Below are 57,671 nucleotides of genomic sequence, written 5' to 3' on the forward strand. Positions count from 1 at the left end.
CGTCGCCGCCCGCGAGGAGATCGCCCGCGCCCGCACCGCCGCCCTGACCAGCCCCGCCTGCGCCGCCGAGCGCGCCGCTTTGGCCGCGCCCCTGCCCTGAGGCTATGCTCACGACCCTGGCCCTGCTGAGCCTTCTGGCTTCGGAGCCGACCGTCGCCCGCGCGTGCTCGTCCGCCGAGGTCGCGGCCCTGACCGCGCCCGCGGCGCGCGACGCGCCACCTGTCCGCCTGACCTGTTTCGCTGCGTTGCCCGCCGGACGATCGGTGACGCGTCACCTAGTGTTCGAAGGCGCCGAGGCGTCTGGCGCCGGGATCGACTGTAACGACGGGTCCATCGGCACACCGGGGGAAGCCAGCACCACGGGCGACCCGACCGTCGCCGTCTGGTCCCGTCGGGACGGCCAACGCTGGAGCGTCCCCCGGGACGTTCGCCTCGCTCGCTGCACGATCCACGGCAACCTGCGGGCCTGGGGTCTTGGGCGAAACGATATCGACGGGCTTCGCGCCTCGTCCCGCATGGCCGATCACACACGCAGAACCCAAGCCGCGGCCCCGTCGGGCCTGACGCTGGAAAACGTGACCTTCATCGCCACAGGGTCGATCCCCCTCTACATCGGCCCCGGCGTCACCGGCTTCAGGATGACCGGCGGAGGCTTCCGGGGCCGATCGGTGTCGACCGCCATCTATCTGGACGCGGAGAGCGCCGGCGCCGTGATCCGAAACGTCTCGTTCAACATCCGCACCGACCGCGAACAGATCGCCATCGATGGCTCGGCTCGCAACCGCATCGAGGCCAATCGCTTCGAGCTCGGCGGACGGGGCGGCGTCTTCCTGTATCGCAACTGCGGCGAGGACGGCGTCATCCGGCACCAGACACCGTCCGGCAACACGATCAGCGGCAACCGCTTCGAGGGCGCGGCTCTGATCCGCCCACAGACGGTCGTGGTCGGCTCACGCGAAGGACGCCGCCGCTACTGTGGCGACGACGCCGGCTATCCCTTCGGCTCCAGCGAGGACGACGGCGATCACGCCACGGGCAATATCGTTCGCGATAACGCCACGCGCCGCAGAGGCCTGTTCGACTGAAGCGTCAGGCGGGACGCGGCGCGGTCAGCGCCCCATAGAGATCGGTCCTCCGATCACGGAAGAATCCCCAGGCGGCCCGGTACTGGGCGATGTGGTCAAGGTCGAAGGTGTGGATCAGAACGCCCTCTTCCTCGCCCTCAAACCGCTCGACGAGGTCGCCGCGGTGATCCGAAATGAAGGACTGGCCGTAGAAGGTCTGGCCGGCCTCCGTCACCTGTTCAAGACCGATCCGGTTGGCGCCCACGACGGGCACGGCGTTGGACACCGCATGGCCCTGCATCGCGCGCCGCCACGGCTCAGCCGTGTGCAACTCCGCGTCCTGCGGCTCCGACCCGATCGCGGTCGGATAGAACAGCACCTCTGCGCCCTGCAGCATCATTGCCCGCGCCGCCTCCGGATACCACTGGTCCCAACATATGCCGACGCCGACCCGGCCGAAGCGCGTGTCCCACACCTTGAAGCCCGTATCTCCCGGACGGAAATAGTATTTTTCCTGATAGCCGGGGCCGTCGGGGATGTGGCTCTTGCGATAGAGGCCCAGCGGCGATCCGTCGGCGTCCAGCATCACCATCGAGTTGAAATAGTGCGGCCCTTCACGCTCGAAGATCGAGACGGGAATGGCGACGCCCAGTTCCTTGGCGACATCGGCCATGGCGATCACGGCCGGATGCTCGCGCCACAGATAGGCCGTGGAGAACCAGTGCTCTTCCTGCGTGACGCAGAAATACGGCCCCTGGAACAGCTCGGACGGCAGGATCACCTGCGCCCCCTTCGACGCCGCCTCGCGCACCAGATCGGCTGTCTTCCTTATGTTCGCCTCCATGTCCTCGCCGTAGGAGGTCTGGAGAGCGGCGACCGAGATGTTTCGGGCCATCAGGCGGGCTCCTGCTGGGAGATGCAGTGGAAGGATCCGCCGCCGGTCAGGATGTTGACCGACGGCGACAGGATGATCTCGTGGTTCGGGAAGGCCTTGGCCAGCGCCCCACGGGCTGCCTCGCCGGCTTCTACGTTGCCATAGGTCGGCACGACGACCGCGCCGTTCGCGATCAGGAAATTCATGTGGCTGGCCGGCACGGGCTCGCCATCCTCGTTCTCGATACGCCCCGGCGACGGTATTCGCACCACTTCGAAGCCCGCCGCGGCCAGATCGGCCGCGCAGGCGTTGTAAACGTCCGTGTTCGGATCATCGACCCCGAAGCCGATCGGACAGGCCACGACACCCGGCGCGACGAACCGCGCCAGGTTGTCGACGTGGCCGTCGGTGTGGTCGTTCAGCAGCCCGTCGCCGAGCCAGACCACCCGCGTCGCGCCCAGAGCCTCGCCCAGCACGGCCGAGGCCTTCTCCTCGGTCCAATCGGCGTTGCGGTTCGGGTTCAACAGGCACTGGCGCGTGGTCAGGATCGTCCCCGCCCCGTCGTGGTCCAGCGAGCCGCCTTCCAGGATGGCGTCGATGCGGCTCAGAGCTACGCACGACTGTTCGCCGATCTGGGTCGCGACCGTGTCGTCGAACTCGTACTCGTACTTGCCGCCCCAGCCGTTGAAGCGGAAGGCCGTCGCCGTCTTCGAGCCTTCACCGAAGATCGGTCCGGTGTCCCTCAGCCAGATGTCGCCGAACAGGCCCGGCACGACGGTGACGCCGGCCACGCCCTCGAAGCGCGACTGGGCGCCGGCCAGGGCTTCCGTGCTGCCGACCATAAGCTTGACCTGTTCGCGACCCGGCCCGGCCAGGGCGCGCACCAGGGCCTCGACCTCTCCTTGAGTCTCCTCGAGATTGTCGACCCACAGGTCCCGATGGCTGGGCCAGCCGATCCACATTGCCCGGTGCGGCGCCCATTCGGCGGGGATCGGTGGGACGGCCATAAACTGAGCACTTCCTTCGAGAACGACGCGGGCTTCGAGAACGACGCGAGACCGCGCCAGATAGCGACCCCCTCCCCCCACTTCAATGCCACGGGGTTGCGGCGGGTCCAGGACAAAGAAAAAGGGCGGCCCCGCGAAGGGCCGCCCTGATCCGTTTCAGCCTGGAGCCGGTTCTTAGAACTTGGTGCCCAGGGTCAGCATCATCGTGCGCGGCGAGCCGAGCGAGAAGGTGCGGACCTGACCCGTGCGGATCACGACAGCGGCGGTCGGATCGACGTCGATATTCGTGGCGTTGTTACCCGACGAGATCGAGGCCGGGTATTCCTCGTCGAACAGGTTCGAGACGTTGAACTGAACGTAGGCGCCGCGGATGCCGAAGGTGTCGGTCAGGTCGTAGCGGCTGTCGAAGTCGACGACCGTGTAGGACGGGGCGACTTCGTCGTTGACGTCCGTAGTGAAACGTTCGTCCACCCACTTGCCCTGCAGACCCACCGACCACTTGTCAGTCACGTCCCAGTTGCCGCGCAGGTTGAAGGTCCACTCCGGCGTCTCGACGATCGTCTTGCCCTTGGTCGGCAGGAAGGTGGTCGAGGTCAGGGCCAGATCGTCCTGCACTTCCGACTTGTTGTACGAGGCGGCGGCGTAGAGGGCGAAGGTGTCCGTGACCAGCCACTCGAGCGAACCGTCGAAGCCCTGCTGCTCGACCGGACCCAGGTTACGGTCGGTCGAGAAGTTGAAGGTCGGCGAGTTCGGATCGTTGTCGAACGACGAGACGATGCGGTTGTCGTAGTTGATGTACCAGATCGCGGCCGAGGCGATGAAGCGCGACGAGGTGTAGCGGTAGCCCAGGTCGTAGGAGTCCGTCGTCTCCGGCTGAACGGCCGTGAAGATCAGGTTGCCGGCGGTGTCGCGGAACGGCTGGTACAGGTTATCCGTACGCGGCACCGAGATGCCCTGGGCGAACGCGGCGTAGACCGAGTGATTGTCCAGGAAGCGGTAGCTGGCGCCGATGTTCGGCAGAACCTTGTCGTACTTCAGTTCGACCGCGTACGGACGGATGTACTGGGTCGTGCCGGTCGAGGCGAAGGTCACGTTGCCGTTGGCCAGGGTCGAGGCGACGGCCTCGGTGGTGCAACGCACGTTCGACGACGCCGACTGCGAGAAGCAGAACTGGTTCAGTTCACGCGTGAAGAACGGGGCGCGGACACCCAGGGTGACCGACAGGGCGTCGTCGAAGAACTGGCCGCGATATTCGGCCGAGATCTGGTTCAGCAGGGCGATCGAGAAGCGGTCGCGGGTCCGCAGATAGGAACCGTCACGGCCGAAGACGCGGAGGTCTTCGTTGCCCCAGGTGTTTTCGCCGGCGAACACTTCGGGCACGGAGCCGTCGGCGTTGTAGCGTGTGGCTTCACCGGTCTGACGGTGACGGCCGTAGTCGTTGGTGTACGACACGCGGACACGGTGATCGTCGTTGATGTCCCAGATCAGCGAGGACAGGACGCCGTAGCGACGGGTGTTGGTGTTCGACGGGGTGTACAGGGCGACGTTGTCGCAGCTGTCGCCATCGCCGTTCAGGTCGACGCCGGTGGTGCGGATCGCCGCGGCGACGCACTGGGCGGCCGTGGTGACCGTGGCGTTGTTCGTCGTGTTCTGGTCCAGACGATCGTCACGCTCGCTGGTCAGGGTGAAGCCGCCGCCGTTGGCGATCGTGTACTGGAAGTACGGATCGACGGTCAGGCGCAGGCTGTCGGTCAGACCATAGCTGAACTGGCCGCGGATGTTGCCCGTGTTCGACGGGTTGATCCGGGTGCGGCTGTCGTTGGTGCAGCTGGTGTTGTTCAGAACCCCGCCGAAATAGGTGAAGGCGGTGGATTGGTTCGATTCGTTCTGCACCGTGCCGTCGACCGGGGTCGGGCGGAAGCACGCGATGTCGTTCTCGGGCTTCAGGCCCAGGGCGAACTGCGCCAGGTTGACGAAGTTGTTGTACGAGGCGTTGCGGTTCTCGTTCCAGTGGAAGGCGAGGCTGGCGAAATCGCCGTCACCCAGGTCCTGGAAGATGCGGCCGTTGTACTGCTTCTTCTCCAGCTCGCCCGGACCCTTCCACTTGTCATACTTGGTGTACGAACCGGTGATGAAGGCGGTCGTGCCCCACGGGCCGAACTCGCCCGTGTCGAAGCGGCCGAAGACGCGGCCGTAGGAGAAGCTGCCGATCGTCGCGTTGATCTGGGCGCCCATCTCGTCCAGCGGACGCGAGGTTTGGTAGGCGATCGTGCCGCCGTTGGCCGCAGCGGTCGGGCTGTCGACGTCGGTCGAGCCTTGGTTGACCGAGGCGCGCTCGATGATTTCCGAATCGACCTGCTGGTTGGTGTAGGCGGCGTAGTTGCCGGTGTCGTTCAGCGGGATGCCGTCGAACGTCAGCGAGACGCGGTTGCCATCGAAGCCGCGCAGGCGGATGTTGCCGCCCGAGTTGCCGTAGGGGTCGTTGTTGGTGAAGTTCAGGCCCGGGACGTTGTTCAGGATCTGGACGATCGACTGACCGGCCTGCTGGCGGCCGATGTACTCTTGCGTGATCGTCGAACGGGTCTTGTCGACGGTCTGGGCGACGGCTGCGCCCAGGATCGTGCGCGGGCCGCGCTGACCGGTCACGACGACCTCGTCGATGACGGTGCCTTCGGCGGTGTCCGTGCCGGACGACTGGGCCGAGGCGGCGCCGGCGACGAGGATGCCGCCGACGAGGGCGGTGGTCGCCCAGAGCGCACGAGTGCGAATATTCATTTTGTATCCCCAGAAGGTGCGGGCAGCGCCCGGCGCGCATCAGAATGCGGCCAGAGAGAGCCGCAACCGTCGAAATCTCGCTCCCTCTAGGCCTAGTCTCGGAACGCTGGACGACAGTGGTGTGACAGTCGCGTGACAGCGTTCGGGGGTGTCCCGGGGGCCACACTGGTCGAGCCGCGAAGACTCAGCGGCCCCATACGGCCCGCAGACGCGCCTCTCGCCCGCAAAAACGACTGTATCCCCCGTACCGCACCGCGTTCCGGCGGGCGAAATCCTGATGGTAGGCTTCCGCGGGCCAGAAACGGGCGACGTTCCGGACCGGCGTGACGAACCGTCGCTCGCCGATCACCGCTGCGGCGGCCGCGCGCGACGCCTCGGCGATCGGCCTTTGCGCCGCCGTCGCGAACACGGCTGTGGCATAGGAAGGTCCCTGGTCGCAGAACTGGCCGTCGGGGTCGGTCGGATCGATGGTGCGCCAGAAGCGGTCGACCAGCTGACGATAGGTGATGCGGGCGGGATCGTATGTGACCTGAACCGCTTCGACGTGGCCGGTGCCGCCCTGCACCACCTGCTCGTAGCTGGGGTTGGCCACGGTCCCGCCGGCGAAGCCCGAGACCGCCGAAGTCACGCCGGGCATGTGTTCGAAGTTGGATTCCGTCGACCAGAAGCAGCCGCCGGCGAACAGGGCGACCTCGCGCCTGCCGCTGTCAGGCGTGGTTTGTGGGGCGGGAGCGCTCGAGGCGGGCTCCCCGGGCGAACAGGCGGCTATGCTCAGGGCCGCGACGACGGCCAGCCGGTTGAGAAGCGACATGCGAATATCTCCCTCGGGCCGCCTGTCATCGGGCGGTCCGGACCACAGCTACGTCGCCCGGCGCCGTCCGGATACAGGGATCGCCCGGATTTCATCGGCCTTGGCCGCCTGTGATGGCCCGCGACGAGATTGGCCTAGTCCGACCGATGCTCTATTCCTCTGACATGACTGCCCTTTCCGAAACCCCGGCTGCGGCGAACGAGATATTCCGCAGCGACGATGTCGTCGTCCGGCGCATCGCGGCGGGCGATACGAGCCGGTGGGTGGTGACCTTCGACCACTACGCCATCGGCCACGGTTTCGACCGACCGGGCTTCGGCGAGGCCTATTTCCAGGCCCAGGGCGTCTCGGCCATCCATGTCATGGGGCGCGGCGACGACTGGTACCAATACGCGGACATGGAGGCCGCCCTGGCGACGGTCCGGGCGGCGACGGCGGGCGCGACCCGCGTCCTGACCTACGGATCCAGCATGGGCGGGTACGCGGCGCTGCGGTTCGCCGACGCCGTCGGGGCGACCGACGCCCTGGCTCTTTCACCCCAGTACTCGATCGACCCGAAGGTGGCCGTGCACGAGCGCCGCTGGTCGCAGGACTTCCACCGCATCCGGTGGCGCCCGGAACTGAGCGGCCCGATCTCGACCTCGGCCCGCGCGGTCGTGATCTACGATCCGACCAGCCCGGATCGCTGGCACGGCGAGCGGATCGCCCAGGACATCGCGATCGACGCCATCCGGCTGCCCTACACCGCTCATCCGGTGACGACCTATCTGTCCGACACCAATCTTCTGGGGCCCCTGATCGCCAGCCTGCTGGCCGGCGACTTCGACGCGCGGGCTCTGCGACGCGAAGCGCGGCGGCTCAGGGCCGCCAACGGCATCTATCTCGGCGAACTCGCCGCCGCCCAGCCCCGTCGCAGGGTTGCGACGGCCCTGTCACTGGCGCGACGCGCCCTGGCCGTCAGCCCCGGCGGCTATCATGCCCAGGTCAGCCTGGCGCGTCTGCTGAGCCAGGAAGGCCAGCACGACGAGGCCTTGGCGATCCTGGCCGCCGTGGTGCAGCAGAGTGATCGCACCCTGACCTACGTCATCGATCACGCGAACGCCTTCATGGCGGCGGGGCGGACGGCCGAGGCCCGGATCATCGCCGACGAAGCCTTGGCCCGCGCGCCGGACGTGGCGCATCTGCACGCATGGGCGGCTCATATCTGCTGGCTGAACGGGGACCTGTCGGACGCCCGGTCCTTGATCCGGGGCGCCCTGAGGCTCGATCCAAGCAATCAGACCTACCTCAGGGCGGCCATCGACTACCATTTCGGCGCGCCCCACATGGAGCGGTCCCGCGGCGTCCAGGTCACGCCTTGGCTGCGCCTGGTTCGCTGGATCATGAGGTCGCCGCTGCGGGTGGACTCGTCGGAGACCGAGCGGCGGCCCTCCCTGTTCCGGCGTCGCCACGGCGAGTCCGCATCGGACAGCGCCGGCTGAGGCTTCAGACCGCCGGACCGCGCTGGACGATGACGCCGATCGAGGTCGCCGCATACCCCATCAGGGCGGCCGTCAAATGAGGGTCGGCGCGGTAGGGTGGCAGGTCGATGTAGGCGTCGACAGGTCGGTCGCCGGGCTCGAAATCGAACACCGCCGCCTTGTGGCCCGACGCGTTCAGCCGCTCGGCCAGCGCCTCCAGGTCGCGCCGCCTAAACAGGACGGTGGACAGGTTGTCGATGGTTCCGTCGTTGGAACTCAGATTGAACTCCGTCGTGTGAACGGCCCAGCCGCCCGGCTTCAGGCAGGCCACCGAGTTGACGATGAAGTCGAGCCCCTTCTCGATCGAACCCAGATGTTCGAGCGCGCAGGCAGACCAGCAGAAGTCGAAATCCGTGAGGTCGGACGGGATCGCGTTCATGTCGCAGTTGCGAAGCGAGACGTTCCGGTCGAACAGCTCGTCGGGGCAGACCCAAGGACGGCGCAGGGCCTCCTTTTCGATCGCGTGCTGGGACGACTGCGCCCAGCCCGCTTCGGTGGCGCGCTCGGGGCTCAGGTCGGTGGCGACGACCTCACAACCCTCCGAGGCGAAGAAGGCCGGTAGAGGCTCCAGTCCGACGCCGAAGCCCAGCGCGCGGGCGCCCGGTTTGACCGCCCCACGCTCCCACAGGGCCTGACAGATGAAGACGAACTCCCACAGCTTACGGTGATAGCGCAGGCCCTCGCCGAGACGGCCGGTCCAGAAGGAGAAATACGGCTCCTTGAAACTCGACTGACGACAGACCGTGGCCTGGGGGAAGGCGTTCGCGGCGGGCTGGCCGGGCACCATCGGCGGCTGGTTCCGCCAGTGCGACGGGTCTGGCAGGGCGATGGACGACAGCATGGTCCGCATCTCGCGCTGGTGGTCCTGCAGGAAGAGCCACATCGCGTCCTGGTATCTGTGGATCAGCCGGATGCGATCTTCGGCGCGTCGAAGCCGCATGGGAAGGCGGGCCAGGGTCTTGAAGAAACGAAGCATGACGCGTTCCGAACGGAGAGGCCTGTCGGCGCGCTCGGCGGCGCGTGAGAAAACCAGAAAGGGGGCCGGTTTGACGAGGACGTTGGGCGCCGTCAACCGGTTGGGCGGTCGCAGGCGCTCGTGACGGTCGGCTCGACGAACACGGTCCAAAGCAAAGAGCCCGCCGATCTCATCGAGAAGGGCGGGCTCGAAGTTGTCTTGCCAACAGGCCGTCGGGCGATTGAGCCCGGCGTCTTCTTTTCGGCTTGGTCGGGCCCCGATCCTTTGGGGGTCGGGGCCCTTGTCCAGGCGTCTTAGAAGTTGATGCCGATGGTGGCGCGACGGTTCAGAGGCTCGCGAACGCCGTCGGCGGTCGGACGGGCCAGGTTGGTCTCACCCTTGCCGTCGAGGGCGATCACGCCGCCGGCGACGCCTTGGGCGACCAGGGCGTCAGCCACGGTGCGCGAGCGACGGTTCGACAGGCCCACGTTGTAGGCGGCCGAGCCGGAGGTGTCGGCGTAGCCGACGACCAGAACGCGCGTCGGACGACCCGACTTGGCGTAGTTGGCGGCCTGCGTCACCACCGAGCGGGCTTCGGCCGTCAGGTCCGAGCGATCCCAGTCGAAGTACACCACGAACTCGCGCGCGACCGGAGCCGGCGGAGGCGGCGGCGGGGGCGGAGGAGGCGGCGGCGGCGGGGGAGGCGGCGGGGGCGGCGGCGGGGGCGGAGGCGGCGGCGGCGGGGCCGAGTCGGCGCCGAAGGCGTAACGCAGGCCCAGGGTCACCGTGTGGCTCTCGTCGTAGTCGCCTTCGAACGTGCCGTAGTTGTTCACGGCCAGGGCCGAGCTCGTCGTGACGGCGGCTTCCATGTCGCCCGTCAGGTAGCGGTACGTCAGGTCGATGTTGGCGCGGTCGCCGATCGCGTAGCTCAGGCCGGCAATGGCCTGGGCGGCGAACTTGGTCGACGAATCGTCGGCCACGATCGAGACGGCGCGCTGGCCGCGGATGGTGCCCACGAACTCGGTGTTGACGCGATTCACGCCGACGCCGAGGCCGACGAACGGACGAACGCCCCAGTACTCGCCGCCGATGTCATAGATGACATTGGCCATCAGGGTGGCGGATTCGATGTCGCCGTCCGGCGAGTAGCAGGCGCCGGTGGCCGGGGTGAAGTTGCACACGCCCGACGGAACCGAGCCCGTCGAGTGACGGATGCGGCCGATGTCGCCCGAGCGGTAGCCGCCTTCGAGTTCGACGCGCCAGTTCGGGTTGAACCGGTAGCCCAGACGCGCGAACGCGGCCCAGCCGTCGTTCACTTCGGCGTTCCAGTTCACGCCGTTGCCGGTCGCTTCCAGGTTGATGTCGTCGATCTTGTGGTAGCCGGCGTCGATCGCGCCGTACCAGCCGTCCGGCTCAGCCGAAGCAGCGCCAGCGGACAGGGCGAGAGCCGCCGCCGCGCTGGAAGCCAGGAACAAGGTCTTGAAACGCATGGGTGTGAGCCCTCCGCAGCCATAATTGATCATTGCGGCGGTCTCACCGCCTGCCGGGGTCATAACAGCGTTGCCGCAAGAGGTCGATAGGCGGTCAAGCTGTTTGGCTGCTCAAACCTCGAGCGTGACGTTGAAGCTACAGAGGAAATCGGCCGCCATATGAGAATCGGGGACCCGGGCGCCCGTTGCCGCGACCATGCCACGCCTCGCCATCACAACGCTATCTCATGGCGCCGAAGCCCGTTATGCCCACGTGGCATGACGGGAGCTATTCAGGGATGAACCGGCGACGGACCAGGATCGGCGTCTTCACCGCCACCCGGGCGGAGTACGGGCTGCTGCGGCCGGTCCTCGCGGCGATGGAGCAGTCCGCGACAATTCAGCCGCTTCTCATCGTCGCGGGAGCCCATCTGTCGGCGCGGCACGGGGCGACCCTGGCTGAAATCGAGGCGGACGGACGCCGGCCCGCCGCGCGGATTCCCGCTCCGCTGGCTGGAAACGACCGGGTTTCGGCCGCGATCGACATGGCCGAGACCCTCGCCGGTTGCGCCCGGGCCTATGTTGAACTGCGGCTCGACGCCGTGCTGATCCTGGGCGACCGGACCGAGGCCCTGGCAGCGGCGGCCGCGGCCGTCCCGCTGAATCTGCCCATTTTGCATCTGGAAGGCGGTCACCGGACCGAGGGCGCCGTGGACGATGCGATCCGCCATGCGATCACCAAGCTGGCGGCCCTGCATTTCACCGCCGCCGAACCTTATCGCCGCCGCCTGTTGCAGATGGGCGAAGCGCCCGAACGGGTCTTCACCGTCGGGTCGACAGGCATCGATAATCTGAAGACTTTCGGGCGCTCGACCCCAGCGGATGCGTCGGCCGTGACGGGGCTGGATCTGCCGGAGGGATTTCTGCTGGTCACCTTCCATCCGGAGACGCTCGGCGTTCTGTCGCCGGCCGATCAGATCGGGGCCTTCCTGGGCGGACTGGCCTCGGTCGAGGACCGGGTCATCCTGATCACCCTGCCCAACGCGGATGCCGGCTCCGACGACATGCGCAAGGCCATCGCCGCCTTCGCCAGCGAGAGACCGGACCGGGTGCGGGTCGCCGAATCGCTGGGTGCGCGCGGCTATATCGCGGCTCTGACCGCCTGCGCCGCCGTGGTCGGCAATTCCTCCAGCGGCTTGATGGAAGCTCCGGCCGCCGGCGTTCCCGTCGTCAACGTAGGCGACCGCCAGGCCGGACGCCTGCGCACCCCCGGCGTACTCGACTGTGCTCTGAAGCCCGGCGCGGTGGCCGAGGCCATCGGGCGCGCCCTGTCGCCGGGGTTCCAGATCATGGCTCGAAGCCAGCCCGCCATGTTCGGCGACGGACAGGCCGGCCGGCGGATCGTGGAAATCCTGGACAAGACCAATTTCGAGGGCCTCGCGAGAAAGCCTTTCGTCGATCTTGACGTCGGCTAGCGCCGCACGCTGTCCAGCGGCCCGGCGGCCTCGCCCCGGACATGGGGCCACAGGGCCTCGCACACGGCGAAGTCGAAGGCCGTATCCACGTCCCAGCCCCGCTCGGGCGGCATGACATGGGCCAGGGTGTCCGACCCGACGAACGTTCGGCGCTCCAGCAGGATGCCCGGTCGTCCGACATAGACGGCGCCATTGACCACCACCGGCTCGCCCGGCTTCGCGACGTCCGGCCGGAACAGCCCGTCGTCGCCGACCCGGCCGTAGAAGGTCTGGGGCTTCAGCACCGGCGAGACGCCGATGACCGACGACGCCCCGCTGGCGTGACAGAGCGCGACCGCCGCATCGATGTCCGCGCCGAGCCTGAGCGGCGAGGTCGGCTGGAGGAGGACGACATAGTCCCAGATCCCGCCGAGCGTCTGCAGCGCGTGGGCCACCGCGTCGATGACCGACGCCTGCGGTCCAGACAGGTGGTCCGGGCGACGAAACGGCGGCGGAAAGCCCATCTCCGTCGCGACGGCGGCGACCGCCTCGTCGTCGGTGGAGACCACGACCTGATCCAGCACCCGGGCCTCGCGACAGGCCTCCAGCGTCCAGGCGACCATCGGCCGTCCCGCTAGCGGACGGACATTCTTGCCCGGCAACCCCTGCGACCCCGCCCGCGCCGGGACCAGACCCAGAACCCGCCCAGCGGAAGCGCCCTCGCCGATCATGTCCGTCTCCGTGACGCGCCTGTAGCGGTCCTTTAGACTCTGATTCGGACGGTCCGGACGCAATCACGCCGCCGGATCGAGGCGGGTCTGTCGTGGACATCGAAGCGGTCAGCAGAGCACTCAAGGGCCGGCGGGCGCTGGTCACCGGCGCCGGCGGCTTCATCGGCAGCCGGCTGTGCGAGCGGCTGGTCGAGATCGGCGCCGAAGTCCGCACTCTGGTCCGCTACACCTCCGACGGAGAGGCCGGCTGGCTGGATCGCTCGCCGATCCGTGGGCAGATCGACGTACGGCGCGGCGACCTGGCCGACCGTGACAGTGTCCACGATGCCGTGAAAGGCTGCGAGGTCGTCTTCCACCTCGGCGCCCTGATCGCCATTCCCTATTCGTACCTTGCGCCCGAAAGCTACGTCCGCACCAACATCCTGGGCACGCTCAATGTGCTTCAGGCGGCGCGCGAACTGGGCGTCGAGCGCTTGGTTCACACCTCCACCAGCGAGGTCTACGGGTCGGCCCAGTTCGTTCCGATGACCGAGGCGCATCCGCTGGTCGGGCAGTCTCCCTACTCCGCCTCCAAGATCGCGGCCGACAAGCTGGCGGAGAGCTACCACCGATCGTTCAAGACCCCTGTCGTGACCCTGCGGCCGTTCAACACCTTCGGGCCCCGCCAGAGCGCGCGTGCGGTGATCCCGGCGATCACGGTCCAGCTGCTGGCCGGTCGACCGATCAAGCTGGGCGACACGCGGCCGACGCGGGACTTCGTCTTCGTGGACGACACGGTCGAAGCCTTCCTGCGGGCCGCCACGGTTCCGGGCATCGAGGGCCTGACGGTGCATACTGGCGGCGGGCGAGAGGTCAGGATCGGCGACCTGCCGGCCATGATCGGGGCCGCCGCCGGCCTGCCGGTCGAGGTTGAGGCCGATCCGCAGCGGCTGCGACCCGCCGCCAGCGAGGTCGAACGCCTGCACGCCGACGCCTCCCTGGCGAAGGAACGCCTCGGCTGGGCGCCTTCGGTCACGGTCGAGGAAGGGCTGGCCCGCACCGTGGCCTTCATCCGCGATAACCCCGGCCTCTACCGGCCGGCGGAGTATGCGGTGTGACGCCGACGGACGGCATCGGTGAGAACCTGATGGGGCCGGAAGCGCCTCTGCTCGACGCCATCGCCCGGCTGGACGCGGTCCGGCGCAAGCTGGTCGTGGTCGTCGACGCCGAGCGCCGTCTTCTGGGCAGCGTCACCGACGGGGACATCCGACGCGGCCTCCTGCGCCGTCTGCCGATGGACGCGCCGATCCGCGAGGTGATGAACACCGCCCCGGTCTCGCTGCAGATCGACGGCTCGGACGCTGTCGCCCTGCAACGGTTGGAGGAGCGGGGCGTCACCCTGGCCCCTTTGCTCGACCGGTCGGGCCGGGTCGTGGGCCTCTACCCGGATACGGTCGGGACGCCCCGGGCCAGGGACAATCTGGTGGTCATCATGGCCGGAGGTCGCGGCGTTCGCCTTGCGCCTCTGACCCAGACCTGCCCCAAGCCGATGTTGAAGGTGGCTGGCCGCCCGTTGCTGGAGACCATCATCGAGCGCCTTAGGGCCCAAGGGTTCGGCCGCTTCCGCCTGGCCGTGAACTATCTGGCCGGGATGATCGAAGACCATTTCGGCGACGGCTCGTCGATGGGCGTCGAAATCGAGTATCTGCGCGAGGATCATCCGCGCGGAACCGCCGGCGCCCTGTCGCTGGTGCGCGACCCGATCACGGCGCCGATGTTGGTGATGAACGGCGACGTCCTGACCCGGATGGCCTTCGGCGGCCTGATCGACTTCCACGAGGAACACGAAGCCAGGGCCACCCTGTGCCTGCGCGAACATCAGTTCCAGGCGCCGCACGGCGTGGCCGAGGTGGAGGGCGTGCGGATGACGGCCCTGCGCGAAAAGCCGACCTTCCGCTGGCTGGCCAACGCCGGCGTCTATTGTCTTGACGGATCGGTGTTGTCGCGGATCCCGGACCACGGCCCGTATGACATGCCCGAGCTGCTGGCCGGCCTGGCGTCGGACGGCGAGATGGTCGGGGCCTATCCGATTCACGAATACTGGCTCGACATCGGCCGCCCGCCCGATTTCGAAAGCGCCCAGACCGATTTCGGCGAGGTGTTTTCCTGACCTCGGAGGCATGCCTCGACGCCGCTGTTCCCGCAGCAAAATCGCAGCGCCGCCCACAATCCTTGAGTCCGATCCGGAAAGCCGCCGCGCGAACGACGTTCACGAGATCGTCTGATGCGACACCGGGCTTGACCCGCGCGCGGGCGCGGCTCATTCAGCGCGGATCGCAACTGCGGTCAGGCTTGGGGCGTCCGAGACTAAATCTATGATCTCCGAGACATTTGGTCAGCAGAAGCGCATCATCAGCGCCCTGGTCGTGCGGGAGATGACGACCCGGTATGGGCGTCAGGGCTTGGGCTTCGCCTGGATCATCGGCGAGCCCCTGCTCTTCTGCTTCGGCGTGATGATCCTCTGGACCGCCACCAAGCCCGCCTATGAGCACGGCATCCGCCTCGCCCCGTTTGTGATGACGGGCTATATGTCGCTGATCCTGATGAGGCATTTCATCGCGCTTCTGTCTAGCGCGCTCCAGGCCAACCTGGGGCTGATGTACCATCGTCAGATCGCGCCCCTGCACCTGTTCTATTCCCGCGCCCTTTTGGAGCTCGGAGGGGCGACGGGCGCTTTTATGGTCGTCTACGCCGTGCTGTTGATGCTGGGTCAGGTCAGCCTCCCGCATAACTACCTGCTGCTCTACTCGGGCTGGCTGCTGCTCGCTTGGACCGCCCTCGGCTTCGCGCTGACGCTTTCCGGCCTGGTCATGCGCTACGAGCTTCTGGAACGGCTGGTGCCTCTGATCAGCTATGTGATGATCCCGGTCTCCGGCGCCTTCTACATGGTCGCCTGGATTCCCGCCTCCGCGAGACACATCGTCCACTGGATTCCGTTCATCCACGGCATCGAGATGGTGCGCGCCGGGGTCTTCGGCGAGTTCGTCCCCACCTACTATGACGCGCCCTATGCTCTTTTCATCGGCGCAATCATGAACATCCTCGGTCTTTTGATCATCTCGACCTCGCGCGATCGCGTCGAAGTCGAGTAGTAAGACCTGCCCGGAACCAGACCCCTGGGGTCCCAACGGATCGAATATGGCTGAAGCTCAAATCAACTACCTGGGTCCGATTCCGGAGGCGCTCACGTTCCGCGAGGCCCGCAAGCCTTGGTGGCAGCGCCTGCCGGTCGGCTTCCTGCTGGTCGTCGCCCTGCCCACGATGCTGGCCGCCCTCTACTACCTCGTCATCGCGACGCCCCGGTATGTGTCGGAAGCCCGCTTCATCGTCCGCGCCTCGACCCAGGGTTCCCAACCCTCCGTCCTCGGCGCTGCACTGCAGGGCGTGGGCCTGTCCACCGCCCAATCCGACGCTTTCGCCGTCCATGAGTACATCAAGTCGCGCGACGCCCTGCGCGAACTGGGTCGCCGCTTCGATATCCCCGCCATCCTGAACCCCCGCGGCGCCGACGCCTTCTCGCGCTATCCCCGTCCGTGGGACAGCACGGGCGAAGAGGGCCTCTACAAGGGGTTCAACCGCTTCGTCGTGGTCGGCTATGACTCCACCACCGGCATTTCGACCCTGCGCGTCGAGGCCTTCCGGGCCGAAGACGCCCGTCAGCTGAACCTGGCCCTGCTCGCCGGCGGCGAACAACTCGTCAACCGGCTGAACGAGCGCGCCATGGGCGACGCGGTGGCCGAAGCCAGCACGGCCCGCGACGAGGCCCGCGCCCGTCTGACCGGCATCCAGCAGGAACTGACCGCCTTCCGCAATCGCGAGGGCTTCATCGACCCCGAACTGGCGGCGCGCGAAAGCTCGTCCCTGATCGGCGGGCTGCTGGCCACCGTGGCTCAACTGCGCGCCGACCGGTCTCAACTGGCCGGCGAGGCTCCGCAAAGCCCGCAGCTTCCCATCCTCGACGGCCGCATCGCCGCCTATGAACGGCAGATCGCAGCCGAACGCGCCAAGGTCGCGGGGGCGTCGACGTCCCTGGCGCCTCGCGTGGGCGTCTACACCGACCTGGAACTGCGGCAGGCGCTCGCGGATCGAGAATTGGCCGAAGCGACCTCGGCCCTGCTGACCGCTCAGCAAGAAGCCCGCCGCCAGAAGCTCTATCTGGACCGGATCGTGACGCCGAATCTTCCCGACCGCCCGACCCAGCCGCGCCGCTGGACCGCGATCCTGACGGTCTTCGCCTCGTCCATCCTGATCTACGGGGTGGGCTGGCTGGTCTGGGCCGGAGTCCGCGAGCATCGTCAAGGCTGATGACGGCTCCCGCCAACGACATCGTCGAGTCGCCCGGCCTTCGGGTCGTGAATGTAGGCAAGACCTTCCACGGGGCCGTCAATCCTGTGTTTCGGGGCATCTCCTTCACCCTGGGGCGCAGCGACCGGCTGGCGATCCTCGGCCGAAACGGCCAGGGCAAGTCGACGCTGATCAAGATGCTGGGCGGAATCCTGCCGGCCACCGAGGGCGAGATCATCTGGAACATGACGTCGTCCTGGCCGATCGGCTTCGGCGGCGGCTTCCAGGGCAGTCTGACGGGGCTGGACAACATCCGGTTTCTGGCCCGCCTCTACAAACGCGACCAGAAGGAGACGCTGGAGCGGGTGGACGGGTTCGCCGAACTGGGCAGGTCGTTGCGCCTGCCGGTGAAGCACTACTCGTCGGGCATGCGCGCGCGCCTGGCCTTCGGTCTGTCGCTGGCGATCGAGTTCGATTGCTACATGATCGACGAACTGGTCGCGGTCGGCGACGCCCGCTTCCAGCAGAAATGCCAGGAAGAGCTGTTCGAACGGCGCAAGGACCGGGCCTTCATGATGGCGTCGCACGACACCCATCTGGTCGCCCACCACTGCGACCGGGCGATCATCATCGAAAGCGGCCAGTGCAAGATGTTCGATGACGTCGGCGAGGCCGTCGAGATCTATTCCTGGCTCCGGGCCGCCTGATGTCGTCAGAGGGTCTCGGCGTCCTGATCACGCCCTCGGCCGCAGGCACGGGCTGGCGCGAGGCCCTGACGGCCCGCGCCGTCAGCCTGGGCTGGGCGGTGCACGACGGCGCCTCGGAGCCCCCCGGCGTCGGCCTGGTCTTCGCCCACGACCACGCCGGCCTCCTGGCCTTTCCGCCGTCGGCGCGAGCGGTCGTCAGGGACACCACCGCCACGGCCAACCTGGATCCCGGCCAGCCGGCCGTGCTCGACGAAATCATCCTGCGGTCGACGATACTCGCGGAGGCCGAGTTGGCGGCGACGCAGGGCGCGGCCGTCTTCAACGCCGCCCGCTACGTTCTCGACTTCCCCATACTCGGGACGATCGAGCGCCGTGACGACGGTCCCTACCGGATCCACCCGAGCGTGTCGGAATCGCCGCTGGCGATCTTTGACGATCTCGAGCCCGGCAGTCAGGCGAACTGGCATCCGCGCTGGTTCGTCTACGTGGGCGGCTACGAGGGATCGATCGACGAGCCGCAGATCGACATGACCGGCCGCATGCGCGCGTTTCTCCATGGCCCCTACATCCGGCTTCCCGCCGGTCGCTGGCGCGTCGATGTCCATTTCACCGTCGATCCGCAGCGCGCCCACGCGCCCCTGTTGTTCGAATGGGGTTCGGGGATCGAGTTTTCCCGGATCATGACCGAGATCAACTATCCGGGCTCCTACGCCGTCAGCCTGGATCGGGTCTGGCAAGAGGCGGACGCCGCCCAACTTCGCATCTGGAACGCCCACCCCGTGTTCCAGGGTCGGTTCGGCTTCCAGGGGGCCAGGGTGACTCGCGTGGCGATGGACGACCCGACGCCGCCCACTCCGACAGACCGTATCGTCGAGGCTTCGGTCGGCTAGGGCTGCCCCGAGGTCCCGACCTGGGTCGCCTCGGCGCCCTGGAGGGCCGCCCTCGCGCGCTGGAAGGCCTCATCGAGCGCGGCGTTCCTGACGAACATCAGACCCTGAGGCCGCGGCGGCGCTGCAACGGTCGCGGAGCCCGGCGTGCCGCCGCCCCCGAGAGCCGCGCCGTAGAAGATATGGGCGCCGATCTGGCGCACCCGCGCCAGACGCCGGCCCCATGACGGAGACACGTAGTTGGCGTGGTAGTTGACGGATTCACGCGGCAGGAGGGCCTGTGAGCGGCCCTCGTAGACATCGCGAGCGATCCTCTCCGCCCGCGCCCACTTCACCATGTCCACGGGACTGCGGCCGATGGCGCCGTCGCAGGTGAAGGTGAACTGACACGTGCGGCTGTTGCGCTGATAGACCACCTGACAGATGTCGCGCGGATAGCCTCCGCTGCGCGAGCGGTTGATGACCACTTCGGCCACTGCGGCCTGGCCGTCTTCGCTCTCGTTTCGGGCCTCGTAGTATATGGCCTGCGTCAGGCATTCGACCGCGTTTGTCGGCACAACGGGCCGCGTTCTCAGATCGAGCTGAGGCGCCCGGTAACGCCCTCCCGAGCCGGCGCCGCCGGCCGTTGCGTCGACGCGGAGCGGCGGGGGCGCTATCACCGAAGTTGCCGAATATTGGTTCGCGACAGGAACCGAGGGGCGCGGCGCGCTTCGAGCCGCAGTCTGTGGCGTAACCCGCGATGAAGTTCGCGCTCTTGTCGCCGGCGCGGACCTGTGCGTTTGCGGATCGGAAAGGCGGCCCCCAGAGCCGTCGCGCATCATTGACCGAAGCCGCGCATTGAGCCGTTCTCGCCTTTCGGAGTCCGACACTGCGACAGGGGCGGGTTCGGGGTCGACGGTCGCCGCGCTTCCGGCGCCAGCCGGCCGTTCTGCTCCAGTGGCCGCAGACATCGACGCCGCGACACCCGTCGTAGCGCCGACCACGCAGACCACCACCAACGCTGAAACAACTTTGCGCAAGACGCCCCCGTGAGCCTGGGGCCTTCTAGCATCATGAGGAAAAGGATCAAAGCGGAGCCACAGGCGGAAACCGAGACAGAGTTTCTCTCTGGGAGCGATCCGAATGCTGTTCTAGAAGCAGACCATGGTCCCCAAGGGTTTCCACTCTGGATTTTCGTTGATCGAAGCCTTGGTCGTGCTCGCGATCGGCGGCATGGCGCTCGCCATCATCTTCAGCATCGGAGTGAAAGCCGGCGACACCGGTTTCGGGTTGGGACGTCGCGCCATGACCGTGGCCGACGCCGACATCGCCACCAGCGATTTGCGAAGCATCCTGCGAAGCGTCGTGTTGCGGCCGGCGAATACATTCGTGGTCGGGGTGGATCGCCCGGTTCTCGGCAGCCGGGACGAGTTAGACACGGAGGTGGTCATGGAGCGTTCCACCCAGTGCGCTCCTCAGGGCTGGGCCGGCCGAATGGTGCTCAGAATCGAGCCGCGGGACGGAAAGGTCCTGTTGACGTGCACGGCCGGGGGCAAGACAAGAACATTGATCGACTTCGCCGACAATCCCGCCGCATTCTCCTATTCAGTCGATGGGCAGACGTGGACCCCGACTTACACGAACGCTCCGATCGACGGTGTTCGTGATGAGGTGCTCAGATCACAGTCTCTGTGGATCCGTCTGGCCGGCCCGCCAATTGCTGATGTCGTCGAGCATGCCGCGTCGGGCCGGCCGCTGGTCTGGGTGCGGCCCGATGCGTAGATCAGGGCATCCAGGAGGGTTCGCCCTCCCCGCGGTGCTGGGTGTGACCGGAGTTGTCACCTTGGTCTTCCTCGTAGCCATTACCGCGCTCGCCAGTCTCACCGCCGAAGCCGCTTCCGCGCGGGCGCGCGTCCGCTTCCTGCAGAGCGCTCTGAGCCAGGAGGCGATGGTCGCCTATATGCTGGCGACAGAGCCGCTGAACGGCAGCGGGGTTGCGGCAGGTTCGCCGCGGGCCGCTCCGGGGTTCGAGAGAACCGAAACCGTCCTCTCGTCTCCCATGTCTGGCGACGAGGCAGCTCTCGTTTATCTGGACGGACGCCCCTATCGCGTCGACGGCGACGTCAACTCGGAGATCGAGCTCAGAGATCAGGCGGGGATGATCAATCTTGCAGGTCTGGATCTCGTCCAGATGGAGCGACTTGCCGCCATGCTGGGCATTCCGGCGACGAAGATTCGGGACCTTCCCGCCATCCAGGCGGATTACATCGATGTCGACGATCTGAGGCAACCATCCGGCGCCGAGCGGCAGGAATACGCAGGCGACATCGCAAACCGTCCGCTTCTTAGGCCCGCCGAATGGCTCTCACTTCTCGGCGTACGGCGCGAGGTCGACATGGCTCGGTGGAGACAGCTGCGAACCGACATCGCCGTGGATCACACTCTGCCGACCGTGAACGTCAACACCGCTTCTAGCCCCACCTTGCAGGTATTGTTCGGGCTCAGTCCGCAGCAAGCCGACAGTGCGATCCGCACCAGGCAGGCCGCTCCATTCGTATCGCTGATGGATTTTACCGCCGCCGCGGGCGTGCCGGCTCCGATGGACGACCGCATTTACACCTTCCCTTCGGGACGGGTCATTCTCTCTGTCCGTGACAACCGGTCGGCGTGGCTTTACCGCGCTCGGCTAACGCTCTCCCCCAACGACCTCGAAAAACCTGTATGGATCGACCAGTCGGAACTGACAGAAGCGCCGCGACGGGCGGCGGCGAACATCACCAATGCAACTAGACTTCCTTATACCGCCCATTAGCAGGCTTGCCGCTGACGGCTCGTTGACGGTCCTCCATCAGGGCGGCGCTCTGGGACGCTTCCGCACGCCCGTGGTCTTGCTGGCTCGCGATCTGTGCGCCTTCTCGTTTTTTGAAACGGCGGCCCTGCCTCGAGGCCGACGCGCCCAAGCGGCGAGGCTGTACGCCAAAACCGCATCGCCCTACGTCGTCAGTGTCTCGAACCTCGTCAAGGTCGGAGCCGACTACGGCGTCTGGTGGTGGGATATCGAACGCGTCGCGCCTCTCGTCGGAGCCGTCTTGCCTGGCGGCAAACCTCGACTGCGGCCAGAAACCCTCGCTCAGCCGAAGACCTCAGGCTGGCGAACCGTCAAGCTGGCGGACGGCTACGAGGCGCAGCTTTGGCGAGATCAGGGCCTGGTCGCCTCTGTCTGGTCGCGCGTCCGCTTTGACCCCGCCAGCTGGATCGCTTTCACCCGGCTACAAAGATTGGCACCAGCAGCCGACTCGACGCCGCCTCCGGCCCAAACGCTGCCGATCGCAGGCGACAGCGAAGCCCTGTCGCTGGCCCCTCCGGAGTTGACGAGAGAACAGGCAATCGCCTTGGCCGTGGCGGCGGTTCCCTTCGCGCTCGTGTCGCTCAGCCTCTATCTCGCGGGCCAGACGTTTGCGCTGTCTCGTGAGACGGACGCCTTGCGCCAGGAGACGATGGAAATCCAACAGGCGACCCCCAGGACCGCGGCGGCCGCTGCGCCGGAAGTGGATCGTCAGAAGTTGCAGACTTACGGCCGGATCGAAGCGCGCACGAACCCATTGAGCGCAGTCGGCGCAGCGATCGGAGTGGTCGCAATCCATGACCTGACGCCGACCGCCGTGGACGCCGGCGAAGACACCCTTTCGCTCACTCTGCCCTACGCATCGGTGTCTAAGGCTGCGGAACTGATCGCCGAGTTCGAAGAATCCGGCTATTTTTTCGACGTCCGGCCCAGAACGAACGCCGCCAATCAATCCATCATCATCGAGATGAAAGTGCGGGAGGGCGCGCCTCCGTTATCTGCTGGCGCCTGAACTGACAGTTGTCTTCGGTGGATCGCAACGTCATGACGATGCGATCGCCGTTGATCAGGTTGACCGTGGTCGGAGAGCAGATTCCGCCGTCGGCGATCACCCCCGTCCGCGCGCCCGTCAAGGATCGCGACATCGAGACGACGACGGCTTGGCTCGCCGACCTCGCCCAAGCGAGCCATCTGAAGCTGGATGCGAACTGGGGCGATCTGGTTCTCACGATCCTGACGTCGCACGACATCTTGGCGCTGATCGGCGCGCCCGCCGATATGGACGATGCTGTCGCACGCCTCTCGGCCCACCGCACCCAGGCAGAAGAAGCTGAGGCGGAGATCGCCAAGATTCTCACGTTCGACGCGGACTGGTTCGGCACGACCCCGGCCGGCGCCCGCTTCGGCCCGCGCGCGGACTTCGCCACCGTCCTGCCGCGCAAGGCCGATCTGCCGGCGGCCCTGGCTTGGTTCACCGAGAATCTGGACATCCTGCAACGCAGGGAACGGCCCGAGACCCTGGGCGCCCTGGTGCGCGCGACCCAGAAGGCCGGTCTGCGCGGCGAGCTCAGCCACTGGTTGTTCAAACCCGCCTTTTATCAGGAACAGGCCGCCCGGTCAGAGACGCTGCGGGACGCGATCGACGAGGATCTCGAGCTCGATCCCTACCTGGCCTTCCTGGCCCACGGTGACGCGGCCGATGTCTCGCCGCATCCCCTCTTCTCGCCCTTCGCCTATCGCAAGCTCAATCCGGGCGTCGAGATCGGGCCGCGCGGCTGTTTTCATCACTTCATCACCGAGGGCGCCGCAGCCGGCCTGCGCACCTCGGCCTTGTTCGATGACGCCTTCTATCTTTCGCGCCAGCCCCAGGTGCGTCAGGACTTGGCGGCGGGCCGTTATTCCTGCGCCCTGGAACATTTCATCCGCGTCGGCATGAACGCGGGCTACGCGTTCTCGCCCGACTTCGACCGACATTATTATCTTTCGACCAACCCGGACCTGGCCGAGGCCCTGGCCAACGGAGCGATCCCCTCTGCGGAATGGCACTATGTCGAGAGCGGGGCGCGCGAGGGTCGCTCTCCGAACCGGTTCTTCAACGCCGGCTATTACGCACAGCGCTATCCGCACATCCGCGACGACATGGATCGCTACGGGCTCAACAGCACGCTCGAGCATTTCCTGCTCCTGGGCCGCGAGCGGGGGTGGCGCGTCAACCGTCCGCCCGTCAGCCAGGACGTGGACATGGATCAGGCCAAGGCCCTGTTCGAGAAGCGGGGCCGGCGCGCCTATGCCGACGCGCTGTCGGGCGTCTTCGCTTTCGACGAAGCGCCGGTCGCCCCGGCCCTGTCCGTCATCGTGCCGATCTCGGGACAGGCCGATTTCACCGCCGGCTTCTTGAAGAGCGCTCGCTGGGCCGTGGACCATCTGCAGCTGAAGCGGGGCATGGAGACGGAGATCATCATCGTCGACAACGGCAGCCGCGATCACACCGCGCGCCTGCTCGACGCCCTGCCGGGGGTGCGTCGCGTCGAGTTTGATCGCCCGATCGGCTTCCCGGCCGCCGTCAACGCCGGGGTCGCGGCCTCGACGGGCCGGATCATCCTAGTAGCCAACAACGACATCGAGTTCGACGCCGACGCCTTCCTGCGCATGGTCGATGCTCTCGACCACAACCCCGACCTGGGCGTCGTCGGCGCCAAGGTGGTGCTGCCCAACGAGACCCTTCAGGAAGTCGGATCGGTCCTGGACCAGAACGGAGGCTCGCTCGGCTTCGGCCGCGGCCTGGACGCCACGGACTGCCGGGGAGTGCGAACGATCGAGGTCGACTATGCCTCGGGCTGTTTCGTGGGCTTCACTCGCGCCGACTACGACGCCCTGTCCGGCTTCGACGAAGCCTATTCTCCGGGCTATTACGAAGAGGTCGACTTCTCGCTGCGGATGAAGCGCGACCTCGGCAAGCCTACGGTGGTCGATACCGGCCTGGCTGTCACCCACTACGAGCACGCCTCGTTCGCCAAGGGTCGTCCGCAGACGGTCAACGAGCCGCTTATCCTGCGTAACCGCGACCGACTGCGCCAAGAGCACGCCCCCCTATTCGCTGCCCTCCGCAACCGCTCTCAGGCCGACGCCGTGCGACAGGCCCAGAAGGCTGTGTCCGGCCATGCGCGAGTTCTTGTGGTCGAGGACATGGTGCCGACCGGCCTGCTCGGCTCAGGCTTCGGGCGCGAGGAGGAAATCCTCGACATCTTCACCCGGCTGGGCATCGCCTACGACATCGTCGCCCTGAACCCGTCGCCGCGGATCGACGAATTCAAGGACCCATTGGCGCGTCTCTACCGAGGGTGGATGCCGGGCGAGAGCCTTGAGGACGTGCTTCAGGCCCATCCGGCCCGCTATTCCCATATCTGGCTGTGCCGAACCCACAATCTGGGCCGCGCCACGGCGCAGATTCAGCACGCCAGACAGCAGTTTGGCCTGCAGGTGATTTGCGACACCGAAGCCCTGTCCTCGCTGCGTCTGGTCGAACAAATGGCCGTCCAGGGCCGCGCCCAGGCCTCCGACGAGGTTCGGGCCCTGACGGCGATCGAGTTGATGGCTCCGATCGAGGTCGATCTCTGGATCGCGGTCAACCGGCGTGAGCGCGACCTGATCGAGGGCCTCGGCATCGGCGCCGTTCAGGAAATCGGCCATGCGGTCACCGTCGGGCCAGACGCCGACGCCGACGCCGGTTTCGCGGAGCGCAGCCGGATTCTGTTCATCGGCGCCGTGCACGAGCTGTCGAGCCCGAACTATGACGGCCTGGAGTGGTTCCTGAGCGTGATCTACCCCCGACTGGATCCGACGACGCGCCCGCCGCTGACCATCGCCGGCTTCTGGGCCAAGGGGCTGCCCGAAGTGCTCAAGGCGCGCTTCGCGGATTTGGCGATCGATTTCGTCGGATCAGTCTCGGACGCGGAACTGGCTCGGCTTTACGCCGAGAGCCGCATCGCCATCGCGCCGACCCGGTTCGCCGCCGGCATCCCGTGCAAGGTCATCGAAGCCGTCCTGTCGGGCGTGCCCATCGTCATGACCGACCTTCTCGCCACCCAACTTGAAGTCGCTGATGTCGACGGGCTGTCGAAAGCCGACCGGTTCGACAACGGCCGCTCGTTCGCCCGGTGGGTCGAGACCCTCTACACGGACGAAAAAGCCTGGGATCGCCAGCGCGAGCTCCAGACCGAGCACATCGGCAAGCGCTGGTCTCCGGAAAGACTGGAGGCGCAAGTCGTGGCCACCGTCGACTTCCTCGGCATGCGCGCGGGCGACTCCTCGGCCCACGGCGGTCCGACCGTATCCGTCACGCCGTCCACCGCGATTCTTCCTAAACGTGTCGCCAGCAAACGTCGCCGATAGACATCAGGCCGACAATCCGCATATGCCCTAGTGCATAGCCGGCGTATGCCCGGGGAGCGTGCGCAGGAGGAGTGTCCAGTATGAGTGAAGAGCTGTCCGCGCCGACCTGGAATGAGCAGTCAGTGTCCGACATCGCCGGCGGCCAGGCTTCGGCGGTGGCTGCGGCCCCGGACAGGCGGCCGGCTTTCATCCAGGTGGCAGAGGCCGCGCCCGCCCCCCCGCCTGCCCCGCTGGTTTATGTGTCGACGGACCAAAACGACCGCTGGTTCCAGCACATCAACGAGTTGCCAGCGACCGTCCATGCGCTCGGCTGCCATACCCTGCGTGACAGCGCCCTGCATCGTCATGGGATCCTGTTCCACGGCGACACCTTGATCACCGACGAGTCCCATCTGGGCAATGTCAGCCGCGACGAAGCCCGGCTGATGACGGCCGCCGACCGCGAATCAACCTCGGCGATCGCCTTGGAACAGCCGGCCTTGATCTTCCTGGCCGCCGGCTATCGGGTCTACGGGCACTGGCTGGTGGACTTCATTCCGCGCGTCCGTATTGCCAGACAGGCGCTGGGCGGCGACTTCCACGACCATGTAATTCCTGTTCCAGCAACGACGCCCGGCTGGGCCGTCACCCTGCTGTCCCAGCTGTGCGGCGTGTTCGAGGATCAGCTGTTCCGGTACGATCCCGCCACGCACCATATCACCTTCTCCGAGGCGTCGGTCCCGACTTACGGGCACGCGAACTATCATTTCCATCCGCATGTCGCTGCCTACTGGCCGACCATCCCGGCCGATCGCCGCCAGCGCCGCCTGTGCATTTCGCGCCTCAACTTCGAGGGAAAAACCGACGGCGTGCTCAAGAATTTCGCCGATCGCGAACTGTTCGAGCGCTTGGCCACGAACCGGGGGTACGAGCTCGTCTATCCGGAGACCCTGTCGATCCGAGAGCAGATAGACCTGTTCGGTCAGGCCAGCCACGTCATCGGCGAGTACGGCTCGGCCCTGCACAACACCCTGTTCTCTCCCCAGGACGCCGCCGTCGGCGCCATCCGCTGCCCGAATGATGTCCAGCTGAGGATCGCCGCGCTCAAGGGCCAGAAGAGCGTCATCTGCACCCCCGAACAGGACTGGGTCAGCGAAGAGGGCGTTCAATGCTACGCGACCAGCGAAGAAACCCTGGACCAGTTCTTCACCGTCATGGACCAGATCTGATCGCTTCCCTACTGCTCGAGCGTCGGTCGGCTCCACGGGAATAATGCGCTTGCCTGTGTCGGTCCGTTGCCGCTAATCCCAGCGTTCAGACAAGGGGATAACCATGCTGCGCGCTGACGTCATCGGGGGCTTCCTGGCTCTCCACGAGAACCCGACCTATTTGGAAATCGGCGTCGATACGGGCGTGACGTTCCACGCGCTCGAGTGCGCGCGAAAGATCGCGGTCGATCCTCACTTCAAGTTCGTGGCCGGCGAAAGCACCGAGGCCGTCGTCTATCACGAGGTCCCCAGCGACGAATATTTCGGCAGCCTGGTCCGCGACGGCGAGACGTTCCAGGTCATCTACGTCGATGGTCTGCACACGATGGAACAGACGCTGCGCGATCTGCTCAACGCGATTGACCACCTCGCCGACGACGGCGTGATCATCGTCGATGACGTGGTCCCGTCATCCTACAGCGCCAGCCTGCCTTCGCTCACCGACGTCGAGTTCATCCGCACCGTCCTCGGCACCGAAACGGACATGTCCTACATGGGCGACGTCTATCGCGTTGTCTTCTTCGTCCAGACCTTCATGCAGGGCTGGTCCTATGCGACCATCGCCGAGAACCATGGCCAGTTGGTCATGTGGCGCGGCAAGCGCGCGACGGTGCCGGATCGCACGGTGGAAGCCGTCGGCCGCATGGACCTCGTCACCATGTTCCGCGAATACGCCGGGTTCAACCGCAAGCCGCTGGCGGAAATCGTCGCTGAATACAGGGCCGCGAGCGGCCGCTGACCTGAAGGCCTCGACCGCACGGGACGACCCGGCGGCCGAGCCTGTTTTCTACCCGGCCTGATCCAGCAGCTTCTGCAGATACTTGCCGTAGCCGCTCTTGCTCAGCGACTGCGCCGCCTCCTGCAGCTGCCCGCGGCTGATCCACCCGGCATTGAAGGCGATCTCTTCGGGGCAAGCCACCTTCAGGCCCTGGCGCTTTTCCAGAACGTGGACGTACTGGGCCGCTTCCAGCAGCGCTTCGTGCGTCCCGGCGTCGAACCAGGCGAAGCCGCGTCCCAGTTGCTGGACGTTCAGCGTGCCGCGTTCGAGATAGGCCCGGTTCACGTCGGTGATCTCGAGCTCGCCGCGCGCCGACGGCTGGATGCCGGCGGCGATGTCGACCACGTCGGCGTCGTAGAAATAGATGCCGATCACGGCCCAGTTCGACTTGGGCTCCAGGGGCTTCTCTTCGATGCTGTCGGCCTTGCCGGTCTCGTCGAAGCTGACCACGCCGTACCGTTCGGGATCGTCCACGTGATAGGCGAAGACCGTCGCCCCGGTCTCCAGCTTCTCGCGCGCCTCACGCAGGGTCTGCGACAGACCCCCGCCGTAGATGATGTTGTCCCCCAGGATCAGGCACGAGGCGTGGCCGCGAACGAAGTCGGCGCCGATGATATAGGCCTCGGCCAGGCCGTTCGGGTGGGCCTGTTCGGCATAGCTGAGCGAGATGCCCCACTGGCTGCCGTCTCCCAGCGCCCGCTTGAACTGCGGCAGGTCGTGCGGGGTCGAGATGATCAGGATCTCGGTGATCCCGGCCAGCATCAACGTGGTCAGCGGATGATAGATCATCGGCTTGTCGTAGACCGGCAGCAGCTGTTTGGACGTGCACAGCGTCAACGGGTGCAGGCGCGTTCCGCTGCCCCCGGCCAGGATGATCCCTCTCACGTCGCGTCCCCTCTTCTTGTGTCGCGGTCGTATATCTGATCGAGGCAGCGATCGAGCGCCTCACGCCACTCCGGCATCCGCACGCCGTAGACCTGTTCGAGACGGGCCCCGTCCAGCCGCGAATCCGCGGGGCGTCGCACCGGCGTCGGATACTCGGCCGAGCCGATCGGCCGCACCCGGCACGACGGGCCGCCGCGGGCGGCGGAGCCTTCCATGATGGCCGTGGCGAACCCGTACCAGGTCGTCTCGCCCCGGCTGGACGCGTGGAAAACGCCGTAGCGCCCCGCATCCTCGTCGCCTAGCAGCGCCTCGATGATCCGCACCGTCGCCTCGGCCAGGTCGCTAGCGAATGTGGGCCTGCCGTGCTGGTCCGACACCACGCCGATCTCGTCCTTTTCAGCGGCGAGCCGCAGCATGGTCTTGAGGAAGTTCGCCCCGTCCGGGCTGCACACCCAGGACGTTCTCAGGATGACGTGGCGCGGGTTGGCCGCAGCGACCGCCGCCTCCCCCTCCAGCTTGGTGGCGCCATAGACGCCCAGCGGATTGACCGGATCGGTCTCGACATAAGGCGATCCCTTGGACCCGTCGAAGACATAGTCGGTCGAGAAATGGATGAAGGGCGCGCCAATCTCGGCCGCCGCGCGCGCCGCCGCTTCCGGGCCCGTCGCATTCAGCGCCCGGGCCGCCTCGGCCTCGGTCTCCGCCCGATCAACGGCCGTATAGGCCGCCGCATTGACAACGACATCCGCGCCGCTGCCTCGCACGAATTCATAGGCCGCGACCGGATCCGACAGGTCAAGGACCGAACGGCCCGCGACCGTCAGGCGATGCTCGCCCTCCAGACGGCGCCGCAGGGCGGTCGCCACCTGCCCCGTGGCGCCGAGCACGAGCACATGGGTCATCCGGATCAGCCCGTCGCCAGACCGAGGCGTTCGCCCGCATAGACGCCCGCCCTCAGCGGCCGCCACCAGGCTTCGTTTTCCAGATACCAGACGATGGTCTGTTCCAGCCCCTCTTCGAACGACACGGACGGAGTCCAGCCCAGGGCCCGCTCCGCCTTGGAGGCGTCGATCGCATAGCGGCGATCGTGACCGGGGCGGTCCTGAACGAATTTGATCTGTTCGCGGCGCGGCCGGCCGCCGGGGCGCAGGCGGTCCAGGGTGTCGCAGATGATGTGGACGACCTCGAGATTGGTCCGCTCGGCCAGCCCGCCGAAATTGTATTTCTCGCCCGGCGTGCCGGTCTCCAGCGCCGTGGTGATGCCGCGCGCGTGGTCGGCCACGAACAGCCAGTCGCGCACGTTCTGGCCGTCGCCATAGACCGGCAGGTCCCGACCTTCCAGCGCATTCAGGATGACCAGCGGGATCAGCTTCTCGGGGAAGTGATAGGGGCCGTAATTGTTCGAGCAGTTGGTGATCAGGGTCGGCAGGCCATAGGTCTCGTGCCAGGCGCTGACCAGATGGTCCGACGCCGCCTTGCTGGCCGAATAGGGCGAGCGAGGATCATAGGGTGTGCTCTCGGTGAACAGCCCCTCGGCGCCCAGCGAGCCGTACACCTCGTCGGTCGAGACATGCAGGAACCGGAAGTCGGCGCGCCGGTCGGCATCCATCCGGCCCCAGTGCTCGCGGGCGGCCTCCAGCATCACATGGGTGCCGACGATGTTGGTGCGCACGAAATCGGCCGAGCCGGTGATCGACCGGTCCACATGGCTTTCCGCCGCCAGGTGGATGACGCCCTCGGGATCGAAGGAGGCGAACGCCGTCCGCATCGCATCCAGGTCGGCGATATCGGCCTGGACGAAGCTGTAGCGGTCGTCGCCCGCGACGCTCTCAACGTTCGTCGCATTGGCCGCATAGGTCATCGCGTCGACGTTGAGGACGGTCCAGCCCAACTCGGCCACAGCCCTGCGAACGACCGCAGAGCCGATGAAGCCGCAGCCTCCGGTGATCAGAACTCGCATGGAAGACAGCCTCGGCTTCAGTCGAACAGGATGGCGTCATCAAGCCGAGGCAGGGCCTCGTCCTTGGCTGACAGGAAGGGACGCTGAAGCGACAGCGGCCAGTCGATGCCGATCGTCGCATCGTTCCAGACGATGCCGCGATCGTGGGCCGGGCTATAGCCCGCGCTGACCTTGTAGACGACCTCGGTATCCGGCTCCAGCGTCAGGAAGGCGTGGGCGAAGCCGATCGGCACCAGCAGCTGACGGCGGTTCTCGGCGCTCAGTTCGACCCCGACCCACTTCAGGAAGGTCGGGGATCCGCGCCGGATATCGACCGCCACATCCCAGATGCGGCCCCGGATGCAGCGAACCAGCTTGTCCTGGGCGAAGGGCGGCAGCTGATAGTGCAGGCCCCGCAGCGTGCCGGCGTCTTTCGACAGGGACTGGTTGTCCTGGATGAACGACATCCCCACGCCCAGCGGCTCCAGCTCGGACTGGGTGTAGGTTTCCATGAAATAGCCGCGCGCGTCCTCGAACGCCCGGGGCTGGATGATCCGCACATCCGGGATCGCGGTTTCGGTCACCTCGAATTTGGCCACGCAGTCTCCTTCAAACAACCGAGCCGGTTCAACGCGCAGATCGTCAGGGCATGTCAAGCGCGTTGTCGTCCGACCGCAGCGGTCGCGCGCGGGTCAACCTGGGGACGCAACGACGTGGAGCACCACAAACATATTGTCGTTTTGCAGGTCAGACGGGTAATGGAGCACCCTCTGACCACCGGGAATGCCGAAAATGACGAACAAATGCGCAGTGATAACCGGCGTCACCGGTCAGGACGGAGCCTATCTGTCGCAACTACTGCTGAACAAGGGCTATCGGGTCGTCGGCGTCGCCCGCCGGTCCAGCCACTACGGCGTCTCGACCCACCGTCTGGATTGGCTCGGCATCACCAAGGATGTCGAGATCGTCGACGGCGACCTGCTTGATCTCGGCGGCCTCAGCCGCATCGTCCGCAGCGCCCGGCCGGACGAAGTCTACAACCTCGCCGCCCAGTCCTTCGTGAAGACCTCCTGGGACCAGCCGGTCCTGACGTCGCAGGCGACCGGCGTCGGCGCCGTCAACGTGCTGGAAGCCGTGCGCCTGGAGGCGCCGGAGGCGCGCTTCTACCAGGCCTCGTCGTCGGAAATGTACGGCCTGATCCAGGAGCCGATCCAGAGCGAGACCACCCCCTTCTATCCGCGCTCGCCCTATGCCGCCGCCAAGCTGTTCGCCCACTGGATGACGGTGAACTACCGCGAGAGCTTCGGCCTGCACGCCTCGTCGGGCATCCTGTTCAACCACGAAAGCCCGCTGCGCGGTCTGGAGTTCGTGACCCGCAAGGTCACCGACGCCGTCGCCCGCATCAAGCTGGGCCTCGCCACCGAACTGCGCATGGGCAACATGGACGCGACCCGCGACTGGGGTCACGCCAAGGACTACGTCCGCGCCATGTGGCTGATGCTGCAACAGGACAAGGCCGACGACTATGTCGTCGCCACCAACCGCACGGTCAGCGTCCGCGCCTTCGTCGACGCGGCCTTCGCCCACGTCGGCCTGGACCCGGAACAGTATGTCTCCATCGATCCGGCCTTCCTGCGCCCGGCCGAGGTCGAGGTGCTGCACGGTAACGCCGACAAGGCCGCCCGCGCCCTCGGCTGGAAGCCCGAGATCACCCTCGAACAGATGATCGGCGAGATGGTCGAGGCCGATCTGGCGCGCTGGCGGGACCGGGCCTGATCCCAGGTCCGGGTCGCGGGACATGGCGACGATGAAACGGATCATGGTCACCGGCGCCTCCGGGTTCGTCGGCCGACGGCTGACGCCGTTGCTGGCGGCCCTGCCCGGCGTGGAGGCCATGGCCCCCCTGGGCGGCCCCGACCTGCCCGCCGGACAGACGGTCGACATTCTCGACGCCACGGCGGTCGAACAGACCCTGCGCGACTTCGCCCCGACCGACATCGTCCATCTGGCGGCCGCCTCTTCGGTGGCCGGGGCCGGTCAGACGCCCGAGACGGCCTGGGACGTCAATCTGATCGGGGTGCGCAATCTGGCCGCCGCCGCACGCCGGCTGGATGATCCCGTCCGCTTCCTGTTCGCCTCGACGGGCGAGGTCTATGGCCGCGCCTTCCTCGACGGCCCGGTTTCCGAAGACACCCCGCCCCAACCGGCCTCCACCTATGCCCGCACCAAGCTCGCCGCCGAACACCTGCTGGAGGACCTGTCGGGCGACCGACTGAAGGTCACCGTGCTGCGGCTGTTCAACCATACAGGGCCAGGCCAGGACACGCGGTTCGTGGTTCCCGCCTTCGCCGCCCAGATCGCCGCCATCGAGGCGGGTGCCGAGCCGACCGGGGTCGTCCGCGTCGGTAATCTGGAGGCTCGTCGGGACTTTTCCGATGTCGAAGACATCCTCGCTGCCTATGAGGCCGTCGTGCGCGACGACGCCGAGGGGCCGGCCTTCGCGCGCTACAACGTCGGCTCGGGCCAGGTGCGAACTATCCGCAGCATCCTCGACCTCTTGATCGATCAGGCCCGCCGTCCGGTGACGGTGGAGGAGGACCCCGCCCGCCTGCGTCCATCGGAGATCGCGGTGGCCGGAGGCGTCTTCGACCGTTTCGCGCGCCGCTACGGCTGGTCGGCCTCCACCCCGTTCGAGCGGACCGTAACCTCGGTGCTGGACGATCAGCGGGCCTCAATCGGTCCCGCGTCTCCCGCCGGGACGTGAGAGCCCCGGTTCCGAACACGGACGGCCCGGAAAAACACCGGAAAACATTGCCGTTAGTCCGGGTCTGGGGCAATCAGGACGCTGTCGGGGCTCGATGGGAACGGGACCCCACCGCACACAGCCGAGGCGTGGATGAACCGTGGTAAACTAGGCGGCCGGGCCCTGGTGAGGCGCATTGTCAGTCGCTCCGGCGTCGGACAGTTGATCTCCGCCGGCCAGTCGCCCGCGACGCTGCGTCAGCTGGCCGACCAGGCCCGTACACGCCGCGACTGGAACCAGGCCGTCTTCTACCGCCGCCTTCTGTGCGAGAAGGAAGACCATCGCGGCGGCAACTGGATCCAGTACGGCCACGCCCTGAAGGAAGCCGGCTTCCATGCCCGGGCCGAGCAAGCCTATCTGCACGCCCGCGAGCTCCTGCCCGACAACGCCGACCTGTGCCTTCAGCTCGGCCACCTGGCCAAGATCAGGGGCCGGTTCCAGGACGCGCGGATGTGGTTCGAAAGGGCGCTCGAGCTGAAGCACGACCGGGTCGACGAGATCGCTTTCGAGCTCAGCTTGGTCAAGAAGGTCGACACCGGCGTCGTCTATCGCGAGAGCGCCGTACGCTCCGACCCCGTGCCCTTCCGCGTCTTCCTGTCGGCGCCGGGCGGCGGCTTCACCGAGAGCAATCGCGCGGCCATGACCGCCGGCCTCGGCCACGGCGACTATTCCTACGCCTTCGCCATGCGCGGCTTCGTCGACGCGCTGGAGGCCCTCGGCGTCGATCACCTCGTGATCAAACACCCCGAATACATTTCCGACATCCGCGAACGGTCCAACGCGGCCGTGAACATCCATCTCAGCTTCTACCCGCCCGAGCGGATGCGGCTGCTGAAAGGCGCGTACAACGTCAACTGCTTCGCCTGGGAGTTCGACCGCCTGCGTCTGGTGGGCGAGGTCCTGTCCGCGCACGCCTTCGCCGATCAGGCCACCATGCTGGATCTGGCGGACGAGCTGTGGATGCCCTCGGCCCACGGCGTCGCCTCCGTCGCTCCGGCGCTCACCAAACCGATCAAGGTCGTGCCCGCCCCGGTCCTCAAGGACCTCGTGGACGCGCCCCGTCAGGGCCGCGTGAAGCCGCGCGATCTGGAGAAGGGGCTGCGCGCCCTGTCCGACGTCGCCTGGCAGCCCCTGGCGGTCCTGCCGCGCATCCAGCCCCAGGTGAACGAGGGCTCGCAGGCGCGTCAGATGCGGCTCCAGTCGGTCCTGGACACCTACGGTTCCGAGGATCGCACGCCGATCTTCGTCACCATCTTCAACGCCCACGACTACCGCAAACAGATCAAGCCCATGCTCGAGGGCTTCCTGAAGTTTTCGCGCAGCCATCCGGGCGCGATCCTCCTGTGCAAGATGACGACCGTCGACAAACACGCCACCGTCAACGAGATCCTGCTTCGCGAACAGCTGATAGAGGCCGACACCCTCCTGCCGCCGATGATCAGCGAGCGGGTATGGATCACGCGTCAGGTGCTGACCCGCCCGGAGATGAACGCTTTGTTCGACGTCGCCGACCACTATGTCTGCACCTCCCACGCCGAGGGGCAGAACCTGCCCCTGATCGAGGCCATGGGCCGCGGCGTTGTGCCGGTCTCGGTCGCCGGCACGGCCATGGACGAATACATCAGTGAAGACACGGCCGTGGTCGTCGAGACCGAGCGCCGTCCGTTCAGTCCGCGCCTGACCGCCCGCTACGGCCTCTATGGGCTGGAGACCTACTTCACCTCCGCCGACCGCGTGCAGCGCGCCCTGAACCGCGCCGTGGATCTCAGCGACGAGGACTACGCCGCCCGCTCGGCCGCCGCCTGGGCGATGGTCAAGAGCCACTACGGTCTGGAGCGCTTCAAGGCGGCGTTCGACGAGCTGACCGCCAAACTCCTCTCGCCTGCCAAGGAGGCCTGATCGTGCGCAAGGCCTATCTTGAAGTCGGGGCGATGTTCGAGGACTCGTGGACAGGCATCGCCACCGTCATCGCCTCCATCGCCGCCCGCGCGATGGAGGACAAGGAGATCGACTGGTCGTTCTGCTACGAGACCCTCGACCTGCCGCGCGAGCGGGTCCAGCAGATGCTCGACCAGCGTTCGGGCCTGGGGGGCCTCGGCCTCCTCGGCTCACGCATCTGGCAGGCCACCGAGATCGCGCCCGACGTCGCCGCCCAGGCGACCTGCGTCTACCCGAACGTCAAGCCGATGCGGCGCTTCTTCGGCCGCGAGGCCTCGGTGGTCTACGACCTCAGCACCCTGCTGACGCCCCAGTTCCACGCCGCCGCCAACATCGGCCATTTCGCCGACCACATTCGCGGCGACCTGGAGACCTCCGACCACATCTTCTGCATCTCCGAGGCGACGAAGTCGGACGTGAAGGCCTATTTCGGCGTGACTGAAGAGAAGCTGTCCCTGATCCAGATGGGAGTCGCCTTCGATCCCGTCGACGTCACCGCCGGCCTCCTGACCCTGACCGGGCAGACACCCGAGCCCTATGTCGCCATCGTCGGCACCCTGGAGCCGCGCAAGAACGGCAGTCTCGTCTTCGACTATCTGATCCAGAACCCGGCCTTCGCCTCCCGCTACCGCATCGTCTTCATCGGCCGTGACGGTTGGCTGGAAGAAAAGGAGCGGCTGCTCGAACGGCTCCAGGACAGCGGCGTCGGGCCCGACCGCGTCATGTTCACCGGCTATGTCAGCGACGCCGAGAAGCTGGCCCTGATGCTGAACAGCGCCTTCTGCATCTACCCGTCCCTGTTCGAGGGCTACGGCCTCCCGGTGCTCGAAGCCGCCGCCTTGGGCAAGGTCACGGTCTGCTCCAACAGCTCCAGCATGCCCGAGGTCGCACCCGAGGCCTGCGTCTTCTTCAATCCGCTGGACGTCTTCGAGTTCGGACAGGCGATCCGCATCGCCGATCTGCGCGCCTCCCTGACGCGGTCCGCAGGACAGTCTCTGGCGGACGTCATGGACCGCGCCGCGCCGCTGAGCTGGGACGCCTGCTACGCCCCCATCGCCGACTGGGTGAAACAAGGATGATCCGGTCCGACCTCGTGGAATACGGAGCCGTCACGACGCTCCATATCGAAAGCCGCACCGGCCTCATCACCGGCTACGCCACCCCGCGCATCGGTCCCAGGCCTGCGGCCCTGTCGCTGACGACGGGCGACACCACCATCGCCGTCGTCCGGGCCAGCCGCTATTCGCAGACCGCCGCCGAGGCCGGCATCCGCGCCGGCTGGTGCGGGTTCGAGCTGCCGGGTCTGGCCCAGGCCTTCGCCCTCGGCTCGGACGTCGCCATCAACTGCGTCGCCACCGGCAAGGTGCTGGAGCGCCTCGCCTTCAGTCCAGACGTCTTCGAGGCGGTCAGCCCGCCCAGCCAGCCGCTGAGCGCGGCCGAGGTCTTCTTCGCCGGGAGCCTGGGCGAGCGCTGCTCGGACCTCGAACAGGTCATGCCCTTCGCCATCGACCACCGCAACCGGCACGGCGCCCGCTCCTTCATGGAGGCGACCTACCAGATGCTGCTGGACCGCCTGCCCGACACGGTCGCCTACAAGCAGTACGAGGGGGTTGTCACGACCGACGCCGGCCTGATCGAGTTCCTCGACGATATCACCGCCAGCGACGAATACGCCCGCTACCCGCTGCGCGTCATGCCAGGCCCTTTCCACCCAGCCTTCCGTTACGACCGGGGCCTGCTGGGCTGAGGCGACGGTCTGACCGTCGCCCTCAACCCTCGCGCCCACGTCCCATCAGGAGTCACCCATGTCCCAAGGTTTGACGCGCGACGAAGTCGCTGAGGGCTATCGCCTCTTCCTGCGTCGCGAACCTGAGTCGGAAGACGCCATCAACGGCGCGATCGAGAAATATGCAGACGTCGGAGCCTACTGGCGCGGCCTGTTGAGCAGCGACGAGTTCCAGCGAGGCTGGAGCCGGTCCGGCGAGGCCAACCAGTACATCATGGAAACGATGTCCAAAGCCTTCTGGGCCCTGCCGGCCACCATCGAGCACGAGGTGTCGGCTGACCGCATGGACCAGCTCGTGGCGCGCATCAGCGAACAATGGACGGCTCTGGGCGAGGTCGAGCCCCATTACTCCGTCCTGACGCACGAGGACTTCCGCGCCGAAAAGATGGACGAGGAGAACATTCGACGGTTCCGCGAGACCGGCCGGACGGCCGCCTCCATCATCGAGACCTTTGAGAAGCGGTCGGGCCATGACCCGCACAGCGGCGTCTGCCTGGAACTGGGCTGCGGCGTGGGTCGGATCACCCGCTTCCTGGCCGAGCGTTTCGATCAGATCATCGCCGTCGATATCTCGGCCGGCAATCTTCGTCTGTGTACGGAGTATATGCAGGAAGAGGGCGTGACCAACGTCACGACCGTCCACATCTCAGGTCTGGCCGAACTCGAAGCCCTGCCTGAGATCGACTTTTTCTATTCGATTATCGTGCTTCAACATAACTCGCCCCCCATCCAGAAGGCGATCCTGCGAACTCTTCTGTCCAAGATTCGTCCGGGCGGCGGCGTGCTGTTCCAGATTCCGACCGACATCCCCGGCTATCACTTCTCGGCCGATGTCTATCTGAACTCCGCTGAGCCGGAGATGGAGATGCACGCCCTGCCGAAGCCCGTGGTCCTGCAACTCCTTAGCGAGGCCGGTCTGGTCCTCAGCGACATCGCGCCGGACGGCTTCATCGGCGAGTTCGGCTCCAACACCTTCTACGCGGTGAAGCCCTCGGCCTGAGCCAGCGACGCGACCGCCCGATCGGGGCGGTCGCGTCGACCTTCTAGTGCCAGAAGTGCAGGTCCGGGTTCGGCGAGTGCCCGGGCTGGCCCATGTCGTGAGCCCCGCGCAGGATGTCGTCGTCCAGCGGCGTGGCCCAGCGATGGCCCACCGTCACCGCCTCGGGCGCATCGGCGAACAGGATGTCGCCGAACTGGATGTCGGCCAGCGGCTGGTCGTCGTTGGACGGGATCACCACGAAGCCGTCGTCGATCAGCGGCAGGACCAGGGCGTCCCCGGCCTTGCCGGCGTCCACCAGATGATCGTCGAAGATCAGCGGCGAGACCGGCGCGTCCGTCGGCTTGCCGGCGTCCGCCACGTGATGGTCGGCGATCGTCGGCAGCACCAGCGCCCCGTCCCCCTTGCCGTCGTCCTCGGCCAGCGGCGACGCCGGAGCGCCGGCGAACCGGATCCCGCCCCACCACTGCGAAGCGGTCAGGTTGATGTGCTCGGCGCTCTCGGAGAAGGTCAGCAGCATCTGGGCGCGGCTGGTTCCCGAGTTCAGGGCCGCGGTCCAGGTGGCCAGGCCGCTCGGATCGGGCTCGCGGTTGAGACAGAACTGATACATCTGGCGGATGAACTGCTCGTTGCTCACCGTGCCGTAACGCTGCTGGAACTCCGCCGCCGAGGCGAAGGCCGCCGCGATGTCCAGAACCGACATCCCGCCCTTCAGATTGGCGGTCCAGGTCGCCAGTCCGCCGACGTCCGGCGCGCGGTCGAAGGTCGCGTCATACAGCCGCGCGATGGTCAGGGCGGCTTCGTCGGCGACCCACAGGCCCTGGTTCAGGGTGGGCTGCATCAGGTCGCGATGCTCCTGGCTCTCCGAGAAGATCATCAACATCTCGGCCCGCGTCGTCCCCGAGTTCAGGCGCGCGGTCCAGTCGGAAATCCCCTGGGGGTCGCCGTTGCGGTTCAGGCAGAAGCGGTACATCTGCTCGATAAAGGCCTGGTTGTTCAGCGCGCCGTAGCGGTCCTGGAACTCCTGGGAGCTCAGGAAGGCCTGCGACAGGGACAACAGGGTCTCGCCCCGCTCCAGCCGGTCCAGCAGCCCTTCCAGACCACCCGGATCGCCGCCCCGATCCAAGGCCGCATCGTACAGGCGCATCACCTGGGCCGCCTGGGAGTTGACGTCGAACGTCAGGGTGCCGTCGATGAAGGTGAGGTTCTCGACCGAGGTCAGGGTGTCCGTCCCCTCGCCGTTGCCCGACACGGTCGTCGAATTGGCCGTGTACTGACGACGCGCGCCGCTGTAGGTCGCCGCGTCGACGCCGTCCCCGCCGTTCAGCGTATCGTTGCCCGCGCCGCCCGTCAGGGTGTCGGCCGCGTCGCCGCCGATCAAAGTATCGTTGCCGGCGTCGCCGAACAGGTTCGAGCCGACCAGGGTCAGCGGCACGACCGCGTGATTGGTCACCGAGACGTGCAGCGTGTAGGTGCCGCCGGCCGCCGGGGACAGCGAGGGGAAGGCCACCCCGCCGGGCTGGTCGTATTGGCCCACCACCACATAATAGACCCCTGCCGTCGTGGCGGTGAAGGTGAGGGCCGAGTCGGTGTCCCTGCCGCCGTCCGTGTTGGAGTCGTCATTGGTCGCGGCCTCGACCCCGCCCGGGCCGATGAGGCGCAGCGTCGTGTCGAAGGAGCCGTTGTCGATATCCAGGGTGATCGTCTGACCGGCCGCCACGGTGAAGGCGTAGTACTCCAGCCCGCCGTGCGTCGTCGCATTGACCGTGGCGTGCGGAATGGTGGTCGAGTTGCCCACGTCCGGCCGGCCCAGAAGGTCGAAGGCGTTGTCCAGCGAGATGGCGGTGGTGGTCGAGGCGTTCGCGGTCCCCCGCGCCTTCACCACGTCGGGAGCGCCGCCCATCTGCTCGCCGGCGCCGGCCCGGATCGTGTCGTCTCCGGCGCCGCCGCGGATGGTGTCGGCGCCGCCGTTTCCGTCCAGTCGGTCGTTGCCCGCGCTGCCGGTGATGGTGTCGCCGAAGGTGCTGCCGATCACCCACTCGATGCCGGTCAGGGTATCGTCACCCGCACCGCCGCTGGCCACGCCGCTGGTCAGGTTGACGGTCACGCCGCCGATGGCGTCGGCATAGGAGGCCTGGTCGAATCCGGCGCCGCCATTGATCGTGTCGTTGCCCAGACCGCCGATGATGAAGTCGTCGCCGTCCCCGCCCGAGATGTTGTCGTTGCCGAGGCCGCCGTTCAGGGTGTCGTTGCCGCCCAGACCCGACAGCACGTCGTTGCCGCCCAGGCCGTTCAGGGTATCGCCCAGCGCGGTGCCGGTCATGGTGTTGTCGGTGACGTCGCCGCTGATGTTCAGGGCGCCGGTGAAGGCCGTCGCGATCGTCTGGTCGGCGAAGCGAAGGAACTCGACGTTCGAGATGGTGTCGGTCCCGTCCGGGCCGGTCACGGTCGCGGTCTGGCCATTGTAGGTGATCGTGTACTGCGAGCGGTTGCCGCTGAAGACGACGGTGTCGGACCCCAGGCCGCCGTCGATCCGGTCGTTGCCCAACCCGCCCGTCAGGACGTTGTCGACGGCGTTGCCGAAGATGGTGTCCGAGCCCGAGCCGCCGATCGCGTTCTCGATCACGGCGCCGATGGCGATCGAGACGTTGCCGATGAGGCTACCGACGTTCGAGAAGGCGCCTTGGCGCAGGTCGATGACCTGGGCGGTGTTGTAGCCGGAGAAGTCGAAGGTGTCGGTCCCGCCGGCGTCCCAGACGGCGAAGATCAGGGCCGTGGTGTTCGAGGTTGCGGTGAACCAGGTCTGGTTCGCATTGGAGTTGAAGCCGTAGGTGGTGTTGCCGGTCCGCGTCGTCATGTTGGCGCCGTACAGGCGCTGGGCGGCGGCGATGTCGTCAAGGAGCGGGGCGGAGGAATACCGACCGGCGCCGAAGGCGCCCCCGGTGTTGTTCTCGCTGAAGTAGCTCATCACCGAGTACTGGCGGCTGTCCTCGTAGTAGCTGGCGTGGACCGCATAGGTCAGGGTCTCATTCGCACTCGCATTGTAGGCGGACGGGTGCGACAGGCCGATGGCATGACCGATCTCGTGCAGCAGGACCTGCTGGCCATAGCCCAGCAGCACCGGGGTCTGGTTGTAGCTGAGGGAGCTGTTGATCCAGACGTCGCCGCTGTTATTCGTGATGGTGCGGTTGTTGGGCAGGTAAGCGAAGGCCGCCGCGCCGGCGGAGCCGGCCGAATAGTTGCCGAACAGCATGACGGCGTTGTCGGAGAAGCCGTCTGTGTCGGCGACACGGGTGAAGGTGATGTTGGCCACCTCGGACCAGGCCGACATGGCCAGGAGCGTCGCCGCGATCTGGGCCTCGGTGAAACGGGTGAAGCCGGTCGTATCGCTCGGCATCGTCGTCGGGGCGGTCGAGCGGAAGGCGAAGCTGACGGTTCCCGCCGTTCCCAGGACGCCCGTCCAGGCGACATTGCTTCGCGTCAGCTGGTTGCCCGCGCCGCCTACCGTCAGCGAGACCTTGCCGTTGGAACCCGTGCCGCCGCGATCGTCGCCGTTCAGGAAGCCGAGGGGCCCCACGCCGGTCTCGTAGATCGCATGGAAGCTGCCGCAGCAGCCGCAGGGGGTGTAGCCGCCAACATCGCCGAAATCGACGCGAGCGCCGCCCTCAAGGCCGAAGGAGCGGGTGTCGCCCGGGAAACGATCTAGGTCTCTCAGCGAAAGGGCAGCGGTCATGATGTTCGCACTCTGCTTGCGGAAGCCAGCACCCTAGCGGAAGCAGAGCGGGTCACAAGCGGAGCCGGACAGGAATGGAACAACTCGCGGTGATGAGCGTTGTGCGCCGCTTACCCCAGGCTGACTTCGGTCATCCCTCGCAAGCCTTCCGACCGTCCGGTTTCCACCAACTGACCGAAGGCTGCGACGATATGGTACAGGGAGCTCGCCGGGGCCGGCTCATCGATGAACCCGCCCTGCGGCAGATGTTTGTCGCGCCATAGACCGTCCGGCGTCAGATAGAGCCACAGCGCCCTCAGGGCCGTCGCTGCATCCTCCATCAACCGCTGTCGTTCGCCGTCCGTGGCCGTCTCGGCGAGGATCAGCGAGGCCTTGAGCCATTCGGTCTGCGGCCACAGGCGAGCACGCCGGCTGCGCACCGTGCCGTCAACGTTCAGGGCGTCCACGGCGATCATCGGCCGTTCGCTGACGCCCCTGCGTCCTTGGCCGTACAGGCGAAGGGCCGCCGCCGAAACATCCGCCCGGTCTCGCATCCGCCCGACGCGCGCCAGCAGCCAGGCCCATTCGAACTGGTGCCCCGGCTCGACCAGCCGGCCGTCCTCTCCGGTCGCCGGCGACCAGTCGGCGCCGAAGAACTCCCGCAGGAACCCGCCCTCGGCGTCGATGAATTTCGTCATGGCCAGATCGACGACCCGGTCGGCCAGGGCGGCCCAGCCCGCGTCGCCGCCGGCCGTCTCCCAGGCCAGACAGGCCTCCAGCAGATGCATGTGAGCGTTCGACTGATAGGGATGCTCCCCCGCCTCGGTCAGGCCGCCGGTCGCCGGCGCACCCCCCAGCAGGGCGTCGCGCAGGGTCACCGCGCGCCCCTCCAGCGTCGGATCCTCGATCCCGGCCGCCTTGGCCGTCGCCAGGGCCAGCAGCACGAAGGCCTGGTCGTAGAGATAGGCTGTTTCGTCCAGCGGCCCGCCCTCGGCCGTCAGCGTCGTTCGGCAGAGACCGTCCGGGCGCAGATAATCGGCATAGAGCCGCTCCAGCCCGCGCTCGACGATACCGCGCCAAGGTCCATGCCAGCCGTCGGCTCCGGCGGCGGCGTAGACGAAAATTTGGCGCGCCTGCACTCTCGCCCGGCGCGGCAGGGTCAGCGACCGCCCGTCCATCGACAGGGACTCGGCGAAAGCGCCGTCCGCGGCCTGACCCAGGCTCGACCAGACCGGCAGGGCCCGCATCCGCAGCCAGTCGGCGAAGCGCGCCGCGCCCTCGGCCAGGCCTTCCTTGTCGGCGGTTTCAAAATCCAGATGGCGGGGCGAGGTCGCCTTGATCCGCTCGACCACCTTCTTGACGCCTTGGGACTGGGTCAGGTCGCAGACCAGGACCGCGTCGTCCTCGACCACGATGGCCAGGTTCCGCACGCCCAGCGCCGCCACCAGCACCCCGTCAGGGGCCCGGACCAGACAGCCCTCCGCGTCCTCGAAGATATGCTGGCCTGTATCGCCCTCGCCGGAGGCCGCGATCGCGTCCCAGGCGCCCAGGTCAGACCAGGCAAAATCGACCTCAAGCACCGAGGCGCGCGCAGTCTTTTCCATCACCGCATAGTCGATGGAAATCTTTGGCGAAGCGGAAAAGGCGGACCCCAGGGCCTGAACCTGACCGCCGTCCAGCTCCGGCAGACCGGAGCGCGCGGCCTCCAGCACCGCCGGGGCGTGGGTCGACAGCTCGTCGATCAGGGTCGCGGCCGAGACGATGAAATTGCCGCTGTTCCACAGATAGCCGGCCTCGATATAGGCCTGGGCCTGGACCCGGTCCGGCTTCTCGACGAAGGCGTCCACCGCCGACAGACCGCGTCCCGAGGTCTTGATGTAGCCATAGGCCTCCGACGGTTCGGTCGGCGTCACCCCCAGGGTCACCACGCGCCCGGCCGCAGCGCTTTCGGCGGCCTCGACGACCGCCTTCCGGAACGCGTCGTGGTTGGGGATGTGATGGTCCGAGGCCACGAACGCGATCACGGCCTCCGGATCCTGCCGCGCGGCCCAGCAGGCGGCGGCCGCCATGGCGGCGGCCGAATCGCGCGCCTCGGGCTCCAGCAGCACCTGCGCCTCGATCTCCAGCTCGCCCAGCTGCTCCACGATCCAGTCGCGGTGCAGGAGGCCGCCGACGACGATCAATTTCCCCTCGTCCCCGGCCAGGGGCCGCACTCGCGCCGCCGTTTCCTGGAACAGCGATCGATTGCCCGCCAGGGGGATGAACTGCTTGGGACGCGAAGGTCTTGAGGCGGGCCACAAACGTGACCCGGCGCCGCCGCACATGATTGCCGGATAGAGGGCCATACCGGGTCCTTGCCCCATTCACCGGGTGTAGGGAAGTGCGGTGATTTGCAACTGGAACGGGCTCGCTTGCGCCGTTGCCGTTGAGTCACTACGCCAGCCATGCCTCGGGCGGGAAACGGCGATTTGCGGCGCCGCCCATGTCCGACGCGGGGAAGCGGCCGCTATATGGAGACCGACATGAAGACGGCCTACGTGGTTCTGGGCATGCACCGCAGCGGAACCTCGTCCGTCGCCGGAACACTCTCCCTGCTGGGCGCTTCGGCGCCCCGCAACCTGATGGGTCCCAAGCCCGACAATCCGTCGGGCTTCTGGGAGAGCGAGAAGATCGCCGAGTTCAACGACGAGATCTTTCACGCCGCAGGCTCGTCCTGGCTGGACTGGGGCCCCCTGGACCCCGCCGTTTTCGAGGGGCCGCACGGCGCCCACATCCACGGGGCTGCACGCTGGCTGCTCGGATCGGAGTTCCGAGGGGCCGAGACCATCGTCCTCAAGGACCCCAGGATCTGTCGCCTGTACCCTTTCTGGCGTTCGGCGCTGGAGGACCAGGGCTACCGCCCACTCGTCATTTCGCCGATCCGCTCGCCTGACGAGGTCGCCGCCTCCCTCTTCTTCCGGGACAGGATCCGTCGGCCGCTCGCCCTGAAGCTCTGGCTGCACCATGTGCTGGAAGCCGAACGGACCAGCCGCGGCCAGGCCCGGCATTTCATGATCTGGCCGGATTTCATCGCCGACTGGCGCGGCCAGGTCGCCCGCATGGCTGAAACTTTCGAGCGGCCGTCGCTGATAGCCTCGATCGACGGCGCCGCCGTTGACGCCTTCCTCAATCCCGACCTGCACCGCCAGAAGCTGAATGCCGAGACCGACGCCGCCTCCGAGTACACGCCGGACCTGATCCCCCGCGCCTATGCGGCCCTGTCCGACCTGGCGATCGAGGGCGAATCGGCCAAGTCGCACAAGGCCCTGGACCGGGTCCGCGATGACCTGCGCGAGGCCATGCGCTTCTTCTACGACGGACCCGGGCCGATCTAGGCTGCGAGACCTGTGCCAAGCCCCGCCGGGTTTGGCGTGACAGTATCCACGCGGCCCGGTATCAGCCCGCGCATGGACGAGAACGAACGCCAATCGGAAGAGCGCGGCTGGGCCACGGCCAAGACCCTGGCCGAGGCCCTGCCCTTTATCCAGATCTACGACCGCGAGACCGTGGTCATCAAATACGGCGGCCACGCCATGGGCGAGACGGCCGTCGCGAAACAGTTCGCCGCCGACGTCGTCCTCCTGCGTCTCATGGGCGTCCTGCCCGTCGTCGTCCACGGCGGCGGTCCCCAGATCAGCGCCATGCTGGACAAGGCGGGCGTCAAATCCAGCTTCATCGACGGCCTGCGCGTGACTGACCAGGACACCATGTCGGTGGCCGAGATGGTCCTGTCGGGCGCCGTGAACAAGGAGATCGCCCACTGGATCACCGTGGCCGGGCGCGAAGCCGACGTGCGGGGCGTCGGCCTGTCCGGCAAGGACGCCGGGCTCCTGACCGTGGAGAAGACCACCCGCACCAAGCGCGATCCCGACAGCCTGATCGAGCACGAGGTCGATCTCGGCTTCGTCGGCGAACCGACCAAGGTCGACCCCAAGCTGATCAAGGGCCTGATCGCGTCGGAGACTGAGGACTGGGTTCCCGTCATCGCGCCCATCGGCGTGTCGGCGGACGGCCAGACCTACAATGTCAACGCCGACACCGTGGCCGGCGCCGTCGCCGGTTCGCTGAACGCCAAGCGCATGCTGTTGCTGACCGATGTGAAGGGCGTGCTCGACAAGAACGGCGACATCATCCGCCAGATGACGGTCGCCGAGGCGCAAGGCCTGATCGACGACGGCACAGCGTCCGGCGGCATGATCCCCAAGCTGCAGACCGCCATGGCCGCCGTCCGCGCCGGCGTCGAGGCCGTGGTCATCCTGGACGGCCGCCGCCCCCACGCCATGCTGGTCGAGCTGTTCACCGAATACGGCGCCGGGACCCTGGTGAAGGCGTGAGCCGAAACCCTGCAGAAAGTGAAGGCGTGAGCCTCGATCTCTCCCATATCGAAAGCTGGGTCTTCGACCTGGACGACACCCTCTATCCGCCGGAACAGGGTGTGCTGGCCCTGATCCAGAAGCGGATCAACGCTTTCATGGTCGCTGCCGTGGGCCTGCCCGAGGACGAGGCCAGGGTGCTCCAGCGTCAGTTCCTCAACGAACACGGCACGACGCTCGCTGGCCTGATGGCCAACTACGCCGTCGACCCGGAAAAATTCCTTCTCGACGTGCATGACGTGCCGCTGGACTCGCTGGAGCCCAATCCGCGTCTGGCCGAGATCCTCGCAGCCCTGCCCGGCAAGAAATATGTCTTGACCAACGGCGCCCGCTGGCATGCCGAACGGGTGCTGGAGCGGATCGGGATCACACCGCTGATGGACGGGGTCTTCGCCATCGAGGACATGGACCTGACGCCCAAGCCCGCGCCCGCGACCTTCCGCAAATTCATCGAACGGTTCGGCATCGATCCGACGCGTGCGGTCTTCTTCGAGGACACCCCGCGCAATCTCCAGCCGGCCAAGATCATGGGCATGACCACCGTCCTGATCGGCACGCCGGAGCAATTCGCCGCCCACGGCGGCCCTGTCGGCGACTGGGTCGACGCGACCGCCCGCGACCTCCTCGACTTCCTCACCCCCTACGCTCTGAAAGACGCCGCATGACCGACCTCGCCCAGCTCGAAGCCGTCATCGAATCCGCCTGGGAGGCCCGCGCCGACCTGTCGCCCGCCACCCACGGCGAGACGCGCAAGGCCGTCGAGACGGCCATCGACCTGCTCGACTCGGGTCAGGCCCGGGTCGCCTCGCGCGGCGAGGACGGCGTCTGGACCACGCACCAGTGGCTGAAGAAGGCGGTGCTTCTCTCATTCCGCCTCAACGACAACGAGATCATGCGCCCCGAGCGCGGCCTCTCGGCCCCGACTTCCAGCGGCGGCGCCCCTGCCGTGGGCCCCTGGTACGACAAGGTGCCCAACAAGTTCGCCGACTGGACCGCCAACGAGTTCAGGGAGGCCGGCTTCCGCGCCGTTCCCGGCTCGATCGTGCGCAAGGGCGCCTTCGTGGACAGGAACGTCATCCTTATGCCCTCCTTCGTGAACATCGGCGCCTATGTCGGCGAGGGCTCCATGGTCGACGGCTGGGCCACGGTCGGCTCCTGCGCCCAGATCGGCAAGAACGTGCATCTCAGTGGCGGCGTGGGCATCGGCGGCGTTCTGGAGCCCCTCCAGGCCAACCCGACCATCATCGAGGACGGCTGTTTCATCGGCGCCCGCGCCGAAGTCGCCGAGGGCGTCATCGTCCGCGAGGGCGCGGTCCTGTCGATGGGCGTCTACCTGTCCGCCTCGACGAAGATCGTCGACCGCGCCACGGGCGAGGTCACCCGCGGCGAAGTCCCGGCCTATTCGGTGGTCGTCCCCGGCTCCCTCCCCGACCCGAACGGCGGCCCGTCGCTGTATTGCGTCGTCATCGTCAAACGCGTTGACGCCCAGACCCGCGCGAAGACGGGCGTCAACGAGTTGCTGCGGGATTAAGACGCCCTCTCCCGGCGGGAGAGGGCTTGAGCACCTGAGAGGCGTAGCCGATCAGACTTGTGCGAAAGGGTGAGGGGCTGGCGCGAACCGCTAAGGGCAACCCCTCAAGCCCTCTCCCGCCGGGAGAGGGTTCAGACGGCCATACCCATCAACGCTCACCCGAAATCGCCCAACGATTTCAACGCCCGACCCTGATCTATAGGGTTATCTTCGACACCCTCCAGAACCGTGAGACACTGTCCCCCGGTCTTTGACATCGCCATCGCCAACTCCTCACACCGCGACCTGCACCTGGGGTCGCGCACGATCCGGACTCGCCGGACTCGGCGGACTGTGTTTTTGAGTCCGGACACTGCTCACGGATGACACCCCGCCCGTCCTCGGGCACAAACCGCCGATGCTCGCCGAATCCCCCACCTCCCCGCCCGGCCTCGACGCCGCGCGGCAGACGCTGGAGCGGGTCTGGGGCCATGCCGACTTTCGCGGTCTCCAATCGAAGGTCGTCACCGAAATCCTCGCCGGGCGCAACGTCCTCGCCGTCCTGCCGACCGGCGGCGGCAAGTCGGTCTGCTATCAGATCCCGGCCATCCTGCGCCCCGGTCTCGGCCTCGTCATCTCGCCCCTGATCGCCCTGATGACCGACCAGGTCGAGGCCCTGAAGCAACAGGGCGTCGCCGCCGCCCGGCTCGATTCCGGCCTGTCGCTGGACGAGCGCACCAACGTGCTCCGTGCCGCCCGGTCCGGCGAACTGGACCTGCTCTACGTCTCCCCCGAAGGTCTCGCCTCGGGCGCCCTGACCGACCGCCTCCGCGACCTGCCGCTCAGCCTCATCGCCATCGACGAGGCCCACTGCGTCTCCCAGTGGGGCCACGACTTCCGCCCGGACTACCGGACCCTCGGCCGTCTCGGCGAACTCTTCCCCGGCGTCCCCCGCATCGCCGTCACGGCCACGGCCGACGCCCGCACCCGCGACGACATCTTGGCGTCGCTTCACCTCGAACACGCCGCCGTCTTCGTCGACAGCTTCGCCCGCCCGAACCTCCAGCTCTCGGCCCTCCGCAAGGAAAGCGCCTCCCGCGCCCGGACCGACGCCCATGTCATCGAACTCGTCCGCGCCCGACGCGGCCAGTCGGGCGTCGTCTATTGCGGCAGCCGAGACGGCTGCGAACGCGTCGCCGAGGCCCTCAAGGACGCCGGGACCAACGCCATCGCCTATCACGCAGGCATGCCGGGCGCCGAACGCGACCGCCGCCTCGAACGCTTCCTGGCCGAGGACGGCGCCGTCATGGTCGCGACCATCGCCTTCGGCATGGGCGTCGACAAGGCCGACGTCCGCTTCGTCATCCACGCCGATCCGCCGGGCAGTCTCGAGGCCTACTGGCAGGAAATCGGCCGGGCGGGGCGCGACGGCGAACCGGCCGAGGGCATCACCCTGTACGGCCCCTCCGACATCGCCTGGACCCTCAAACGCCTCGACGGCCGCCCGATGGCCGAGGAGGTCAAGTCCGTCCAGACTCGCAAGGCCCGCCAGCTGTTCGCCATGCTGGACGGCGCGATCTGTCGCCCCCAGGCCGTCCGCCGCTACTTCGGAGAGACCGACGCCGGCCCCTGCGGCGTCTGCGACATCTGCTCGGACCCGCCTGCCCTCTACGACGCCACCGTCCCGGCCCAGAAGGCGCTCGCCGCCGTCCAGCGTCTGGGCGGTCGCTTCGGCAAGGGTCGGATCGTCGATCACCTGCTGGGCAAGACCAGGGACGTCCAGCCGTGGGAGTCGGACCTCTCCACCTGGGGCATCGGCAAGGAGGTCGCCGCCACCGGCTGGCGCGACATCATCGATCACCTCATGTTCGAGGGCCTGCTGCTGGAAGACCCCAACGACGGCAAGCCCCTGGTCCGCCTGGGCGACCCCGACCGCATCCGCGCCGTCTATCGCGGAGAGATCGCCGTCGAGGTCCGCCGCACGCCTCCAGGTCTCGACGCCGGCCGCACCACCCCGCGCCGGGCCAGGAACGACCGCAACGCCGCCGTCGAGGCCTTGGACGCCGACGTCCGCGCCCGCTTTGAGGTCCTCCGCGCCTGGCGCCGTGACCGCGCCTCGGAACAGCACGTCCCGCCCTACGTCATCTTCCAGGACAAGACGCTGCTGGAGATCGCCCAGCGCGAACCTGGCACGCTCGACGCCTTGGCCGCCATCTCGGGCGTCGGCCAGTCCAAGATCGACCGGTATGGCAAGGGCGTTCTGGAGGCCCTCGGAGCCCTTTAGTCCAGGGCGCAGATGTCGGGCAGGCCGCGCATCGCGCCTGCGTGGTCCAGCCCGTAGCCGACCAGGAACCGGTTCGGCGCCTCCCAACCCACGAAGTCCGGCTCCGGCGCCCTCGGCAGGGGCCAGGGCTTCCGGGCGAACACGCAGGTCACGACCTCTGACGCGCCCGCCTCCCTCGCGTGCCGCACGGCCTCGGCCAGCGACAGGCCGGTGTCGAACACGTCGTCGAGGATCAGCACCTTCCGGTCCTTCAGCGACCTCTGGAACGGCGCGTGCACGTCGATCCGCCCCCGGCTTGACTGCTCGTCGCCATAGGAGGCCAGCCACAGCGCGTCGAACCGCACATGGCGCCCGATCCGCGACAGGGCCCGCGTCAGGTCCGCCGCGAACCACAGGCCGCCGGTCAACAGCACGGCCGCGACCGTCTCGTCGTCGATGACGGGTGCGATCCGGGCGGCAAGATCGGCGACGATGCGCGCGACCTCGGTTTCGGGGAGAAGGACGGTGGGCGTCGGGGGAGCTTCAGCCATGCATGGCGGATACCGCCCCGGACCGGCGCCTGTCGATAGGCTAGTGCCCCGCCGCCGGCGCATGCCCGGCTTCTTGGGCCGGTTCGGCATGGACCGGCGCCGCATCGACGGGCGCCTCATGCGTCGTCGGAGCCTGTTCGATCAGGGCCGGACGCAGTCCGTGGTCGTCCGCTTCCGGCAAGGGTCGGGCATGAGCCGCCGGCGCGGCATGCGCCTCGCCATGGCCGTCTGAAAGCGCGGCGACGGGCGCGTCACCCTTGGCGAAGTCCACGCCGACATCGACGCCGTGCGCGCCCGGGTCGCGGATCATGACCGCGAAGCCCTTGACCCCGCCCGGCAGAACGGGGGCGCCTTCCAGCTCGACCAGGGCGTGGCCGACCTCGGCGCCGTGCGCGTCCAGCAGGGCCACCCGGACCGGAGGAGCGACAATCTCGCGATCGCGGACGTTCCGCAGGGCGCCCGAAACCATCACCATGTCCGGCCGATCCGCCACCGCCTTGGCGGTCACGGCCTCGAACTCCAGCCCGACCGCGTTTACGGGCGCTCCGACCATGGCGTAGGCGGCGGCGGCGCGGGGATAGAGCTCCACTACCTCAACGCGGAAGAGCCATCCGGCGCCGATCAGGCCGACGAACAGGCTGGCGAGACCGGCCCAGACCGCGCCGTGGGTCGCCGCGCGGCGCAGCCGACGCTGCTGCTCGGCCCGGGCCCGGAAGGCCTTGGGCAGTTCAGGCGCCGGGGTCTCGGGTGCGACCGGGGGCGCTTCTTCAAAGGTCCGAACTTCGGGTGCGACCGGCGTGGGCGCGCTTTCGGCCGTCAGCTCCAACGGCTCGTCGCTCGGCATCCCATGCCAGACGTGGGCGCAGGACTGGCAGCGGACCTTGCGGCCAGCGGGCGGAATCGCGCCGTCCGGGGCGAAATAGCTGGTGGCGCAGGACGGGCAGGTCAGTATCATGGGCGGCTGACTGCGAGGCCGCTCGCCGGCCCCCTCCTGTCGGAGCGCGACGCGCTCCGGTCCATACGAAAAACTCGATGCTTCAACCGTCTCGTCGCGCCGCCGAATCCGCGCCTTCGCCTGAAACCGTCCGCCTGTCGGCGGTCAGCTTCGGCTATGCCGAATCGCCCGGCGTGCTCCGGGACGTTAACCTCATCCTGCCGCGCGGCTCTTTCCACTTCCTTACCGGCGCGTCGGGAGCGGGAAAGTCTTCGTTGCTGCGGCTTCTGACCCTGTCCAGCCGCCCCGACGAGGGTCGCATCGCCCTGTTCGGCCAGGACGTCACCCAGGTCACCGCCCGCGAGCGTCCGGAATGGCGGCGGCGGATGGGCGTGGTCTTCCAGGACTTCCGCCTGCTGGACCACCTCAGCGTCTTCGACAACGCCGCCCTGTCGCTCAGGGTCCGGGGCGGCAAGCGCGCCGATTACGCCGCAGATGTCGAGGAGATGCTGGCCTGGGTCGGACTGGGCCATCGGGTCGATGCGCTCCCCACCTCCCTGTCGGGTGGCGAGAAACAGCGCCTCGCCATCGCCCGCGCCGTCATGTCGAAGCCCGATCTGATCCTGGCCGACGAGCCGACCGGCAGCGTCGACCCGGCCATGGCCGACAGGCTGCTGAAACTGTTCCAGGCGCTGAACAAACTGGGCGCCACCGTGCTCATCGCCAGCCACGACGAGGACCTGGCCAGACGCTCCGGCGCCCGACGGCTGGTCCTGAAGGATGGACGCATCTCGGGGGCCGCCTCGTGATCCGCTGGTCCAATCTGTTCGGCCAAGGCGTCGTCCCGATCCGCAAGCCCGCCCGGCCCGAGACCGGCCTCCTGCCGCGAGATGCGGCCGGAGAGCGCTGGCTGGCCGCGGTCATCGCCGTCCTCTGCTTCCTCGCCTGCCTCGCAGCCGTCGGGGCGCTCGCCGCCGACCGGGCCGCCAGCGGCTGGGCGCGTGAACTCCGGGCCGAGGCCACCGTTCAGGTCCGCCCCCGCGTCGGCGAGAGCGGCGACACCGCCGCCGCCCGCGCCGCAGAGACCTTGGCTGGAGTCAGCGGCGTGTCCGAGGCCGCCGCCATGGACCGCGCCACGGCCGAAAAACTGCTGCGCCCATGGATGGGAGAGGCCGTGCTGGACGAACTGCCCCTGCCCTTCCTGGTCACGGTCCGCCTCGACGCCGAGGCCCCCGCTAGCGCCCTGACACTGGGTCGGGCCTTGGCCGAAGCCGGTCTGGACGCCACCGTCGACGACCACAGCCTGTGGCGTGGCGAGGTGGAGCGGTCGGCCATGCTGATCACGATCCTGGCTCTCGCCGCCTTCCTGACCACCGCCTTCGCGGCGGGCGCCGCCATCATCTACGCCGTACGTGCGGGCATTCAGGCGCGCCTCCCGGTGATCGAGACCCTCAGCCTGTCGGGCGCCACCGACGCCTCTATCGTATGGCTGTTCCAGCGCCGTTACGCCCTCCTCGCCCTGGCCGCCGGCGCCGCTGGTTCCGTGATCGCTATCGCCCTTCTTGCCCTGCTGCGCGCCCTGGGCGGATCGGAGGGTCTGACGCCTGCTTTGCCCGTCGCCTGGACCGACATTCTGCTCCTCTCGCCATGTCCGCTGGTCGCGGCTACGGTAGCGCTTGTTGCGGCGCACCTAAGCGCCGGGAGAGAGTTGGCGAGGCTTGGCGCGTCCCAGGTCGGCGGCTAGAGATTAAGCATGAAGTTTCTGGCGCTTGTGGGCATCGTGGCCCTGATCTGGCTGGTGGGGCTGTTCGCCTTCGCCGACAGGGTCCGCAACTTCACGCCAACGCCGGAGCCCGAGCGCGCCGATGGCATCGTCGCCCTGACCGGCCCTTCGGCCGAACGCGTCAACGCCGCTATCCGCCTGCTGGAACAGGACAAGGGCGAGCGGGTGCTGATCTCGGGCGTCAACCGCGAGGTCCGTCGTCAGGAGCTGCGCGAACTGACGCCGGGGTCCAACCGCCTGTTCAACTGCTGCGTCGACCTGGGCTTCGAGGCCGAGACCACCAACGGCAACGCCCAGGAGATCGCCGCCTGGGCCCGCGCCAAGGGCTACGAGCATCTGATCGTCGTCACGTCCGACTACCACATGCCGCGGTCGCTGCTGGAGATTCGCAGCGCGGCGCCGGATCTGGAGCTGACGCCCTACGCCGTCTCCACCCCTTCGCTGGACAACTCGCGCTGGTGGCGGGCGGCGGTGACGGCCCGGCGGATGACGCTGGAGTACGTCAAATATCTCGCCGTCCTCGGGCGTGAGACCCTGCATCGGGTCACCGGCCATACCGAGCGGCCGGACGCTCAGACGCCCGTCGAGGAGCCGGCCCCCGCGTGAAGAGCCTTCGCACCTTCCTGTTCGTCGTCTGGTTCTACCTGTCTATGGCCGTAATCGCCGTAGGCCTGTCGCCGGCGCTTCTGATGGGTCACCGCCAGGCCATGGGCGTTGTGCACATCTGGGCGAAGACGGCGCTGTGGGGTTATCGCTGGATCGCCGGCGTGAAGGTCCAGACCCTGGGCGCCGAACACGTCCCGACCGGCGCCGCCCTGGTCGCCTCCAAGCATCAGGGCCTGCTGGACTTCGTGGCCCTGATCGCCATTCTGCCCGACCCCTGCTTCGTGCTGAAGAAGGAGCTGACCCGCATGCCGTTCCTCGGCTGGTTCGGGGTCAAGACGAAGATGATCGCCGTGGACCGCGACGGCCACGCCAAGGCGCTGAAGGACATGGTCCGCTCGGCCCGCGACCGTCTGGCCGAGGGCCGCCAGATCATCATCTTCCCCGAAGGCACCCGGGCCGAAGTGGGCGCCGTTCCCGACTACAAGCCCGGCATCGCCGCCCTCTATCGCGAGCTGGAGGTTCCCTGCGTTCCCGTGGCGACCGATTCCGGCGTCTGGTGGCCGGCCAAGGGGACGATCCCGCAAGGGACTGCGACGTTCGAATTCCTCGAGCCGATCCCGGCCGGGCTAAAGCGCGCCCCCTTCATGGTCGAGCTCGAGCAGCGAATCGAGACAGCTTCGGCTGCGCTTCTGACCTCCAGCCGGGAAACGCCGGGGATCAGATAGCGGCGAACTCGCTCAGCGCATCGATGACAGCGCGGTTTTGATCCTCGGTGCCGACGGTGATGCGCAGGCCGTCGTGGATGCCGTAGCCACCGACCGGGCGGACGATGATCCCCCTGGAGTTCAGATAGTCGCTGGCGGCCGCCGCATTGCGCTTCTCGTCCTTGAACAGGACGAGGACGAAGTTGCCCGCCGACGGCAGGACTTCGAAGCCGAAGCCGCGGATGGCCTGGGTCAGGCGCGGACGCCAGGTCTGGACCATCTCGCGCGAGGCCTTCTGGTGCGCCTCGTCGCTGAGCGCTGCGGTCGCGGCTTCCAGCCCCGGCACCGAGACGTTGAACGGCAGACGGATGCGGTCGACGGCTTCCGCCACCGCGACCGGCGCATAGCCGAAGCCGATGCGGAGGCCGCCCAGGCCGTGGATCTTGGAGAAGGTGCGGGTCACGACGACGTTGGACGCCTCACGCGCCAGCGGGAAGGCGGTCTCCCAATCCGGCTCGGCGACGAACTCGGCATAGGCCTCGTCAATGACCAGCAGGATGTGCTTGGGCAGGGCCTCGTGCAGGCGGCGGATCTCGTCGCCGGAGTTGTAGCTGCCGGTCGGGTTCGACGGGTTGGAGACGTAGACGATCTTGGTCCGCTCATCGACCTCGGCCAGCAGGGCGTCGACCTCGGCCTTGTAGCCGGGCTCGGGCGCCAGCTTGACCTGGGCCTCGCAGGCCTTGGCCGAGATGCGATAGGCGAGGAAGCCGTACTGGCCGGTGACGATGTTGTCGCCCGGCTGCAGATAGGTCTGGTTCAGCAGGGCGAAGACCTCGTCCGAGCCGTTGCCGAAGATCAGCCGTTCCGGCTCCAGCCCATGGTGTTCGGCCACGGCGGTCCGCAGCTTGGTGGCGCGGCCGTCCGGATAGATGTGGATGTTCTTGATCGCGGCCTCATAGGCCTCGCGGGCCTTCTGGCCGGCGCCCAGGGCGTTCTCGTTCGACGACAGCTTCATCGGCTCGGCGACGCCGACGATCGACGACTTGCCGCCGACATAGGGGGCGATGTCGAGGATGCCGGGCTTGGGCGCGGGGGCGGCGTCGGTCATTGGAGAGCCTTGGGTCAGAACAGGGGAGCTGAGCCGATCACGCCGGACAGCGAACCGGGCGCGCTGCTGAGCCGCCCGTCTTCGGCCTGCACATAGCCCGCCAGCATGAACAGCTTCAAGCCGCTCGCCGAAGCCAGCGGTTGGCCGACGAAGCCGCAGCTCGCCAGAGCCTCGACGATCCGCGCGTCCGACAGGCAGGAATCGGTGACCCAGAAGGTGCGGTCGTCGCCCGTCGGGCCGGTCGGCTGGGCCGCGATCATCAAGGTGGACGGGACGCCGTTGCGGTCGTCAGGCAGTGCGGCGATGACCCGCAGATCGGGCCGCGCCAGAAGCTTGCCCCACCACGGCCTTCCGTTGGCGACATCGATCAGGGCGCGCGCCCCCTTCGCGGTCTGCGCCAAGGCCGCGTCCGGGTCGGCGACGGCCTTGGCCGACAGGCCGAACCGGTCGGCGGCCAGAAGCTGGGCGGCCGGTCCGGCGACGACGAGGGGCGCACCGGTCCGCGCCTCGATCCGCCCCCACAGCGAGCGCAGCATGGCGGACTGATGTGCGTCGTAGCTTTCAGCCAGCAGGGCGCGCAAGGCCAGGGCCGAGGCGTCCGGCGACGTCTCCGCCCCTGCTGCCAGCCGATCGGTCAGGGCATCGATCAGGGCCTGATCGAGCACCAGCCGGTCGTTGTCGACTTTTGGCTCTTCCAGCAGGGCTCCGTGCTTACGGGCCATCAGAACAGCTTGGGCGCCGGGACGATGGCGAAGGGTCCGAGGAAGGTGCGGCCGTCGCGGAAGGTCAGTTCCAGCGTCATGTCGTCGTCGCCACGCACCGCCGTCGCCGCGGCGGCCCCCGCCGCCCCGACGCGGTTCACCGCGCCCGAACCCGACTGGGCCAGCCCGGCGATGGCGGCCATCGGCTTGACGGCCTGAAGTGAAATCGTGCCCTGCAGACGGCCGTCGGCCGAGGCGGACAGGACGTCGCTGGACAGGGTGGCGCGGCTGTCGCCGGCCGACAGCTCGCCGCGCAAAGCGGAGAACCGGCCGCCCGCACGGGTCCAGGCGGCGAAGACACCGGCGGCGTCCGCGCCCTGAAGCCGGTCCGCGTCCTCGATGACGGCCTCGATCTGAGCCGTCAGCTTGCCGTTGCGGGCCATACCCTCGACCGGGCCCCCGGGCCGTCCTTCCGCGTCGATCAGGCGGAACAGGACATCGACGCTGGTCTCCACGCCGGGCGATCCGGCCGGGGCCAGGTGGGGCCGCAGATAGAATTCGATCTTGTCGGCGCGGGAGATGGGGAAGACTTCGGCGCCTACGTGCGAGGTGAACTCCGGGTCAGCCATCTCGACGGCGACATTGGGCCAGCGTTGGGTCAGGCCATGGACGCTGGCGCGGATGAAACGACCGCGAACGGCGACCTTGCCCTTGCCGGGTCGGGTGACGACCAGGCCGTCGCCGACGATCAGCACCCATTTGTCGGGGTTCCAGGCATTGGCCTCGGCGGCCAGCTCTGGGGCCGCGACGGCCAGACCGGAGGGGGCGGTGATCGAGACATGCTCGGCGCCGAGCCGAACCCGGAACGGCCAGCCGGAGGTGCTCATGCCGGAATAGGCGACGTCCCAGCCGCCGACGCGCATCGCTTCGACCCTCTGGTCCAACTGGGCCCGGACCTGACCGGCCAGCACGAACCACCAGATCGACCAGCCGATCAGGACGATGATGAACAGGCCGATGGGGGCGAACAGGCCGGAGCGCTTGTGGCGGGGCGGCGGAGCTTCGGTCATGCGGGCCTTTGGCGAAGAGGGCGGTCGAAAAACATAGTCCGGAGAGTCCGGCGAGTCCGGATGCCCCGAAACCGGACTCGAAAAGCAGTCCGAAGAGTCCGGATAGTCCGCCGCAGCCTGAAGGCCAAGCCGGGCGGATATGGGGCCGTCA

The 57,671-nt window shown here is 67.5% G+C and carries 50 protein-coding genes (1 of these 50 cut by a window edge); 31 read left to right on the forward strand and 19 right to left on the reverse strand.

What is annotated here, in order from left to right; genetic code table 11:
• Together O5O43_RS12605 and O5O43_RS12610 are read left to right on the forward strand one after the other, a co-directional pair.
• Positions 1–100 carry the 3' end of a phosphatase PAP2 family protein gene (locus tag O5O43_RS12605; RefSeq protein WP_271084239.1) on the forward strand. Its footprint begins 677 nt before the window's first position, so only the last 100 of its 777 coding nucleotides appear in the window; its start codon lies off the left edge, out of view; the stop codon is at positions 98–100.
• Between the two features lie 4 nt (positions 101–104).
• Positions 105–1,085: a right-handed parallel beta-helix repeat-containing protein gene (locus O5O43_RS12610; RefSeq protein ID WP_271084240.1), complete on the forward strand. Its 981-nt coding sequence runs from the start codon at positions 105–107 to the stop codon at positions 1,083–1,085.
• 4 nt (positions 1,086–1,089) lie between these two features.
• Here the strand turns inward: O5O43_RS12610 and aguB are convergent, their stop codons facing one another.
• From aguB to msrA, 4 genes are all read right to left on the reverse strand, one after another.
• The gene (gene aguB, locus O5O43_RS12615) at positions 1,090–1,959 is read right to left on the reverse strand and encodes an N-carbamoylputrescine amidase (RefSeq protein ID WP_271084241.1); all 870 of its coding nucleotides are present in this window, start codon (positions 1,957–1,959) and stop codon (positions 1,090–1,092) included.
• Positions 1,959–2,945, reverse strand: a complete 987-nt coding sequence (locus tag O5O43_RS12620) for an agmatine deiminase family protein (RefSeq protein WP_271084242.1) — start codon at positions 2,943–2,945, stop codon at positions 1,959–1,961. The genes aguB and O5O43_RS12620 overlap by 1 nt, the downstream gene beginning before the upstream one ends.
• A gap of 174 nt (positions 2,946–3,119) precedes the next feature.
• Complete coding sequence (locus tag O5O43_RS12625; protein ID WP_271084243.1) at positions 3,120–5,720, reverse strand: TonB-dependent receptor; 2,601 nt, start codon at positions 5,718–5,720, stop codon at positions 3,120–3,122.
• Positions 5,721–5,904: 184 nt separating this feature from the next.
• Entirely contained in the window at positions 5,905–6,531 is a 627-nt protein-coding gene (gene msrA / locus O5O43_RS12630; protein WP_271084244.1) for a peptide-methionine (S)-S-oxide reductase MsrA, read from the reverse strand.
• Positions 6,532–6,695: 164 nt separating this feature from the next.
• Here msrA and O5O43_RS12635 point away from each other — a divergent pair, with 164 nt between their 5' ends.
• On the forward strand, positions 6,696–8,012 hold the full coding sequence (locus O5O43_RS12635; protein ID WP_271084245.1) for a tetratricopeptide repeat protein: 1,317 nt from the start codon (positions 6,696–6,698) through the stop codon (positions 8,010–8,012).
• Between the two features lie 4 nt (positions 8,013–8,016).
• On the opposite strand, the gene O5O43_RS12640 is transcribed toward O5O43_RS12635, so the two are convergent.
• Both O5O43_RS12640 and O5O43_RS12645 read right to left on the reverse strand, forming a co-directional pair.
• Positions 8,017–9,027 carry a class I SAM-dependent methyltransferase gene (locus tag O5O43_RS12640; protein WP_271084246.1) on the reverse strand — a complete coding sequence of 337 codons (1,011 nt, stop codon included), beginning with the start codon at positions 9,025–9,027 and terminating at the stop codon, positions 8,017–8,019.
• Positions 9,028–9,320: 293 nt separating this feature from the next.
• Positions 9,321–10,496 (reverse strand): outer membrane beta-barrel protein, encoded by a 1,176-nt coding sequence (locus O5O43_RS12645; protein WP_271084247.1) that lies wholly within the window; start codon positions 10,494–10,496, stop codon positions 9,321–9,323.
• Positions 10,497–10,774: 278 nt separating this feature from the next.
• On the opposite strand from O5O43_RS12645, the gene neuC reads away from it, so the two are divergent.
• Complete coding sequence (gene neuC / locus O5O43_RS12650) at positions 10,775–11,950, forward strand: UDP-N-acetylglucosamine 2-epimerase (protein ID WP_271084248.1); 1,176 nt, start codon at positions 10,775–10,777, stop codon at positions 11,948–11,950.
• Here neuC and O5O43_RS12655 read toward each other — a convergent pair.
• Positions 11,947–12,660, reverse strand: a complete 714-nt coding sequence (locus tag O5O43_RS12655) for an acylneuraminate cytidylyltransferase family protein (RefSeq protein WP_271084249.1) — start codon at positions 12,658–12,660, stop codon at positions 11,947–11,949. The two genes, neuC and O5O43_RS12655, sit on opposite strands and share 4 nt — an antisense overlap.
• Before the next feature lie 92 nt (positions 12,661–12,752).
• On the opposite strand from O5O43_RS12655, the gene O5O43_RS12660 reads away from it, so the two are divergent.
• The 6 genes from O5O43_RS12660 (at position 12,753) to O5O43_RS12685 (ending at position 18,580) form a co-directional block, all read left to right on the forward strand.
• Positions 12,753–13,757 (forward strand): GDP-mannose 4,6-dehydratase, encoded by a 1,005-nt coding sequence (locus tag O5O43_RS12660; RefSeq protein WP_271084250.1) that lies wholly within the window; start codon positions 12,753–12,755, stop codon positions 13,755–13,757.
• Positions 13,754–14,809, forward strand: coding sequence for a nucleotidyltransferase family protein (locus tag O5O43_RS12665; protein ID WP_271084251.1), 1,056 nt, complete (start codon positions 13,754–13,756; stop codon positions 14,807–14,809). The genes O5O43_RS12660 and O5O43_RS12665 overlap by 4 nt, the downstream gene beginning before the upstream one ends.
• A 205-nt stretch (positions 14,810–15,014) precedes the next feature.
• Positions 15,015–15,791: an ABC transporter permease gene (locus O5O43_RS12670; protein ID WP_271084252.1), complete on the forward strand. Its 777-nt coding sequence runs from the start codon at positions 15,015–15,017 to the stop codon at positions 15,789–15,791.
• Positions 15,792–15,837: 46 nt separating this feature from the next.
• Positions 15,838–17,004, forward strand: coding sequence for a chain-length determining protein (locus tag O5O43_RS12675; protein ID WP_271084253.1), 1,167 nt, complete (start codon positions 15,838–15,840; stop codon positions 17,002–17,004).
• Positions 17,004–17,690: an ABC transporter ATP-binding protein gene (locus O5O43_RS12680; RefSeq protein ID WP_271084254.1), complete on the forward strand. Its 687-nt coding sequence runs from the start codon at positions 17,004–17,006 to the stop codon at positions 17,688–17,690. Before O5O43_RS12675 ends, O5O43_RS12680 begins: the two co-directional genes overlap by 1 nt.
• Positions 17,690–18,580, forward strand: coding sequence for a hypothetical protein (locus tag O5O43_RS12685; protein WP_271084255.1), 891 nt, complete (start codon positions 17,690–17,692; stop codon positions 18,578–18,580). The genes O5O43_RS12680 and O5O43_RS12685 overlap by 1 nt, the downstream gene beginning before the upstream one ends.
• Here the strand turns inward: O5O43_RS12685 and O5O43_RS12690 are convergent.
• Complete coding sequence (locus tag O5O43_RS12690) at positions 18,577–19,134, reverse strand: cell wall hydrolase (RefSeq protein ID WP_271084256.1); 558 nt, start codon at positions 19,132–19,134, stop codon at positions 18,577–18,579. The genes O5O43_RS12685 and O5O43_RS12690 overlap by 4 nt on opposite strands.
• A 586-nt stretch (positions 19,135–19,720) precedes the next feature.
• Here O5O43_RS12690 and O5O43_RS12695 point away from each other — a divergent pair.
• The 6 genes from O5O43_RS12695 (at position 19,721) to O5O43_RS12720 (ending at position 27,779) form a co-directional block, all read left to right on the forward strand.
• Positions 19,721–20,338 carry a prepilin-type N-terminal cleavage/methylation domain-containing protein gene (locus O5O43_RS12695; RefSeq protein WP_271084257.1) on the forward strand — a complete coding sequence of 206 codons (618 nt, stop codon included), beginning with the start codon at positions 19,721–19,723 and terminating at the stop codon, positions 20,336–20,338.
• Positions 20,339–20,381: 43 nt separating this feature from the next.
• Positions 20,382–21,368: a type II secretion system protein GspK gene (locus O5O43_RS12700; protein ID WP_271084258.1), complete on the forward strand. Its 987-nt coding sequence runs from the start codon at positions 20,382–20,384 to the stop codon at positions 21,366–21,368.
• A gap of 22 nt (positions 21,369–21,390) precedes the next feature.
• Positions 21,391–22,413, forward strand: a complete 1,023-nt coding sequence (locus O5O43_RS12705) for a hypothetical protein (RefSeq protein WP_271084259.1) — start codon at positions 21,391–21,393, stop codon at positions 22,411–22,413.
• A gap of 32 nt (positions 22,414–22,445) precedes the next feature.
• The gene (locus O5O43_RS12710; protein ID WP_271084260.1) at positions 22,446–25,793 is read left to right on the forward strand and encodes a glycosyltransferase; all 3,348 of its coding nucleotides are present in this window, start codon (positions 22,446–22,448) and stop codon (positions 25,791–25,793) included.
• Between the two features lie 122 nt (positions 25,794–25,915).
• The gene (locus tag O5O43_RS12715) at positions 25,916–27,001 is read left to right on the forward strand and encodes a glycosyltransferase 61 family protein (protein ID WP_271084261.1); all 1,086 of its coding nucleotides are present in this window, start codon (positions 25,916–25,918) and stop codon (positions 26,999–27,001) included.
• Between the two features lie 103 nt (positions 27,002–27,104).
• Positions 27,105–27,779 carry a class I SAM-dependent methyltransferase gene (locus O5O43_RS12720; protein ID WP_271084262.1) on the forward strand — a complete coding sequence of 225 codons (675 nt, stop codon included), beginning with the start codon at positions 27,105–27,107 and terminating at the stop codon, positions 27,777–27,779.
• A gap of 48 nt (positions 27,780–27,827) precedes the next feature.
• Here the strand turns inward: O5O43_RS12720 and rfbA are convergent, their stop codons facing one another.
• From rfbA to rfbC, 4 genes are read right to left on the reverse strand one after another with little or no spacing between them, the layout of a single operon-like run.
• Entirely contained in the window at positions 27,828–28,703 is an 876-nt protein-coding gene (gene rfbA / locus O5O43_RS12725; RefSeq protein WP_271084263.1) for a glucose-1-phosphate thymidylyltransferase RfbA, read from the reverse strand.
• On the reverse strand, positions 28,700–29,605 hold the full coding sequence (gene rfbD / locus O5O43_RS12730; protein ID WP_271084264.1) for a dTDP-4-dehydrorhamnose reductase: 906 nt from the start codon (positions 29,603–29,605) through the stop codon (positions 28,700–28,702). Before rfbD ends, rfbA begins: the two co-directional genes overlap by 4 nt.
• A gap of 5 nt (positions 29,606–29,610) precedes the next feature.
• Entirely contained in the window at positions 29,611–30,663 is a 1,053-nt protein-coding gene (gene rfbB, locus O5O43_RS12735; protein ID WP_271084265.1) for a dTDP-glucose 4,6-dehydratase, read from the reverse strand.
• 17 nt (positions 30,664–30,680) lie between these two features.
• Positions 30,681–31,241: a dTDP-4-dehydrorhamnose 3,5-epimerase gene (rfbC, locus tag O5O43_RS12740; RefSeq protein WP_271084266.1), complete on the reverse strand. Its 561-nt coding sequence runs from the start codon at positions 31,239–31,241 to the stop codon at positions 30,681–30,683.
• A 184-nt stretch (positions 31,242–31,425) separates the two neighbouring features.
• Here rfbC and O5O43_RS12745 point away from each other — a divergent pair, with 184 nt between their 5' ends.
• The 6 genes from O5O43_RS12745 to O5O43_RS12770 all read left to right on the forward strand — a co-directional run bounded on the left by O5O43_RS12745 (position 31,426) and on the right by O5O43_RS12770 (position 38,169).
• Positions 31,426–32,418 carry a GDP-mannose 4,6-dehydratase gene (locus O5O43_RS12745; RefSeq protein ID WP_271084267.1) on the forward strand — a complete coding sequence of 331 codons (993 nt, stop codon included), beginning with the start codon at positions 31,426–31,428 and terminating at the stop codon, positions 32,416–32,418.
• Between the two features lie 22 nt (positions 32,419–32,440).
• Complete coding sequence (locus tag O5O43_RS12750; RefSeq protein ID WP_271084268.1) at positions 32,441–33,406, forward strand: GDP-mannose 4,6-dehydratase; 966 nt, start codon at positions 32,441–32,443, stop codon at positions 33,404–33,406.
• A 165-nt stretch (positions 33,407–33,571) separates the two neighbouring features.
• Positions 33,572–35,344, forward strand: a complete 1,773-nt coding sequence (locus O5O43_RS12755; protein ID WP_271084269.1) for a hypothetical protein — start codon at positions 33,572–33,574, stop codon at positions 35,342–35,344.
• Between the two features lie 2 nt (positions 35,345–35,346).
• Entirely contained in the window at positions 35,347–36,462 is a 1,116-nt protein-coding gene (locus O5O43_RS12760) for a glycosyltransferase family 1 protein (RefSeq protein WP_271084270.1), read from the forward strand.
• On the forward strand, positions 36,459–37,130 hold the full coding sequence (locus O5O43_RS12765) for a hypothetical protein (protein ID WP_271084271.1): 672 nt from the start codon (positions 36,459–36,461) through the stop codon (positions 37,128–37,130). The genes O5O43_RS12760 and O5O43_RS12765 overlap by 4 nt, the downstream gene beginning before the upstream one ends.
• Positions 37,131–37,188: 58 nt before the next feature.
• Positions 37,189–38,169 carry a class I SAM-dependent methyltransferase gene (locus tag O5O43_RS12770; RefSeq protein ID WP_271084272.1) on the forward strand — a complete coding sequence of 327 codons (981 nt, stop codon included), beginning with the start codon at positions 37,189–37,191 and terminating at the stop codon, positions 38,167–38,169.
• A 43-nt stretch (positions 38,170–38,212) separates the two neighbouring features.
• On the opposite strand, the gene O5O43_RS12775 is transcribed toward O5O43_RS12770, so the two are convergent.
• Both O5O43_RS12775 and O5O43_RS12780 read right to left on the reverse strand, forming a co-directional pair.
• On the reverse strand, positions 38,213–41,899 hold the full coding sequence (locus O5O43_RS12775) for a DUF4214 domain-containing protein (RefSeq protein ID WP_271084273.1): 3,687 nt from the start codon (positions 41,897–41,899) through the stop codon (positions 38,213–38,215).
• 110 nt (positions 41,900–42,009) lie between these two features.
• Positions 42,010–44,223 carry an AGE family epimerase/isomerase gene (locus O5O43_RS12780; RefSeq protein WP_271084274.1) on the reverse strand — a complete coding sequence of 738 codons (2,214 nt, stop codon included), beginning with the start codon at positions 44,221–44,223 and terminating at the stop codon, positions 42,010–42,012.
• 177 nt (positions 44,224–44,400) lie between these two features.
• On the opposite strand from O5O43_RS12780, the gene O5O43_RS12785 reads away from it, so the two are divergent.
• From O5O43_RS12785 to recQ, 5 genes are all read left to right on the forward strand, one after another.
• The gene (locus O5O43_RS12785; protein ID WP_271084275.1) at positions 44,401–45,252 is read left to right on the forward strand and encodes a hypothetical protein; all 852 of its coding nucleotides are present in this window, start codon (positions 44,401–44,403) and stop codon (positions 45,250–45,252) included.
• Between the two features lie 72 nt (positions 45,253–45,324).
• The gene (gene argB / locus O5O43_RS12790) at positions 45,325–46,251 is read left to right on the forward strand and encodes an acetylglutamate kinase (RefSeq protein WP_271084276.1); all 927 of its coding nucleotides are present in this window, start codon (positions 45,325–45,327) and stop codon (positions 46,249–46,251) included.
• Between the two features lie 26 nt (positions 46,252–46,277).
• A complete protein-coding gene (locus tag O5O43_RS12795) occupies positions 46,278–46,955 on the forward strand; it encodes a pyrimidine 5'-nucleotidase (RefSeq protein WP_271084277.1) in 678 nt (225 codons plus the stop codon).
• Positions 46,952–47,821, forward strand: a complete 870-nt coding sequence (dapD, locus tag O5O43_RS12800) for a 2,3,4,5-tetrahydropyridine-2,6-dicarboxylate N-succinyltransferase (protein ID WP_271084278.1) — start codon at positions 46,952–46,954, stop codon at positions 47,819–47,821. Before O5O43_RS12795 ends, dapD begins: the two co-directional genes overlap by 4 nt.
• 397 nt (positions 47,822–48,218) lie before the next feature.
• Positions 48,219–50,084 (forward strand): DNA helicase RecQ, encoded by a 1,866-nt coding sequence (gene recQ, locus O5O43_RS12805; protein WP_271084279.1) that lies wholly within the window; start codon positions 48,219–48,221, stop codon positions 50,082–50,084.
• Here recQ and O5O43_RS12810 read toward each other — a convergent pair.
• Positions 50,081–50,614 carry a phosphoribosyltransferase family protein gene (locus O5O43_RS12810; RefSeq protein WP_271084280.1) on the reverse strand — a complete coding sequence of 178 codons (534 nt, stop codon included), beginning with the start codon at positions 50,612–50,614 and terminating at the stop codon, positions 50,081–50,083. The genes recQ and O5O43_RS12810 overlap by 4 nt on opposite strands.
• 40 nt (positions 50,615–50,654) lie before the next feature.
• The gene (locus O5O43_RS12815) at positions 50,655–51,569 is read right to left on the reverse strand and encodes an MJ0042-type zinc finger domain-containing protein (protein WP_271084281.1); all 915 of its coding nucleotides are present in this window, start codon (positions 51,567–51,569) and stop codon (positions 50,655–50,657) included.
• Positions 51,570–51,646: 77 nt separating this feature from the next.
• Here O5O43_RS12815 and O5O43_RS12820 point away from each other — a divergent pair, with 77 nt between their 5' ends.
• From O5O43_RS12820 to O5O43_RS12835, 4 genes are read left to right on the forward strand one after another with little or no spacing between them, the layout of a single operon-like run.
• Complete coding sequence (locus O5O43_RS12820) at positions 51,647–52,357, forward strand: ATP-binding cassette domain-containing protein (protein WP_271084282.1); 711 nt, start codon at positions 51,647–51,649, stop codon at positions 52,355–52,357.
• A complete protein-coding gene (locus O5O43_RS12825; protein WP_271084283.1) occupies positions 52,354–53,292 on the forward strand; it encodes an FtsX-like permease family protein in 939 nt (312 codons plus the stop codon). Before O5O43_RS12820 ends, O5O43_RS12825 begins: the two co-directional genes overlap by 4 nt.
• A gap of 9 nt (positions 53,293–53,301) precedes the next feature.
• Positions 53,302–53,937 carry a YdcF family protein gene (locus O5O43_RS12830; protein WP_271084284.1) on the forward strand — a complete coding sequence of 212 codons (636 nt, stop codon included), beginning with the start codon at positions 53,302–53,304 and terminating at the stop codon, positions 53,935–53,937.
• The gene (locus tag O5O43_RS12835; RefSeq protein WP_271084285.1) at positions 53,934–54,662 is read left to right on the forward strand and encodes a lysophospholipid acyltransferase family protein; all 729 of its coding nucleotides are present in this window, start codon (positions 53,934–53,936) and stop codon (positions 54,660–54,662) included. Before O5O43_RS12830 ends, O5O43_RS12835 begins: the two co-directional genes overlap by 4 nt.
• Here the strand turns inward: O5O43_RS12835 and hisC are convergent.
• Genes hisC through O5O43_RS12850 form a run of 3 tightly spaced genes read right to left on the reverse strand, consistent with a single transcriptional unit; the run spans position 54,655 to position 57,520 of the window.
• A complete protein-coding gene (hisC, locus tag O5O43_RS12840; protein ID WP_271084286.1) occupies positions 54,655–55,749 on the reverse strand; it encodes a histidinol-phosphate transaminase in 1,095 nt (364 codons plus the stop codon). The two genes, O5O43_RS12835 and hisC, sit on opposite strands and share 8 nt — an antisense overlap.
• Before the next feature lie 14 nt (positions 55,750–55,763).
• Entirely contained in the window at positions 55,764–56,471 is a 708-nt protein-coding gene (locus O5O43_RS12845; protein ID WP_271084287.1) for a hypothetical protein, read from the reverse strand.
• The gene (locus tag O5O43_RS12850) at positions 56,471–57,520 is read right to left on the reverse strand and encodes a DUF2125 domain-containing protein (protein ID WP_271084288.1); all 1,050 of its coding nucleotides are present in this window, start codon (positions 57,518–57,520) and stop codon (positions 56,471–56,473) included. Before O5O43_RS12850 ends, O5O43_RS12845 begins: the two co-directional genes overlap by 1 nt.
• Positions 57,521–57,671: the final 151 nt, after the last annotated feature.

Source organism: Brevundimonas sp. NIBR11 (genome assembly GCF_027912535.1).
Lineage (GTDB): Bacteria > Pseudomonadota > Alphaproteobacteria > Caulobacterales > Caulobacteraceae > Brevundimonas.

Bases quoted from the DNA above. Each gene is read 5' to 3' on its own strand.
- O5O43_RS12745 (WP_271084267.1), top strand. From the start codon at position 31,426: ATGCCGAAAATGACGAACAAATGCGCAGTGATAACCGGCGTCACCGGT.
- O5O43_RS12775 (WP_271084273.1), bottom strand. From the start codon at position 41,899: ATGACCGCTGCCCTTTCGCTGAGAGACCTAGATCGTTTCCCGGGCGAC.
- argB (WP_271084276.1), top strand. From the start codon at position 45,325: ATGGACGAGAACGAACGCCAATCGGAAGAGCGCGGCTGGGCCACGGCC.
- O5O43_RS12785 (WP_271084275.1), top strand. From the start codon at position 44,401: ATGAAGACGGCCTACGTGGTTCTGGGCATGCACCGCAGCGGAACCTCG.
- O5O43_RS12770 (WP_271084272.1), top strand. From the start codon at position 37,189: ATGTCCCAAGGTTTGACGCGCGACGAAGTCGCTGAGGGCTATCGCCTC.
- O5O43_RS12620 (WP_271084242.1), bottom strand. From the start codon at position 2,945: ATGGCCGTCCCACCGATCCCCGCCGAATGGGCGCCGCACCGGGCAATG.
- hisC (WP_271084286.1), bottom strand. From the start codon at position 55,749: ATGACCGACGCCGCCCCCGCGCCCAAGCCCGGCATCCTCGACATCGCC.
- O5O43_RS12640 (WP_271084246.1), bottom strand. From the start codon at position 9,027: ATGCTTCGTTTCTTCAAGACCCTGGCCCGCCTTCCCATGCGGCTTCGA.
- O5O43_RS12680 (WP_271084254.1), top strand. From the start codon at position 17,004: ATGACGGCTCCCGCCAACGACATCGTCGAGTCGCCCGGCCTTCGGGTC.
- O5O43_RS12685 (WP_271084255.1), top strand. From the start codon at position 17,690: ATGTCGTCAGAGGGTCTCGGCGTCCTGATCACGCCCTCGGCCGCAGGC.
- O5O43_RS12655 (WP_271084249.1), bottom strand. From the start codon at position 12,660: ATGATCGGCGAGGGCGCTTCCGCTGGGCGGGTTCTGGGTCTGGTCCCG.
- O5O43_RS12645 (WP_271084247.1), bottom strand. From the start codon at position 10,496: ATGCGTTTCAAGACCTTGTTCCTGGCTTCCAGCGCGGCGGCGGCTCTC.
- O5O43_RS12710 (WP_271084260.1), top strand. From the start codon at position 22,446: ATGACGATGCGATCGCCGTTGATCAGGTTGACCGTGGTCGGAGAGCAG.
- O5O43_RS12625 (WP_271084243.1), bottom strand. From the start codon at position 5,720: ATGAATATTCGCACTCGTGCGCTCTGGGCGACCACCGCCCTCGTCGGC.
- aguB (WP_271084241.1), bottom strand. From the start codon at position 1,959: ATGGCCCGAAACATCTCGGTCGCCGCTCTCCAGACCTCCTACGGCGAG.
- O5O43_RS12780 (WP_271084274.1), bottom strand. From the start codon at position 44,223: ATGGCCCTCTATCCGGCAATCATGTGCGGCGGCGCCGGGTCACGTTTG.
- msrA (WP_271084244.1), bottom strand. From the start codon at position 6,531: ATGTCGCTTCTCAACCGGCTGGCCGTCGTCGCGGCCCTGAGCATAGCC.
- O5O43_RS12765 (WP_271084271.1), top strand. From the start codon at position 36,459: ATGATCCGGTCCGACCTCGTGGAATACGGAGCCGTCACGACGCTCCAT.
- O5O43_RS12750 (WP_271084268.1), top strand. From the start codon at position 32,441: ATGGCGACGATGAAACGGATCATGGTCACCGGCGCCTCCGGGTTCGTC.
- O5O43_RS12845 (WP_271084287.1), bottom strand. From the start codon at position 56,471: ATGGCCCGTAAGCACGGAGCCCTGCTGGAAGAGCCAAAAGTCGACAAC.
- recQ (WP_271084279.1), top strand. From the start codon at position 48,219: ATGCTCGCCGAATCCCCCACCTCCCCGCCCGGCCTCGACGCCGCGCGG.
- rfbD (WP_271084264.1), bottom strand. From the start codon at position 29,605: ATGACCCATGTGCTCGTGCTCGGCGCCACGGGGCAGGTGGCGACCGCC.
- O5O43_RS12670 (WP_271084252.1), top strand. From the start codon at position 15,015: ATGATCTCCGAGACATTTGGTCAGCAGAAGCGCATCATCAGCGCCCTG.
- O5O43_RS12720 (WP_271084262.1), top strand. From the start codon at position 27,105: ATGCTGCGCGCTGACGTCATCGGGGGCTTCCTGGCTCTCCACGAGAAC.
- O5O43_RS12850 (WP_271084288.1), bottom strand. From the start codon at position 57,520: ATGACCGAAGCTCCGCCGCCCCGCCACAAGCGCTCCGGCCTGTTCGCC.
- O5O43_RS12675 (WP_271084253.1), top strand. From the start codon at position 15,838: ATGGCTGAAGCTCAAATCAACTACCTGGGTCCGATTCCGGAGGCGCTC.
- O5O43_RS12830 (WP_271084284.1), top strand. From the start codon at position 53,302: ATGAAGTTTCTGGCGCTTGTGGGCATCGTGGCCCTGATCTGGCTGGTG.
- dapD (WP_271084278.1), top strand. From the start codon at position 46,952: ATGACCGACCTCGCCCAGCTCGAAGCCGTCATCGAATCCGCCTGGGAG.
- O5O43_RS12815 (WP_271084281.1), bottom strand. From the start codon at position 51,569: ATGATACTGACCTGCCCGTCCTGCGCCACCAGCTATTTCGCCCCGGAC.
- O5O43_RS12820 (WP_271084282.1), top strand. From the start codon at position 51,647: ATGCTTCAACCGTCTCGTCGCGCCGCCGAATCCGCGCCTTCGCCTGAA.
- rfbB (WP_271084265.1), bottom strand. From the start codon at position 30,663: ATGCGAGTTCTGATCACCGGAGGCTGCGGCTTCATCGGCTCTGCGGTC.
- neuC (WP_271084248.1), top strand. From the start codon at position 10,775: ATGAACCGGCGACGGACCAGGATCGGCGTCTTCACCGCCACCCGGGCG.
- O5O43_RS12810 (WP_271084280.1), bottom strand. From the start codon at position 50,614: ATGGCTGAAGCTCCCCCGACGCCCACCGTCCTTCTCCCCGAAACCGAG.
- O5O43_RS12610 (WP_271084240.1), top strand. From the start codon at position 105: ATGCTCACGACCCTGGCCCTGCTGAGCCTTCTGGCTTCGGAGCCGACC.
- O5O43_RS12695 (WP_271084257.1), top strand. From the start codon at position 19,721: ATGGTCCCCAAGGGTTTCCACTCTGGATTTTCGTTGATCGAAGCCTTG.
- O5O43_RS12635 (WP_271084245.1), top strand. From the start codon at position 6,696: ATGACTGCCCTTTCCGAAACCCCGGCTGCGGCGAACGAGATATTCCGC.